The sequence below is a fragment of the Mesorhizobium sp. B4-1-3 genome (assembly GCF_006439355.1).
Lineage (GTDB): Bacteria > Pseudomonadota > Alphaproteobacteria > Rhizobiales > Rhizobiaceae > Mesorhizobium.
Map to the genome: position 1 here is coordinate 1 of NZ_VFTG01000030.1, position 57,671 is coordinate 57,671.

Annotated in this window: 42 protein-coding genes, 1 tRNA gene and 2 pseudogenes; 21 read left to right on the forward strand and 24 right to left on the reverse strand. The window is 64.0% G+C overall.

Annotated features, from left to right (window positions below; genetic code table 11):
• Window positions 1–1,280: DUF5801 repeats-in-toxin domain-containing protein (locus tag FJW06_RS25910; RefSeq protein WP_246674843.1), on the reverse strand; the 1,280-nt coding region annotated here is incomplete at its 3' end.
• A 323-nt stretch (window positions 1,281–1,603) separates the two neighbouring features.
• On the opposite strand from FJW06_RS25910, the gene FJW06_RS25915 reads away from it, so the two are divergent.
• Window positions 1,604–2,560, forward strand: a complete 957-nt coding sequence (locus FJW06_RS25915; protein WP_140755893.1) for a transglutaminase-like cysteine peptidase — start codon at window positions 1,604–1,606, stop codon at window positions 2,558–2,560.
• Between the two features lie 70 nt (window positions 2,561–2,630).
• Here FJW06_RS25915 and FJW06_RS25920 read toward each other — a convergent pair whose 3' ends face one another.
• The 5 genes from FJW06_RS25920 to FJW06_RS30720 form a co-directional block, all read right to left on the reverse strand.
• Window positions 2,631–3,272, reverse strand: a complete 642-nt coding sequence (locus tag FJW06_RS25920) for a ribbon-helix-helix domain-containing protein (RefSeq protein ID WP_140755895.1) — start codon at window positions 3,270–3,272, stop codon at window positions 2,631–2,633.
• Window positions 3,262–4,551: an HlyD family type I secretion periplasmic adaptor subunit gene (locus tag FJW06_RS25925; RefSeq protein WP_140755897.1), complete on the reverse strand. Its 1,290-nt coding sequence runs from the start codon at window positions 4,549–4,551 to the stop codon at window positions 3,262–3,264. The genes FJW06_RS25920 and FJW06_RS25925 overlap by 11 nt, the downstream gene beginning before the upstream one ends.
• Before the next feature lie 15 nt (window positions 4,552–4,566).
• Window positions 4,567–6,699, reverse strand: coding sequence for a type I secretion system permease/ATPase (locus tag FJW06_RS25930; RefSeq protein ID WP_140755899.1), 2,133 nt, complete (start codon window positions 6,697–6,699; stop codon window positions 4,567–4,569).
• A 39-nt stretch (window positions 6,700–6,738) separates the two neighbouring features.
• On the reverse strand, window positions 6,739–8,187 hold the full coding sequence (locus tag FJW06_RS25935; protein WP_140755901.1) for a TolC family outer membrane protein: 1,449 nt from the start codon (window positions 8,185–8,187) through the stop codon (window positions 6,739–6,741).
• 216 nt (window positions 8,188–8,403) lie between these two features.
• Entirely contained in the window at window positions 8,404–8,754 is a 351-nt protein-coding gene (locus FJW06_RS30720; protein WP_246674847.1) for a hypothetical protein, read from the reverse strand.
• Between FJW06_RS30720 and FJW06_RS25940 the strand changes: the two are divergent.
• Window positions 8,666–9,925, forward strand: a pseudogene (locus FJW06_RS25940) (NAD(P)H-dependent oxidoreductase). The gene FJW06_RS30720 and the pseudogene FJW06_RS25940 overlap by 89 nt on opposite strands.
• A gap of 66 nt (window positions 9,926–9,991) precedes the next feature.
• Here the strand turns inward: FJW06_RS25940 and FJW06_RS25945 are convergent.
• The 6 genes from FJW06_RS25945 to FJW06_RS25970 all read right to left on the reverse strand — a co-directional run bounded on the left by FJW06_RS25945 (window position 9,992) and on the right by FJW06_RS25970 (window position 15,933).
• Window positions 9,992–10,279 (reverse strand): PTS sugar transporter subunit IIB, encoded by a 288-nt coding sequence (locus FJW06_RS25945; RefSeq protein ID WP_040988125.1) that lies wholly within the window; start codon window positions 10,277–10,279, stop codon window positions 9,992–9,994.
• Window positions 10,280–10,293: 14 nt separating this feature from the next.
• Window positions 10,294–10,755, reverse strand: a complete 462-nt coding sequence (locus FJW06_RS25950; RefSeq protein ID WP_140755903.1) for a PTS sugar transporter subunit IIA — start codon at window positions 10,753–10,755, stop codon at window positions 10,294–10,296.
• Between the two features lie 76 nt (window positions 10,756–10,831).
• Window positions 10,832–12,238: a PTS transporter subunit IIC gene (locus FJW06_RS25955; RefSeq protein WP_140755905.1), complete on the reverse strand. Its 1,407-nt coding sequence runs from the start codon at window positions 12,236–12,238 to the stop codon at window positions 10,832–10,834.
• A gap of 412 nt (window positions 12,239–12,650) precedes the next feature.
• Window positions 12,651–13,466: a pyrroline-5-carboxylate reductase gene (gene proC / locus FJW06_RS25960; RefSeq protein ID WP_140755907.1), complete on the reverse strand. Its 816-nt coding sequence runs from the start codon at window positions 13,464–13,466 to the stop codon at window positions 12,651–12,653.
• A gap of 180 nt (window positions 13,467–13,646) precedes the next feature.
• A complete protein-coding gene (locus FJW06_RS25965; protein ID WP_140755909.1) occupies window positions 13,647–14,966 on the reverse strand; it encodes an O-antigen ligase in 1,320 nt (439 codons plus the stop codon).
• The gene (locus tag FJW06_RS25970) at window positions 14,935–15,933 is read right to left on the reverse strand and encodes a glycosyltransferase (RefSeq protein WP_140755911.1); all 999 of its coding nucleotides are present in this window, start codon (window positions 15,931–15,933) and stop codon (window positions 14,935–14,937) included. Before FJW06_RS25970 ends, FJW06_RS25965 begins: the two co-directional genes overlap by 32 nt.
• A 169-nt stretch (window positions 15,934–16,102) precedes the next feature.
• On the opposite strand from FJW06_RS25970, the gene FJW06_RS25975 reads away from it, so the two are divergent.
• The 3 genes and pseudogenes from FJW06_RS25975 to FJW06_RS25985 all read left to right on the forward strand — a co-directional run bounded on the left by FJW06_RS25975 (window position 16,103) and on the right by FJW06_RS25985 (window position 18,987).
• On the forward strand, window positions 16,103–17,275 hold the full coding sequence (locus FJW06_RS25975) for a glycosyltransferase family 4 protein (RefSeq protein ID WP_140755913.1): 1,173 nt from the start codon (window positions 16,103–16,105) through the stop codon (window positions 17,273–17,275).
• Window positions 17,272–18,027: pseudogene (locus tag FJW06_RS25980) on the forward strand (WecB/TagA/CpsF family glycosyltransferase); the annotation flags it as partial. The gene FJW06_RS25975 and the pseudogene FJW06_RS25980, both read left to right, overlap by 4 nt.
• A gap of 36 nt (window positions 18,028–18,063) precedes the next feature.
• A complete protein-coding gene (locus tag FJW06_RS25985) occupies window positions 18,064–18,987 on the forward strand; it encodes a DUF6492 family protein (protein WP_140755971.1) in 924 nt (307 codons plus the stop codon).
• Between the two features lie 126 nt (window positions 18,988–19,113).
• Here the strand turns inward: FJW06_RS25985 and FJW06_RS25990 are convergent, their stop codons facing one another.
• Window positions 19,114–20,409: a lipopolysaccharide biosynthesis protein gene (locus FJW06_RS25990; RefSeq protein ID WP_140755915.1), complete on the reverse strand. Its 1,296-nt coding sequence runs from the start codon at window positions 20,407–20,409 to the stop codon at window positions 19,114–19,116.
• Window positions 20,410–20,605: 196 nt separating this feature from the next.
• Here FJW06_RS25990 and FJW06_RS25995 point away from each other — a divergent pair, with 196 nt between their 5' ends.
• The 4 genes from FJW06_RS25995 to FJW06_RS26010 all read left to right on the forward strand — a co-directional run bounded on the left by FJW06_RS25995 (window position 20,606) and on the right by FJW06_RS26010 (window position 26,975).
• On the forward strand, window positions 20,606–23,092 hold the full coding sequence (locus tag FJW06_RS25995) for a GumC family protein (RefSeq protein ID WP_140755917.1): 2,487 nt from the start codon (window positions 20,606–20,608) through the stop codon (window positions 23,090–23,092).
• A gap of 212 nt (window positions 23,093–23,304) precedes the next feature.
• Window positions 23,305–24,204, forward strand: coding sequence for a bifunctional methylenetetrahydrofolate dehydrogenase/methenyltetrahydrofolate cyclohydrolase FolD (gene folD, locus FJW06_RS26000; protein WP_041003220.1), 900 nt, complete (start codon window positions 23,305–23,307; stop codon window positions 24,202–24,204).
• A 17-nt stretch (window positions 24,205–24,221) separates the two neighbouring features.
• On the forward strand, window positions 24,222–25,220 hold the full coding sequence (locus FJW06_RS26005) for a GlxA family transcriptional regulator (RefSeq protein WP_140755919.1): 999 nt from the start codon (window positions 24,222–24,224) through the stop codon (window positions 25,218–25,220).
• Between the two features lie 93 nt (window positions 25,221–25,313).
• Complete coding sequence (locus tag FJW06_RS26010) at window positions 25,314–26,975, forward strand: VWA domain-containing protein (RefSeq protein ID WP_140755921.1); 1,662 nt, start codon at window positions 25,314–25,316, stop codon at window positions 26,973–26,975.
• 73 nt (window positions 26,976–27,048) lie between these two features.
• Here FJW06_RS26010 and edd read toward each other — a convergent pair whose 3' ends face one another.
• From edd to zwf, 3 genes are all read right to left on the reverse strand, one after another.
• Window positions 27,049–28,872, reverse strand: a complete 1,824-nt coding sequence (edd, locus tag FJW06_RS26015; protein ID WP_140755923.1) for a phosphogluconate dehydratase — start codon at window positions 28,870–28,872, stop codon at window positions 27,049–27,051.
• A gap of 62 nt (window positions 28,873–28,934) precedes the next feature.
• Complete coding sequence (gene pgl / locus FJW06_RS26020; protein ID WP_140755925.1) at window positions 28,935–29,651, reverse strand: 6-phosphogluconolactonase; 717 nt, start codon at window positions 29,649–29,651, stop codon at window positions 28,935–28,937.
• Window positions 29,633–31,102: a glucose-6-phosphate dehydrogenase gene (zwf, locus tag FJW06_RS26025; protein ID WP_140755927.1), complete on the reverse strand. Its 1,470-nt coding sequence runs from the start codon at window positions 31,100–31,102 to the stop codon at window positions 29,633–29,635. The genes pgl and zwf overlap by 19 nt, the downstream gene beginning before the upstream one ends.
• Window positions 31,103–31,393: 291 nt before the next feature.
• On the opposite strand from zwf, the gene FJW06_RS26030 reads away from it, so the two are divergent.
• On the forward strand, window positions 31,394–32,140 hold the full coding sequence (locus FJW06_RS26030) for an SDR family oxidoreductase (protein ID WP_140755973.1): 747 nt from the start codon (window positions 31,394–31,396) through the stop codon (window positions 32,138–32,140).
• 263 nt (window positions 32,141–32,403) lie between these two features.
• Window positions 32,404–33,513: a Mur ligase family protein gene (locus tag FJW06_RS26035; RefSeq protein WP_246674844.1), complete on the forward strand. Its 1,110-nt coding sequence runs from the start codon at window positions 32,404–32,406 to the stop codon at window positions 33,511–33,513.
• A gap of 33 nt (window positions 33,514–33,546) precedes the next feature.
• Here the strand turns inward: FJW06_RS26035 and FJW06_RS26040 are convergent, their stop codons facing one another.
• From FJW06_RS26040 to FJW06_RS26050, 3 genes are all read right to left on the reverse strand, one after another.
• Window positions 33,547–34,437, reverse strand: coding sequence for an SH3 domain-containing protein (locus tag FJW06_RS26040; protein WP_181178577.1), 891 nt, complete (start codon window positions 34,435–34,437; stop codon window positions 33,547–33,549).
• Window positions 34,438–34,684: 247 nt separating this feature from the next.
• Window positions 34,685–35,971 carry an FAD-binding oxidoreductase gene (locus tag FJW06_RS26045; RefSeq protein ID WP_140755929.1) on the reverse strand — a complete coding sequence of 429 codons (1,287 nt, stop codon included), beginning with the start codon at window positions 35,969–35,971 and terminating at the stop codon, window positions 34,685–34,687.
• A gap of 12 nt (window positions 35,972–35,983) precedes the next feature.
• Window positions 35,984–37,417 carry a glutamine synthetase family protein gene (locus tag FJW06_RS26050; RefSeq protein WP_140755931.1) on the reverse strand — a complete coding sequence of 478 codons (1,434 nt, stop codon included), beginning with the start codon at window positions 37,415–37,417 and terminating at the stop codon, window positions 35,984–35,986.
• 160 nt (window positions 37,418–37,577) lie between these two features.
• On the opposite strand from FJW06_RS26050, the gene FJW06_RS26055 reads away from it, so the two are divergent.
• Entirely contained in the window at window positions 37,578–38,285 is a 708-nt protein-coding gene (locus tag FJW06_RS26055; RefSeq protein WP_140755933.1) for an HAD family hydrolase, read from the forward strand.
• A gap of 15 nt (window positions 38,286–38,300) precedes the next feature.
• On the opposite strand, the gene FJW06_RS26060 is transcribed toward FJW06_RS26055, so the two are convergent.
• The 3 genes from FJW06_RS26060 to aceA all read right to left on the reverse strand — a co-directional run bounded on the left by FJW06_RS26060 (window position 38,301) and on the right by aceA (window position 40,560).
• Window positions 38,301–38,750, reverse strand: coding sequence for a response regulator (locus tag FJW06_RS26060; protein ID WP_140755977.1), 450 nt, complete (start codon window positions 38,748–38,750; stop codon window positions 38,301–38,303).
• A 223-nt stretch (window positions 38,751–38,973) separates the two neighbouring features.
• Window positions 38,974–39,216 (reverse strand): hypothetical protein, encoded by a 243-nt coding sequence (locus tag FJW06_RS26065; protein ID WP_027168360.1) that lies wholly within the window; start codon window positions 39,214–39,216, stop codon window positions 38,974–38,976.
• Window positions 39,217–39,270: 54 nt separating this feature from the next.
• Complete coding sequence (aceA, locus tag FJW06_RS26070; protein WP_140755935.1) at window positions 39,271–40,560, reverse strand: isocitrate lyase; 1,290 nt, start codon at window positions 40,558–40,560, stop codon at window positions 39,271–39,273.
• 249 nt (window positions 40,561–40,809) lie between these two features.
• Between aceA and FJW06_RS26075 the strand changes: the two genes are divergently transcribed.
• From FJW06_RS26075 to FJW06_RS26100, 6 genes are all read left to right on the forward strand, one after another.
• Window positions 40,810–42,252: an XRE family transcriptional regulator gene (locus FJW06_RS26075; RefSeq protein ID WP_140755937.1), complete on the forward strand. Its 1,443-nt coding sequence runs from the start codon at window positions 40,810–40,812 to the stop codon at window positions 42,250–42,252.
• 136 nt (window positions 42,253–42,388) lie between these two features.
• The gene (locus FJW06_RS26080; protein WP_140755939.1) at window positions 42,389–43,354 is read left to right on the forward strand and encodes a DMT family transporter; all 966 of its coding nucleotides are present in this window, start codon (window positions 42,389–42,391) and stop codon (window positions 43,352–43,354) included.
• 439 nt (window positions 43,355–43,793) lie between these two features.
• Window positions 43,794–44,891, forward strand: a complete 1,098-nt coding sequence (locus FJW06_RS26085; protein WP_140755941.1) for a polyamine ABC transporter substrate-binding protein — start codon at window positions 43,794–43,796, stop codon at window positions 44,889–44,891.
• Between the two features lie 79 nt (window positions 44,892–44,970).
• Window positions 44,971–46,110: an ABC transporter ATP-binding protein gene (locus FJW06_RS26090; protein WP_140755943.1), complete on the forward strand. Its 1,140-nt coding sequence runs from the start codon at window positions 44,971–44,973 to the stop codon at window positions 46,108–46,110.
• A 9-nt stretch (window positions 46,111–46,119) separates the two neighbouring features.
• The gene (locus FJW06_RS26095) at window positions 46,120–47,082 is read left to right on the forward strand and encodes an ABC transporter permease subunit (RefSeq protein ID WP_140755945.1); all 963 of its coding nucleotides are present in this window, start codon (window positions 46,120–46,122) and stop codon (window positions 47,080–47,082) included.
• Window positions 47,079–47,897, forward strand: a complete 819-nt coding sequence (locus FJW06_RS26100) for an ABC transporter permease subunit (protein WP_140755947.1) — start codon at window positions 47,079–47,081, stop codon at window positions 47,895–47,897. Before FJW06_RS26095 ends, FJW06_RS26100 begins: the two co-directional genes overlap by 4 nt.
• Before the next feature lie 35 nt (window positions 47,898–47,932).
• Here FJW06_RS26100 and FJW06_RS26105 read toward each other — a convergent pair whose 3' ends face one another.
• Window positions 47,933–49,813 carry an AsmA family protein gene (locus tag FJW06_RS26105; RefSeq protein WP_140755949.1) on the reverse strand — a complete coding sequence of 627 codons (1,881 nt, stop codon included), beginning with the start codon at window positions 49,811–49,813 and terminating at the stop codon, window positions 47,933–47,935.
• 266 nt (window positions 49,814–50,079) lie between these two features.
• On the opposite strand from FJW06_RS26105, the gene FJW06_RS26110 reads away from it, so the two are divergent.
• Entirely contained in the window at window positions 50,080–52,038 is a 1,959-nt protein-coding gene (locus FJW06_RS26110) for an acetoacetate--CoA ligase (protein ID WP_140755951.1), read from the forward strand.
• A 238-nt stretch (window positions 52,039–52,276) separates the two neighbouring features.
• On the opposite strand, the gene FJW06_RS26115 is transcribed toward FJW06_RS26110, so the two are convergent.
• Window positions 52,277–56,299 (reverse strand): PAS domain S-box protein, encoded by a 4,023-nt coding sequence (locus tag FJW06_RS26115; RefSeq protein WP_140755953.1) that lies wholly within the window; start codon window positions 56,297–56,299, stop codon window positions 52,277–52,279.
• Window positions 56,300–56,574: 275 nt separating this feature from the next.
• On the opposite strand from FJW06_RS26115, the gene FJW06_RS26120 reads away from it, so the two are divergent.
• Window positions 56,575–57,042: a phasin gene (locus tag FJW06_RS26120; protein WP_140755955.1), complete on the forward strand. Its 468-nt coding sequence runs from the start codon at window positions 56,575–56,577 to the stop codon at window positions 57,040–57,042.
• A 341-nt stretch (window positions 57,043–57,383) separates the two neighbouring features.
• Window positions 57,384–57,460 (forward strand) — tRNA-His (locus FJW06_RS26125).
• Window positions 57,461–57,671: the final 211 nt, after the last annotated feature.

Below are 57,671 nucleotides of genomic sequence, written 5' to 3' on the forward strand. Positions count from 1 at the left end.
AGCACATTGCCCGAGATCTCGGCATGGCTGCCCGCCGCGACGCTGTTGGTGTCGGCGTTCGCCGTCGGCACGTCGTCACGGAAGGTGGCGCTGCCGCCGAGGTCGGCCGAAGCACTGGCGGTGTGGCCGCCGGGATCCGTCACGGTTGCGGTCAGCTTCACCAGATTTGAGGCTAGGCTGATGCCGTCGTCCGGCGTGTTGGACAGATTGTCCTGGTGCACGGCGCGGTCCTGCGTCAGTGTCACCACTCCGGTCGTCGTGTTGACGCTCATCGTGAACACCACCGCACCACCGGCATCGCCAACATGTCCCTCGACCGTATTGCCGTTGAGCACTAACACCACCGCCTGGCCGGTGGCCGAGTCGACCAGATTCGACGTTTCGCCCTGCGAGGTCACGCTCAGGGCATAGCTGACCGTGGGCGTGCCGGTGCCCGGCACCACCGTGAATATATTGGCAAAGCTCAGCGCATCGGTGGTCGAGCCGGGGCCGGTATGAGAGCCGTCCGGCAAATAGCTTTCGTCCACCACCAGCGTCGGCGGAGCGCCTGTCAGCGAGATCGTCGAATCCTTCTCAACCAATCCCGGGAACAGCTCGCGATGCTCCGGCTGGCCGAACGCGAGGTCCGTCGGCGGCAGCAGGGAGGTGAGGCCGAAGCCGTCGCCGATGCCGCTGGCGGGATGTTCGAAATTTCCACCCGCGCTGCCCGGCGAGCCGTTGCCACCGGCCGAGATCGAGCCGTCGGCGCCGAAGGCGACATCGACATGGCTGGCCTCGAGCGCGGCTATCAGCGCCACGCGCGGCACCTCGACATCGCCGAGGATGAAGGTCGGCACGTTCAGCGCGCCGTCCTTGATGACGATCTCGGAGCCGTCGGGCTGCACCAGCACAAGGTTGTGGCCGTCGACCTTGATATTGTCGATCGAGACATTGGCCGGAAGCTTCACGACATTGCCGGCTTCGGCGTGATATTCATGCGCGACGTTCGAAGCCGCGGCATTCGCCGCCGGCGCGTTTGCGGCCGGTGCGTTTCCTTGGGCGGCATGGGACGCCGGAGCGTTGGCGGCGGGGGCATTGGCCGCCGGCTGGTTTGCGGCCGGCGCATTGGCCGCGCCCTGCCCCGGCGCGCCACTGCCGACATCGACCGGCACCGGCTCGCTCGCCGCCTGGCCGGTGGTCGCCTGCGCGACCTGGACACCCGTCGAAATCTGGTTTTCAGCGGCGCTGGTGTGCTCGTCCCAGGAATTTGAAACGGCGTCGAATTCGATATTGGTCGTCATAGCTAAAGCCCCTCCGGCATTTCCCGGAAAGAGACATGTCAGGCCCGGTCTTTGCAACAGACCTTCAACCCATTTCATATATTCGAATATGTAGAGAATCGCATTTTTTACACTTGGTAAATTGCGATGATATACCCAGATATGCGTTCTCTTAAAGAATGTGGGGCCGGCTTAGGCGCGTTGCCTCGGTTTGGTAAATGAAAGTATAAATTTGAATAAAACTTGATGTAAAACAGAATAGCGTGATTCGCAGAAATTTACCTACCTTCCTTTCCGATAATTTGAGACAAGATAGGTAGCGTCCACAGTCAAAGGTGGGCGTTATGAAAATACAAAGAGCAGCCCCGGGGACGACGGGGATCAAGCTACTCTTGCTGGCAATCGGCCTTGCCGTTCAGGCAAATCCGTCATTAGCCAGCATGAATTCGGGCGCGGATCCGGCCCTGCAAAAGGTGCTTGCGCCGACGAGCCTCGGCGGCGTTCCGCTGAACCGGCCGCAGCCATGGCAACCTGCCGCCGTCCACCGGATCGCCGACGTTTCGGCGGGCTATGCGCCGATGGTACCTTATCAGGTTGAAGCGCACTCGACCGCCACGGCCGATCCCGGCATCGACCCGATCCAGACCGCCGCGATCATCCCTGGCGTCTTCGGTTCGGTCGCTTTGTCGATGCGCAACTTTCCCGTCGCGGCGCGCTGGGCTCCCGTCTACAAGGCTATCGTCGATTGCACCGCCGGCAGCCCCTGCGACCGCGAGAGCCCGGTTTTCGCCGAGATCGTCAACATTGCCGCCGGCAAGGGTTTTCGCGAGAAGCTGTCCTTCGTCAACTCAAGCATCAACCGCCTGATCGCCTATCGCAAGGACAGCGTCGTCTACGGCAAGCTCGACTATTGGGCGAAGCCCTCGGAGATCCTCGAGCACCGCGCCGGCGATTGCGAGGATTTCGCCATATTGAAGATGGCGGCGCTGCTCAGGGCCGGCATCCCGGCGCAGAGCATGTCGCTGGTGGTGCTCCAGGACCGCCGCCGCAAGTTCTTCCATGCCGTGCTGTCGGTGAGCACCGGAAGCGGCGCCTTCATCCTCGACAGCCTCGGCAACGCCGTCCTGCGCGACAGCGATCTGCCTGACTATGTTCCGCTCTATTCCTTCAGCACCGATCGCGCCTGGATCCATGGGTCGAAGTCCGGCGCGCAGATGGCCGACATCGCCGGCGGCTTCGCGACGGTGGCGCCGGGCGAAGGCGCGCCGGAACCGTCAGTGGCTTCGGATCCGAGGCAGTAGACGGAGGCGGCGATCCTTCCGCGACACGCGGAAGCGCAGGAAGCCGCTGCGCGTTCTTCCTGCGCTTACTCTACCCGTTGAAGACGAAGGCCATCAAAAGTTCCGGCTCGGTGACTGGCGCGCGCACGGCGCTGAGCTGGCCGCGATAGCGGCGCTCGCCGGCGCCGATGACGAAACCGCTGGTGATGGGTGTTTCGCTGTTGGCGTAGAGCCGGGCGAAGATATCGGGAACGTTGAGGTCGAGCGCCAGCTTCAGATCCTGCCGCCCATCCTCGCCGGGCACGCTCGGCAACTGGCGCCTGACCAGCTGCTGGAATGGCGTGTTGAAGGCCAGGATCTTCTTGGAGGAGGACAGCGCGAAAGCGGGCGACGGGCAGGCGACCAGGATCGCGTTGATCGTGCGGATCGAAGCGAGCTTGCGCAGCTCCATGCTCTCCTCGGCAAGGCCGCGCATGCAGGCGACCCGGATCGCCGAGGTGAGGTTGCCCTGGTCGGGATGTTGTTCGGCGATCTCCTCGACCAGCATGCCGATCGTGCATTTGCGGCTTTCCGCCATCTGCTTCAGCGACACCCAGAAGGCATGCTCGAGCCGGATGCCGCGACGCACGCCGCCGCGCGCCACGACGCGGAATTCCGGGCCGAAATCCTCGGCCGCGAGCGCCGGCAGCAGCCGCTCGCGCGAAGTCTCCGGGTGGACGGCGCTATCGCTCACTCATCGCCTCCTGGCGCGCCTTGTTGATGGGCTTCAAAAGATAGTTGAGGATCGTCTTGCGCCCGGTCTTGATGTCGACCGAGCAGATCATGCCGGGGATGATCGAATAGGTTTTGCCGTTCCTTGTAAGCGTCGATTTTTCAGTGGCGACCCGCACCTGGTAATAAGGCTCGCCCGTCTTCTGGTCGACGAGGCTGTCGGCGGTGATGTTCGAGACCTTGCCCTCGATGCCGCCGAAGATCGAGAAATCATAGGCCGTGACCTTGATCAGCGCCTCCTGGTCCGGCTGGATGAAGGCGACGTCGCGCGGCGAAACACGAGCCTCGACCAGCAGTGTCTCGGAGGTCGGCACGATGCCGGCCACCACCGCGCCCGGCTGCACGAAGGCGCCGAGCGTGTTGACGTCGAGCGTGTTGACGATGCCGTCGACCGGCGAGCGGATGTCGGTGCGCGCCACCTTGTCGGTGGCGCCGCGGATGGTTTCGTCGACCACGGACAGATCGGCCAGCGCCTGCGTCAGGTCGCTCAATGCCTCCTGCTGCAATTGCAGCCCCAATTCGTTCACCTGAAGCTGCGCTTCTGTGATTGCCCCCTGGGTCTTCTTGATGGTCTCGCCGGCAAGGGTAAGCTGTCCGCGAAGGTCGGTCTGTTCCCGCTCGACGCGGATCTGTTCGGTCCTGGCCATCAGGCCTTTCTTGACCATGGGTTCGACCAGCGCCGCTTCCTGGTCGGTGACGGCAAGGCTCTTGGACAGGCGGTCGGCATTGGCGGTGGCCTCGTCGAGTTCCTTCTCGCGCTGGTCGAGGCGTGATTTGAGCACCGACAGCTTGACCTCGAAATTGTCGCGGCGCGCGACGAGCAGCTTTTGCTCGTTGTCGCAGATTTCCGGTGCGACCGTCTGGATTTCCGTGGGGCAGGGGAACGAGCCTTCGACATTGCCGCTCTGCTCGAACTGCAGCCGGGCGATGCGTGCCTGCAGCGCTCTCGCCTTGGCCTTCTCTTCGCCCAGGCTCGACGTGTTGCCCGAATTGTCGAGACGGATGATGAGGTCGTTCTTCTTGACGATCTGGCCGATCTGGACGGCGATCTCCTGCACGACGCCGGCTTCGCTGGCCTGGATGATCTGCGTCTTCGAAGCGGGTATCACTTTGCCTTCGCCGCGCGCGATCTCGTCGACCTCGGCAAAGGACGCCCAGGCCGTGAAGCACACGAACAGCGCTCCGATGATGTAGACGGAGGCCGAGGCGAATAGAGGTGGCCGGTCTTCCCTTGCAAGCATGTCTATATGTTCCGGTCAGGCACTGCCCTTCTGCAGGGCCTGGATCACTTGTTCCTTCGGCCCGTCGGCGACGACACGGCCCTGCTCGATGACGATGAGGCGGTCGGCCAGCTCCAGCATGCTGTAGCGATGGGTCGACACGATCAGCGTCGTGTTGCGGTCGAACGCCACCTTGAGCTGCTTGATCAACTGCCGTTCGGAAGCGAGGTCCATCGAACCCGACGGCTCGTCCAGAAAGACGATCTTCGGCTTGGTCAGAAGCAGCCGCGCGATCGCCACCGCCTGCCTTTGCCCGCCCGACAGATTGGTGCCCCGTTCGCCGACATTCATGTCGTAGCCGCGCGGATGCCGCGAGACGAAGTCGTCGACGCCAGCGGCCTTCGCCGCTTCGATGATCTCCTCGTCGGTCGCTTCCGGCGCCGCCATCAGGAGGTTCTCCTTGATGGTTCCCGAAAACAGGTCGCCGGCCTGCGCGACGATGCCGACCGCGGCGCGGACCTCCGAGGGGTGGTACTGGCGGATGTCGATGCCGTCGACGAGCAGCTCTCCCGAGGTCGGCAGGAAGAGCCGGCCGATCAGCCGGCCCATCGTGGTCTTGCCGGAGCCGATGCGGCCGATGATGCCGACGCGCTCGCCGGGCCGGACCGCGATGTTGAGCCCGCTCAGGACCTCGTTCTCCGTGCCCGGATAGGCGAAGCCGACATTCTTGAAGACGAACGCGCCGCTGCGGATCGGCCGGTTGACGAAACCCACCGTATCGGGCCGATCCTCCGGCTGCGCCATGATCGTGTTGATGATCCTGAGCGACAGCATCGCCTGCCGGAAGCGGGCAAGCGTGATGGCGATCTGGCCGAGCGGCGCCACGGCGCGACCGGCGAGCATCACTGTGCCGATGATGGCGCCTGTCGAAACCTGGCCTTCCGAGAACGCGTAAGCGCCGGCTACCACCAGGGCGACCGTCACGAATTGCTGGATGGCGCCGGTGATGTTGCCCGCCGCCGCCGAGAGTTCCTTGATCTTCTCCGACGTGTTGGCTGCGTTCTTCGAATGCTCGCCCCATTTGCGCAGCAGATAGGCTTCGGCGCGCAGCGACTTGATCGTCTCAAGCGTGGAAATGGATTCGACCAAAAGGGCCTGGCGCTGCGACGCTTCGTTCATCGAGGCGGCGACCCGCTTTCCGATCCGCCGCTGCGTGATCAGTCCGACAACGACAGAGATGATGAAAGCCAGCGCCGGTATGATCACCAGCCAGCCGCCGATGGCGTAGATCACAGCCAGGAAGACGAAGACGAAGATCGTGTCGATGAAGACGCTGATCGTGCTCGAGGTGAAGAACTCGCGCACGAACTCGTATTGCGTGACGCGGTTTGCATATTCGCCCGTCGACCCGGGCCGCGCCGAAAGCGAGGAATTCAGCACTTTCTCGAACAGCAGATAGGAAATCCGCAGGTCCGCCTTGCGGCCGGCATAGTCGATCAGCGACGCCCTGGCCGTCTTGAGCAGCAGGTCGAACAGGATCGCCGCGCCGATGCCGAGCGCCAGCACCCAAAGCGTCGAGATCGCCTTGTTCGGCAGGATGCGGTCGTAGACGTTCATGGTGAAGATCGGCGAGGCGATCGCCAGCAGATTGATGAAGACCGCCGACAGCACCACCTTGGAATAGGTGCGCCAGAACGCCCCCATCGTGCCGGTCAGCCAGTGGCGCCTTTCGATCCGCGCGGCCGTGCCGACCGTCATCTCCTCGGCCTGGTTGGCGTAGGTGATCGAAAAGGACGTGCCGCCGCTTATATAGCTTTCGGCGAGCTCGGCCCTGCCGATCGTGGTGCGGCCGTTTTCCTGCGGCGCGGTTAGATATTGCCCGCCCTCGATTTCCGCCAGGAGAGCGATCGGCAACTGGCTGGCGCGGAAGACGATCGCCGGAAGGTCGAAGCGGCCGCGCAGGAAATCGCGATGGTTGAAATCCTGGACCTCCAGGCCGATGCGCTCGGCCAGATGGCGGATTTCATCCGGCTCGATGCGCGTCTCCGAAATCGGCACGCCTGCAAACAGCACTGTTTCCGCGCTCGGCCGGCCGAGATAGGCCGCAACGGCGCAGAAGCAGGCCTTGAAGGCCTCCTTGGGCGACAGGATGTTCGGTTGCTGGTTCACGATCTGCCCCGAAGGACCGAAGATCGATGCTTACATCGACTACTTTTTCCTGACCGGCGCGAGGATGTCGAACGGCAGATCGTTCTTCTGTTCCGACGGCGTGCGCGCGTAGGTCTCGGTATCGGCCGTTGCGGGCACGCCGAACTCGGTCTGCGCATACGCCGTGGCCTGCTTCGGCGGCTGGATGTTGAGCGTCTTCAGCAATTCCCCGGTTGCGGCGAGCAGCCGGTACTCGGCAAACAGCGATGCGTAGGACGACGTGTCGGCCAGCGTCGCGGTGTTGAAGCGCGTGTTCTGGGCATCGAGCACATCGAGCAGCGAGCGCTGCCCGACCTTGAACTGCTCGCGATAGGAAGCAACGAGCTTTTCATTGGTGGCTGCCTGCTGCCGCAGTGTCTTTGCGAGATCGGCCTGGCGGAAGCGGCGGTCCCACGAGGTGCGGACGGCTTCCTCGATCTCGCGAAGCACCTGGTGCATCGCAAGACGCTGCTCGCTGGTGCGGCGGATCTGTTCCTGTTCGTTGGCCTTGTCGATGCCGCCGCGATAAAGGTTCCAGCGCAGCACCACCCGGGCCTGCAGGTCGCTCGCATCACCATTGTCGCCATCGATGTCATAGCCGCCTCGGGCAACGCCCTCGGCGGTGATCGTCGGGCCGTATTTCGCCCGCGCAGCATCGACCAGCGAAGCCGCCGCGTCGATATCGCTGTTGGCCATATGGACGCGCGGATTGTTCTGCCTGGCGAGCCCGATCGCATCGTCCAGCGACCGCGGCAGGGCGGCCGCGACGTCGGCCGGGCGCGATGGGTTGGTCAGCGGCTTGCCGACATTCTTGAAGAAGCGGATCTTGGCCGCCTCGAGTTCTTCGGTCGCCTCCTGCATCCGCGCTTTGGCGGCAAAGAGACGTTCCTCGGCCTGTTGCCGGTCGGCCTCGTTGAGCGCGCCGCCCGCGATGCCTTGCTTGATGTCGCCGAGGATGGACTGATGGAAGCCAAGGTTCTTCTTGGCCTCGGCAACGATCGAGGCTTGCAGCATATATTCAAGATAGTCCTGGACCACCGCGAGCCCGATGAATTCGGACCGTTCCAGAACCCGGAAGGAAGCCCCGTCGACCCGCGAGGCCTGGCGGTTCAGTTCCGCGCGTCGCGCGCCGCTGTCATAAAGCGTCTGCGACACGGTGAGGTCAGCTTCGTTTGGATAGAGGGCTTTGTGATCCTCGTCGAGCGCGCGCCTTGTATCGTTGTCCAGGCGGCGAACGCCGGTCGACGCTTCCAGATCGACGCTGGGAAGATAAAGGCCTTTCGCCTGGCGCAGTTCGAACTCGATCGCTTCGCGGTTCTCGATCGCCTGTCCAATCTCCGGATTGGATTCCACTGCGACGGCAACGGCTTCTTTGAGTGTGAGTGCACTGGCGTTTCCACACGCCAGCATCGACACCGTGACCGCAAGCGCAAGGCTCCAGCCGACGGTTACTTTACCCGTCCTAGTCATTTCTACCCCGTGACTATCCCCGCGCCATTGTTTTTTTATTGGCGCTATTTGCCCAAGCCTGCCACCGGAGCTTTCAGCCAGTATCTATCAGATTTTTCGCGGTTGTGAGCATATAATGGATTAGACACCCCTTAAAAGCGTGATTCCGGGCATTAGGACCAAAGCCTGTAGCAAAAATGGCACAGAAACCGGGGAGCCCGTCGGAGCTTTTCCCGTTCAAAGCGCACTGCAATGGTTAATGGTCTGAAAGAAACGGCGAATCGCGCGCTGGTGGTGCAAAAGCTCCCGCGAAATCTGCTGCAGCCTTGCAAAGCAAGCGCAAGAAATCGCCATTTCAGCCTGGTTTGATTGGCAAACGCGGATCGTTCCCTTTATTTCGGGCCGGAAGCAAAAAAGCCGTGAGTTTCCTTGCATGACCAATATCGCCTTGACCGGGCTTGCCCGCGATCTTGCCCGACGTGCCGCCGAGGGCAGGCCGGTGCGCATCGGCGTCGTCGGCTCGGGCGAGATGGGGACCGATCTGGTGACGCAGGGCATGCTGATGCCGGGCGTCTCGATCGCGGCCATTTCCACGCGGCGCCCGCATACGGCCCGAGAAGCGATCCGCATCGCCTATGGCGATAGAAGCCGAAACCGATTCCAAGGTCACCCGGGCGATCGAAGGCGGCAGGATCGCCATCACCTCGAACGAGATGCTGGTCACCAATCCGCTGATCGACGTCGTCATCGACGCCACCGGCAAGCCGGGCGTCGCGGCCGATTTCGACCTGATGGCCATGGAGCATGGCAAGCACTTGGTGATGATGAATGTCGAGGCCGATGTGACCATCGGCTGCTACCTGAAGCAGCAGGCCGACCGGCTGGGTGTCGTCTACTCGGTCGGCGCCGGCGATGAGCCCTCAAGCTGCATGGAACTGATCGAGTTCGCCTCGCCGCTTGGGTTGGGCATCGTCGCGGCCGGCAAGGGCAAGAACAATCCGCTTAACCACGATGCCGTTCCGGACGACTACCGGGAGGAGGCGGCGCGCCGCAACATGAACCCGCGCATGCTGGTCGAGTTCGTCGACGGTTCGAAGACCATGGTCGAGATGTGCGCCATCGCCAATGCCACCGGTCTGGTCCCGGATGTCCCGGGCATGCACGGCCCCAAGGCCGATCGCGATCAACTGGCCCGGGTGCTGATCCCGAAAGAGGATGGCGGCCTCCTGTCGAGGAAAGGTGCCGTCGACTACACGATCGGCAAGGGCGTGGCGCCCGGCGTGTTCGTCATCGTCGAGGCGATGCATCCGCGGGTCGTCGAGCGCATGGACGATCTGCATGTCGGCCAAGGCCCGTATTACGGCTTGTTTAGACCTTATCACCTGACCTCGCTGGAGGTGCCGCTCACCGCCGCCCGCATCATGCTTTACGGCAAGCCCGACATGGTGCCCCTGCCGAGGCCGGTGGCGGAAGTCTGCGCGGTCGCCAAGCGCGACCTTGCCGCTGGGGAGGCCTTCGATGCCATCGGCGAGACCTGCTACCGCTCCTGGACCATGACCGTCACCGACGCCCGAGCCCGTCGCGCGGTCCCGGTCGGCTTGCTCGAAGGCGGCAAGGTGCTGAAGCCGGTGAAGAAGGGCGAGTTGCTACCGAGGACAATGCCGCGCCGGACCGGACGACGAGGCTCTACGCCCTGCGCCGGCGTCAGGATGACATGCTCTACGGAACAAAGATCGTCTCGCCAGCCCTGCCGGGTTGAGCCGGCTCTATCTCGGTTTGACGCAATTCCGGACGGAAAACCGCTCACACTTTTCCTGGAATTGCTCTATTTGCGCAGCTCCGCCTCGATCTCGTCCAGCGCCTTGTCCTTGCCGATGCCGGTGAGGAAGGCGAGCCCCTTTATCACTGGCTTTTTCACGGATGCCGAGATTGGCGTCGTGGCGACGATGAAGTCGACGCTGTCGGCCAGTCCGGGCACTTCCGTGGCCTTGGCCTGCTGGGCGTGAAAGGTCAGGCCGCGCTTCTTCATCGCTTCGGTCACCGCGGCGTTGACCGCCGTCGAGGTTGCGACACCCGTGCCGCAGGCAAAAAGAATGGTTTTCTGTCTGGACATGTTCTTCCCTTTTGTCAGCCGAGAATGGCGCGGACGTCCTCGAAGGTCCTGGCCGTCCTCAAGCCATCCAGCGCCGCCGGATTCTGGATGGTGGCCATGACGGTCTGCAGCGTGTCAATCTGCTTGTCCTTGTCATTGATGGCAAGCAGGAAGACGAAGCCCACCGGCAGCTTCTCGTCGGGATCTTCCATATTGGCGAAGGTGACGGGCCGCTTGAGCGTGCCCATCGCGACCCCGGGCTTCAGCACGTGCTCGGGGTCGGTATGCGGCACCGCGACATTGTCGGCGCGCTCCAGCGGCAGGCCTGTCGGGATCGTCATCTCGCGCCGCACGACGGCGTCGGCGTAGCTGCTCTTGACGTAGCCCAGCGCCTCCAGCCTGGAGGCCAGGATGCGGATGATCTCCTCATTGGTCGAGGCGTCGGAGCCGAGGACGACCGCCTCGGGGTCCAGCAGTTGGATCAGGCCGTTCGACAAGGGTTACTCCATTCGATGCGGACCGGGCGCCCGCCGCATCGGCTTTGGGCGCCCGACCGTTTCAATTCAGGTAAGCTCAGGCAGCGCCTTCGGCCGGCTCGTCCTCGGCGCCAGCGGCGCGTTCCCAGCCGAGCGGATTGCGGCGGTAGAACAGGAACAGCGCCGCGATGACCACCGCGATGACGACGATGCCGATCACGCCGAGCCCCTGGATCGCTTCGATGATCACATAGGGAACCCAGAGGAAGCCGTCCACCACCGAGGTGATCTGCAGCGCATCCGCCGGCAGCTTGAAGCCCGAGGCGACGGCAGCACTCGTGAACAGCGGCGCCAGCGCGTTGGCGACGTAGAAGCCGACGGCGAGCGTCACCGTGCCGATCACCACCATGCGGAAGACATTGCCCCTGACCAGCGGCGCGGTCATCGCGACGATGAAGGGGATGACGGCAAGGTCGGCGAACAGGATGACGCGGTTGCCGGGCAGGATGATCGACAGGATGATCGCGATCGGCACCAGGATCAGCGACGAAGAGATCGCCGCCGGATGGCCGATCAGGATGGCGGAGTCGAGCCCGACCAGCAGCTCGCGGTCGCCGGTGCGCTTGCGCACGAATTCCTGCGCGGCGTCCGAAACCGGGAGCAGGCCTTCCATCAGGATCTTCACCATGCGCGGCAAAAGCAGCATCACCGCCGCCAGCGTCATGCCGGTGCCGAGCACCTTGGCCAGCACCGTACCGAGGTCGCCGGCGTTGTAGAAGGCGATCAGGCCGAGCACCAGGCCGATGATCAACCCGAGTATCACCGGCTCGCCGAAGACGCCGAAGCGGCGCTCGATGGTCTCGGTGCTGATATTGATGCGGTTGATCCCGGGGATTCGATCCATGATCCAGTTGAGGATGATGGCAATCGGCAGGATCTGCGCCGAGGCGAGATGCGGCACCGAAATGCCGGGCACGCCGTAGAACTGCTGCACCGCGCGCGCCGACCAGTCGGCGAAGAGCAGGGCAAGTGCTGCGACAAGCGCAGCGATGATGATGCCGTAAGCCAGATTGTTGGTGGCGGCGACCACCAGCGAGCCGACGAAGGCGAAATGCCAGAAGTTCCAGACGTCGACATTGAGCGTGCGTGTCATGCGCGTCAGCAGGAGCACGATGTTGACCAGGATGCCGACCGGGATGACCCAAAGACCGACCGACGAGCCGAAGGCGATCGCGGCGGCGGACGGCCAGCCGACATCGATGATGTCGCGATGGATACCGGTGTTGGTGACGATCGCCTTGGCGACATCGCCGATCGAGGTGAACATCAAGCCGAGCACGAGGTTGATGCCGATGAAGGCGACGCCGATCGTGATGGCGGCGCGGAATGCCTTGCTGACCTTGGCTCCAAGGACCACGGCGATGATGAAAATGACGATCGGCAAAAGCACTGTCGCGCCGAGCGTGTCGATGGCGCCTTTTAAGCCTGCAAGTATGGTGTCCATTCTACCTCCCCGGGGGCATCTGCTTCAACTCGAAGCGCGATGATGCCCGCAATTCAACGACGCCTCGGCCTTGCGGCAGAGGCACTCCCCACTCGCCGACGAGGCTGGCATGTTCAAATCGAGGGAATGAACATTTGCTTTTGTCGGCGAACGAAAGTTTTATCTGGGTGGCCTATGCCAAAGTCAATCGGCAATCCTTGGGCCAAAGGGAAACCCACCGATTGTTTGGGAAAATCGGGCGTTTCATCGTGTCACGGAAACGGCGAAACGCCCTGTCCCCAGTTTGTTACGCAATTCCGGACGGAAAACCGCTCATGCTTTTCCTGGAATTGCTCTGGCCGCCACGGCAGTCGTCGGCCCCGGCAGACTTGGCGCATGCCAGGCTGGGCTGTTTGTCGGATCGGGCAGGGTGCTACTTGCCCAACTCTATCGACCTGAGCCGCGCGGATTCCACGGCTTCGGTGACGAGCTTCGTCAGGCGGTCGCCGCCCATCAGCACGGCAAGCGCGGCGGCGGTGGTGCCGTTGGGGCTGGTCACCTGCTGGCGCAGCACGCTTGGCTCCTCATCAGCTTCAGCGGCGAGCGAGGCGGCGCCGAAGACGGTCTGCATGGCAAGCAGCTTTGCGGTCTCGGCCGGCAGGCCGGCCTTCTCGGCCGCAACCGTCAGCGCCTCGATGAAGTGGAAGACATAGGCCGGCCCGGAGCCGGAGACGGCCGTAACGGCATCCATCAGGCCCTCGTCGTCGATCGTCGTCACGACGCCGCTGGCCGAAAGCAGCTCAAGGACGAAGCGCCGGAGATCATCGGAGACCAGCGGGTTGGAAAACACCACCATCATGCCCTTGCCGATCGCGGCAGGCGTGTTCGGCATGCAGCGGACCACCGGTGCAAGCTCGCCCAGGATTTCCTCGAAGGTCGCGACCGGCGTGCCGGCGGCGATGCTGAGAAAGCTGGTCCTGCCGTCGCCGAAGCGCTTGTACTGCGCCGTCACCTCGCGGATCACCTGCGGTTTCACCGCGATGACGACGAGGTCGGGCACGGCATCGGCCGGAATGTCGGCGGCCTCGGCCGCGGCGCGGCAGCCGAGATGCTCGGCGCGGCTTCGCAGCTCGGCATTGGGCTCGACCACGAACACCGCCTGCGGCTCGAGCTTGGCGGATTTCAGCCAGCCCGAGAGCATGGCGTAACCCATATTGCCACAGCCGGCGAGAACGAGCCTGATCGTCATGAAAACCTCCGAAAAGAGGCTTCCTTAGACAATTGCGGAGCTCTGGAAAAGTCCAGCCGCGAGAGATCGACTGTCCAGGATTAGAGCATGACCCCGAAAAGTGGGAACCGGTTTTCGGAGAAGATCATGCTCCAACAAAGAACAGGTCAGGATGCCCCGTCAAAGCCTGGGATCAAACATCTAGTGAGAGACGCGGACCGGGATCGGCCGCAGCGAGACTTGTCTTAAGCCTAGCACGCCCAGCACGAAGAACAGCCAGACAGGATCGCCGCGATGGAAGAAGAAGCTTTCCAGGAAGGCGTTCAGCGCCGTGAACAGCACCACCATCATGAAGAAATCGCCGAGGAAGATGTTTTCCTTGCGCGCCGGGATGCGCATGTAGTCGCGCAAAGGTGCGATCAGGAAGGTGTAGATGGCGACGCAGAGCGCCGGAATGCCCATCAGCACGGCGATGTCGAGATAGCCGTCATGGCCATGCACGATGGTGCGGATATCCCAGGGCCGGTCGAAGGGCTGATCCTGGTTGAGCAAAAGCGGCGTTCCCCAGAAACTTTCGTAGCCGTAGCCGGTCCATGGCTTCTTTGCCAGCATCTCGCCGGCGAACTCCCAAAGCGTGGTGCGTCCCGTATAGGTCAGGTTCGGAAAATAGATCGTCGCCAGATGCTTCACCGGCGCGATGAAGACGATGCCGAGCGTGCCGATGGCGGTCGCGATGATCGCCAGCGCGAACAGGACCGGCGTGCCTAGCCGCATGCCGATGAGGCTCGGCAGCACGACGATCATGATCGAGAACGGGACGAGGCCGGCGGTGGTCTTGGAGCCGGTGTGGAGCATGAACACCATCGCCGCGCAGAAGATGCCGGCGCCCGACCAGCGCTGGCCGCGCCGGAATAGATAGAGCCCGGCGAAGCTGAAGCAGGCCATCACCGGACCGGCGATGTTCTTGTGCGTGAAGACGCCGCGCCACAGGCCGGCATGCTCCGGCTCCTGCGAGTCGGCGGTGTGCAGCGCTTCGTGCGGGAAGACGATCAGACCGATATAGGAAAGGCCGATCACCACGACGGCGGTGAAGATGACCACCCTGGCGAAGGCGTCGGCGTCGCGCGGCAGCACCAGGATCGTCGCCACGGTGATGATGCCGATCATGGTGAAGGAGGCCGCCCGCATCGCCGCGGGCGGATCGGTGGCGAGCACCACCGACAGGAAGAAGAACCCCAGCATCAGCGCCCAGGACGGGCTCACCAGCGAGCGCACCACGCGCGGATCAGCGAAGGCGAGCAACGAGAAGATCGAGATCGCGCCAAGCGAGCCGAAACCGAGCTGGTTGACGATGTCGCCGCCGTCGCCGGTCAGTTCAGCGCCCGCCGGCTGGAAGGGCCGGAACGAGACGATGATAACGGTGAACAAAAGCGCCGCGACAGCCGTCGCCACACCTTCCCTGGTGAAGGCGGCGCTGAGCGGCGCGCGCTCAATTCTTCTCAGGCTGTCGGTACTGCTCATTGGCATATCCGAATTCGGCGAGCACCCGGCCGAGCGCGACATAGACCGGGTAGAGGCCGCTCGTCAGCGAGCCGGTGCGCGCCAGCCGGACGGCGCCGCGCAACGGCGAAGCGGCGAGCAGCGCCAGGCTTTTGAGGAAAACCTTGAGGCCTGCAAACGGCGTGCCGGCCCGCTTCTTTTTTTCGACGAGCGTCGAGATCACGCCGTTGCGCAAGGATCGGGCGCGGATCCAGTCGGCCTCGACGCGTCGGGCCGGCACGGTTTCGTTGACCTTTGCCTCGGCGCACCAGCCGAGCACGAAGCCTTTCTGCGCGGAACGGCTGAGAAAGTCGGAATCGCCGCCGCCCATGAAATTGAACCTGAGGTCGAGGAAGGGCGGTCCCATCGCCTTGAGCACGTTCCGACCTACCAGCAGGTTGCCGGACGAATAGAGCGCCGGCACGCGTCCCGTTTCACGGTAGGGCGGCGCAAAGACCGGGTGATCGGCCCATCGGGCATGCGAGGCATCGGCAAAGACGGGTACCTGCGGGCCGCCGACAATGTCGGCCTGAAGCGTCTCCGCGGCGCCACACATGCGCTCCAGCCAGTCGGGCTCGGCGATCTCGTCGTCATCGATGACCAGCAGGTGGCGAAAATTGGGAAACTGCAGGATCGCCGTCTGCCAGCCGGCATTGTAGGCGCTGCAATTGCCGCGCTGATGCGCGATGATCACCAGGCCGGACATCTCGCCGCTTTCGAAGAGCGGCAGCACCGCCTTGGCACCTTCGCGCGCCTCGGCCTCGTTCTCCATGACGATGACGGCGAAGTGCCGGTCGGTCCGCTGCGCCTTGAGAGAAGCCAAGGTTTCCAGCACCTGCTGCGGCCGCTTGAAGGTCGGCAGCGTCACGACCGCCTCGACGGTCTTGGCGGCAAGTCCCGGCGACCGTCCCGCGATCGATACAGAAGCGTCGGACGGCAAAGGGATCATCCGTTTCCAGCAACGTGGGTTCGAGCCCTCGATAGCATCGCGATGATAACGTTTCGTTAATCACCTTCTCGCCGGCCTGTCGGAAAAGGCGGGTCTTCGGCCTTTGACGGTGCCATTTAATCAAGGCTTCACCGCGTTTTGCTACCGGCTGCAGCCAAGGATAGGTGAGATGCATCTGCTGTTTGCCACATCGATCGTGCCTGATGGCGCTCTCGCCTCGGGCTACGAGATTGCCAACGCTGCGATCATCGACGCGCTGCGGCGCGCCGGCGTGCGCGTGACGGTGATCGGTTTCATCTGGCCGGGCAAGGCCCCCGCCGACCCGCAAAACACCATCGTGCTCGACGCCGTCGAGGTCCGCACCGAAAGCGCTTCGGCTTTGCGTAAACTTGCCTGGCTGGGCAAGGCGGTTCTGTCAGGCCTTACCTTCTCCTCCGTCAAGCTGCGTGTCGTTTCCGACGCCGAGGTTCGCGCCGCCATCGAACGCGCCGGTCCCTTCGATGGCTATGTGCTCAACTCGGTGCAGTTCGCCGGCGCGTTCGAGAAGGTTCTCGCTGATCGTCCAATCGTCTTTGTGGGGCACAATGTCGAGCATCGCTCGGCGGAGGAGAACGCCGCCGCGGCCGGCAGCGCTCTGCAGCGCTGGATGTTCCGTCGCGAGGCCAGGCTGCTCAAGGTGATGGAAGAGCGCCTTTGCGGCGCCGCGCGCTTTGTCTTCACGCTGGCCGAGGAAGACCGTGAGGCACTTGGCGTTGCCTCCGACGGACGCTCGGCTGTGCTGCCGCTGGTGACCCGCGCGCAGGCGCCGACAAGCAAGGCCGAGCGCCATATCGATTGCGACGCCGCGCTGATCGGCACCTGGACCTGGCAGCCCAACCGCATCGGCCTCGACTGGTTCCTGACCAAGGTCGTGCCGCATCTGGAACCGGACTTCCGCATCAGGATCGCCGGCAACATGCCTTCCGGCGTCAGTTCGCCACATCTCGGCGTTTCCTTTGTCGGCAGGGTTCCGGATGCGCAGGCCTTCGTGTGCGGCGCCGCCGTCATTCCCCTGATCAGCACCGCCGGCAGCGGCGTGCAGTTGAAGACCATCGAGACCTTCGAGCTTGGCCTGCCGTCCGTCGCCACCAGCCGCTCGCTGCGCGGCATCGGCTATCGTCCCGACAACTGCGTGGTGGCCGACGATCCGATCGCTTTCGCCGCCGCCCTCCAGGCGGCCGCCGCCAATGTCCGCGATGTCGATGGCAGCGCCTTCCACCGCCGCCAGTTGAAGGCGCTCGACGCGGCGATCGGACTCGGCCTGGAGAAGCTCGGCGCCGTCTGGCAGGAGGTCGCCGCATGAACATGCACGCCGCGCGCGCCGCCTTCGGCTTCGACTCGCTCAAGACCATCTTGGGCATTCCGGTGCTTGCCATACGTTGGGACGAGGCCATCGCCTTGCTCACCCGGCTGATCGACGAGCGCCGCTTCACCAAGGTGAGCTTCCTCAACGCCCACAACGCCAACCTTGCCTGTACCGATCCGGTCTTTGCAGAGGCGCTGGAAAACTTCCTCATCCTCCCCGATGGCGCCGGCGTCGACATGGCGGCAAAGTTGCTTTACGGCGCGCCTTTCCCCAGCAATCTCAACGGCACCGATTTCATTCCGGCGTTCCTGCAGGCTTCGTCCCATCCTCTGACGGTGGCGCTGCTCGGCACGACGCGCGCCAATGCCGAGGCCGCATGCGCGAAGCTTTCGACGCTCGCGGTGCAGCATAAATTCGTCGTCATCCATGACGGCTTCTTCTCCGCCGCCGAGGAGCCGGCGATCCTCGAGCGCATCGCCAGGCTGCGGCCGGACGTGCTGCTCGTCGCAATGGGCGTGCCGCGCCAGGAATTGTGGATCGAGCGCCACATCGACAGCCGCCATTGCACGCTGCCGGTGGCCGTCGGCGCGCTGCTCGATTTCATGAGCGGCTCGGTGCCGCGCGCGCCGCTGTGGCTGCGCCGGCTGCGGCTCGAATGGCTGTTCCGCCTCTGGATCGAACCCGGCCGCCTGTGGCGCCGCTACATCGTCGGCAATCCGCTGTTCCTGTGGCGTGTCGTCAGGCAGAAACTGTCGCTCGGGCCGCGACCGCTGGAAGGCGCGCCGGTGAACAGCCGCTTCGTGCCGGATGCCGCCACCGCAATCGAACCGCTGCCGCGTGTTCCCCTGGCTGCGATCGTCACGGCGAGCTACGCCCCAGATTTCGAGCGCTGCCGGCTGTTGTGCGAAACCATCGACCGCCATGTCACCGGCATGGCGCATCATTACATCCTTACCGAACATCGCGATGTCGCGCTATTCCGCCAACTGGAAGGCCCCCGCCGCAGCGTCGTCGACGAGCGGGACCTGCTGCCGCGCTGGCTGCGCGTCATTGACGATCCGCTGAGCGGCTTCCGTCGCCGCGTCTGGCTGAGCCTGAAAACGCAGCCGCTGCGCGGCTGGCATGTGCAGCAGCTGCGCCGCATCGCCATTGCCGGCCATGCGAAGGAAGACGTGCTGGTCTTCTGCGATTCCGACGTCGCCTTCCTGAAACCGTTCGACGCGAACGCCTTCTGGCGCGACGGCAAGGTGCGGCTGTTCCGGCGCGACGGCGTGCTTGCCGATGAAGGCCATGACGAGCATCGCATCTGGTCGCGCAATGCCGGCGCAGCACTCGGCATCGATGCCGCTACTCGATCGAGCCATGACTACATCTCGACGCTGATCGCCTGGCGCCGCGAGACCGTCAACGCGATGTGCGAGCGCATCGAGAAGGTGCATGGCCGCGACTGGGTCGGCGTCGTCGGCTCGGCGCGAAAATTCTCGGAATGCATGATCTATGGCCGCTATGTCGACGACGTGCTTGAAGGCGCCGGCCATTTCCACGGGACGGAGGAGTTCTGCCGCGTCCACTGGAACGGCAAGCCACTCTCGGATGACGAGTTCCGCAGCTTCGTCGACACCATGGCGCCCGAACAGGTGGCGATCGGCATGCAGTCCTTCATCGGCACCGATATCGGCCGCATCCGCCGCCTGATCGGGCTAGGTTAGCCTCCGAGGAATTCAGGTCAGGCCGAGTCGAAAACAGCGGCTTCCGAGAACCGGAGCGGAGCGTACTTTCGTACGTGAGCACCGGAAGCGCAGAGAGCCGTTGTTTGCAGGCCGGCCTCACCTGAATCAGATGGCTTTGGCCGGCCGGCGCATCGCTGAATAAGTCAGCAGCATCGAGGCGAGGTAAAGCAGCAAAAAGACGATGTTGAGCGACAACACCAGGTTGGGCGTGTCGGGGATCGTCGTCAGCACATAGATCAAGAGCACTGCCTTCAATCCGGCGAGCAGACCGAGATTGATTGCCCTGACCGCCGTCTGGCCGCGCGCGAAGAGAAGCTCGGCCTGGTATTCGACGAGGTTGCGCAGCCCCGGCACGCAGACAGCCAGCGCGACCAGTGGCGCTGCCTCGGCGACATTCTTGCCGAGCGCGTTCGGGAAGAAATGCAGCACGATGCCGAGCGATGCCAGCGCCAGCGTCGAGACCAGGAACACGCCGCCTTCGATGCCGCTCTTGACCGCCAGCCGCGACAACAACTCCGGCGCACGCATCATGCGCTGCACCAGCATCATCGAGAAGGTGCGGATCGGGATCGCGGTGAGATCGACCAGCCGCATGATGATGGCGTAGATGCCGGCGAGATGCGGTCCGCCGATAGACAGCACCAGGAGTTTGTCGAACTCCATCTGCAGGTAGAACAACACCTCGGACCCGGCGACATAGACAGAATCGGCGAGCCGGCGGAAATAGAGTTCGGCGCGCAGCCGCAGCCGCTGGCGCGGATAGAAGAAGACGAAGGCGACGACGAGCGAGGCGGCGTTGGCGCCGATGTAGAACAGCGACCAGACGCCGATCGTATGCTGCGCGGCAAGCATGAACAGGATCGCGCCGACTGCCCTGAGCGCCGTCGCCAGGATGGCGAGCATCGCCGCGCGCCCAAACTTGCCGAGCCCGTTGTTGACGATCAGCGCCACTTCGACCGGCCGCCACAACAGCGCCTCGGCGAAGACGACCGCGGCGAAGGCCGACAGCGGCACGGTGCCGGCGAAGAAGATCAGATAGACGATGTAGGAAGCGGCGGCGAGGAACGGCAGCGACAAGACGCCGAGAAGCAGGAACCCGGCGGTGAAGGTGCCGATCAGGTTGGGACGGATCGTGGCGGTGCGGTAGAGCGCAGAGATGAAGCCGAAAGCCAGGATACGCGACAGCATTATGCCGGCGGCCGAAGCGGTCGCGAACATGCCGAACTCGGCGATCGAAAGCGTGTTGGCCAAGGCGATGAAATAGGCGAGTGAGAACACCAGCCGGCCGCCGGCGCCGCTGATGGCCGAGAGATAGTCGAATACCAGTTTGCGGCGGGTGGCCACGAAGTGGCCGATCCGCGCGAAGCTCCGCCTTTGCGGCATGTCGCTGGCCTGGGTCATATCGAGGCGATAGATAGGATGGAAAGTTTAACGCGGCGTTCTGGCGGCCGTCCCGGCGGCCCGAAATGCGGTGAACAACGGCGAAAACTGTGCCTGCCGAGGCGCAAAATTAACCGTTTGTTTCCTATGCCTGTTTAGCGTGGCTTAACGATTGGCCGATCCGCGCCCAAGCCGCCAGAGAGCAAGTTCCAGGACAATGGTCGACAGGGATAACCGTGATGACTGGAGGCGCGAGCGCTCGCTGCTGGCGCTCGGCCAAGCCATGCGTGGCGACGACAAGACGGTTTCGATCGGCGACAGGGCCAATTCCTCCTGGCGCGAGGACGCCGCCGCGCGCCATCGCGCCGCGCGTTCCGAGCGCGAAGCGAAGTTGACTCCGCGGCCTGCCGATACCAGCGAATTTGACCGGGATCAGGTGCAAGCGGAATCGGAGCCGGTGGACACCGACTATGGAAGGAAACGGTCCGATTCATCCGTGCCGCCCTATGAAACCCCGTCGGAGAGCCAGCAGCCGCAAGCCGCCCTCGAACCTCGTCGCGCGAGCCTGCCGCCAGCCAGCGACGATTTCCAGGAATGGAAACCGCTGATCGACCCGATGCAGGTCGTGCACGGCATCACGCGATCCAAGACGCTGATCCTGTCGACGACCATCCTGGGCGCGGCGCTTGGTGTCGCCATCGCCTTGTCGACGCCGAAGAAGTATGAGGCCACCACCGAAGTCATCGTCGACCCGCGCGACCTCAAGCTCACCGACCGCGACCTGACACAGAACGTGGTCGCCTCGGATGCGACGCTGGCCATCGTTGAGAACCAGGTCCGCATCCTGACTTCGGGCACCGTTCTCAACAAGGTCGTCACCGACCTCAACCTTACCAATGACCCGGAATTCAACGGCCAGGGCGAGGGCGGGCTTGGTCTGATGTCGACACTGCGCTCGATTCTGTCCCGGCAGGATGCGGGTGCGGCGGACGAAGCGCGTAAGCGCGCGCTGGCGGTTGGCAATCTGTACGACAGCCTCGACGTCGAGCGCGGCGGCAAGACCTTCGTGGTCTCGGTCAGCGCCACGACGCAGAACGCGGAGAAATCCGCTCTGATCGCCAACACCATGGTCAAGGCCTTCAGGCAGATCTCCAGTGAGATCCAGTCCAGTACGGCGGGCCGCGCCAATGACGAGCTCACCGCCAGGCTCGACGAATTGCGCAAGGGTGTCGAGACGGCCGAGCGCAACGTCGAGGATTTCAGGGCGACCCACGACCTTGTCGATGCGCAGGGCCACCTGATCAGCGACGACCAGATGCTCAAGCTCAACGAGCAGCTTTCCGTCGCCCGCGCCCGCACGCTCGAACTCAATGCCCGCGCCGCCTCGGCGCGCTCGCTAAACGTCAGTTCGGTCCTCAGCGGCACGTTGCCGGAAGAGATCAACTCAAACACGATGAGCGAGCTGCGCTCGCAATATGCGGCGCTGAAGCAGGAAGCCGACCGGGCCGAGGTCAAGCTCGGGCCGCGCCATCCGGAAATCGAAGCGCTCAACGCCCAGCTTGCCGGCGCGCGCGAGCGCATCAGGGGCGAGCTGCAGCGCATCGCGTCCTCGCTGCAGGTCGACCTGAAGCGCTCCGTCCAGCTCGAGCAGGACCTTTCCTCGCGTCTGGCGCAGGCCAAGGTGCAGAGCGGCGACGTCAACAACAATCTGGTCTCGCTGCGCGAGCTGGAGCGCGAGGCCGCCGCCAAGCGCTCCGTCTACGAGCAGTTCCTGCTGCGCGCCAAGGAAACCGGCGAGCAGAAAGACATAAACACCGCCAACATCAGCGTCATTTCGGAGGCCTATGCGCCGCTGCAGGCCAAGGGGCCGTCACGCGCGGTGATGGCCTTGGCGGGCCTGTTTGCCGGCCTGTTCGCCGGCATAGGCCTTGGTGGGTTGCGCGGCGTCTATGCGAGCCTGCGCGAGACGGCCGATAGCCGTTCTCGCCGCCGCGTTGATGGGCGTATTCCAATACCGGAAAACACTTCCGACGGGGCCGCTCCGCCGCCACCGCCACCGAATGTGACGCCGCCGGCCCCACCTGTTGCTCCGCCTCCGGCTCGGTCATTCACGCCGCCGCCCCCGGCCGCGCCTGTCGCGCCGTCGCCGGCTCCGTCATTCGCGCAGCCGCCGGCCGCATCCTACACACCGCCGCCTGCCTCACCTCCGGCGCCGCCTCCGATGACGGCTGCGGCACATCCTGTTGCCCAACCCGTCGCGCCACCACCGCCGGTACCGGCCAATGACGCCGGCCGTCCCGGCCTTTTGGCATCGCTGGCCTCGGCGCTTCGCTATTTCGTGCGCCGCGAGCCGGCTGAAACGGTGGATCCGGACACTGTGCCGCCCGAAAACGTCTGGCGCGCGCCTGACCGGGAAGAGCGCTATCCTGGAGCTCAACCATTGGCGCGGGAGAATGTCCGGCCGCCATACGAGCAGGGCTATTCCTATTCGTACCGGCCGGACCGTGGCCGGAGCGATCCGTACGAGGATCATCATTCGGCATCGCCCGCCTCTTACGATCCGCAATCTCCTGCCGGCGGCGAGCTCGGCCGGCCACCTGCCGGCCAGCAGGGCGAGATCGACGAGATCCGCGCCAGGCTGCGCGAATTCCGCGAGGCGGTGCGCGAGCTGACCGAAAGCCGCGCGCGCCGCCGCTATTTCTGAACTGCCCGTATTTCTAAACCACTCGCGGTTTATAAAAGCGGCCGGTTTCGGGTTTACGGCATCCGACGACGTTTTGACGGGATTGCCTTGTCGAATTTTCGTGAAAATGCCGCGCTGCATTTCGGCCGCAAGCGTCTCGCTTTGACGGATCGACAATGCCGATCGAGGAATGAGGCCATGCATCGGCCTCGTAGCGAAGCTGAGGGTTGGTAATGGCCGAAGTGATTGATGGAAAGAGTGTCGCCGAGGATGTGGTTTCGAAGGTCAAGGCTCTGACCGCGGAGCTATCGGCCAAGGGTGCCACCAAGCCCGGCCTTGCCGTGGTGATCGTCGGCGAGGACCCGGCGAGCCAGGTCTATGTCGCCTCGAAATCGCGCACTGCCAAGGAATGCGGCTTCCATTCGCTCCAGCACACGCTGCCGGCCGACACCACCGAGGAACAATTGCTGAAGATCATCGGCGACCTCAACGCCGACAAGTCGATCCACGGCATCCTCGTGCAATTGCCGCTTCCCGGTCACATCGATGCTGGAAAGGTCATCCAGACGATCGCGCCGGAAAAGGACGTCGACGGCTTCCACTTCATCAACGTTGGCAAGCTCGGCACCGGCGAGCTCGAGACCGCATTCGTGCCCTGCACGCCGGCGGGCTCGATGCTTTTGATCGAGCGTGTGCGCGGCAAGGACCTGTCCGGCCTCAACGCCGTCGTCGTCGGCCGATCCAACATCGTCGGCAAGCCGATGGCCAATCTGCTGCTCGCTGCCAACTGCACCGTCACCATCGCCCACAGCCGCACCAGGGACCTGCCGGCGCTGGCCCGCACCGCCGATATCCTGGTCGCCGCCGTCGGCCGCCCGGAAATGGTCAAGGGCGATTGGGTCAAGCCGGGCGCTACCGTGATCGACGTCGGGATCAACCGCATCCCGGCGCCGGAGAAGGGTGAGGGCAAGTCGCGCCTGGTCGGCGACGTCGCCTATGCCGAGGCGGCCAAGGTCGCGGGCGCCATAACGCCGGTGCCCGGCGGCGTCGGGCCGATGACCATTGCCATGCTGATGGCGAACACTGTAGCTTCCGCCTACCTCGCGGCCGGGTTGAAGCGGCCGTCCTTCTGATTGAGAAAGCCTTTGCATTGCCGAACCTGAGTGCCTCCGTCGAACGGCCGATCACGAACGATCCCGTTCAAGGCGGCCGCCAGTTCGGTTTTCTGCTGGTCGACAAGTTTTCGATGTTCTCGCTGGCGGCGGCCATCGACTGCTTCCGTTCGGCCAACCGCCTGCTTGGACGCGACTTTTACGGCTGGACGACGATTTCGGCCGATGGCGACGCGGTCATGGCCTCCAACGGCCTGCCATTGAAGATAGACTATTCGGTCGCCGACATGCCGCCGGTCGATATCCTGTTCGTCTCGGTCGGCCTCACCACCGAATTCCCGGGCAAGAGCAAGGTACTGGCCGCCCTGCGTAGCTGGGGCCGGCGCGGCAACGCATTGGGCGCGCTGTCGGTCGGCTCCTATCTTTTGGCCGAGGCCGGACAGCTCGACGGTTACCGCTGCACCATCCATTGGGAGAACCGCGCCGGCTTCATGGAGCGTTTCCCCGACATCAACTGCACCGGCAATGTCTTCGAGATCGACCGCAAGCGTTACACCTGCGCCGGCGGCACCACCTCGATCGACCTGATGCTGGAGATCGTGCGCGGCGATTTCGGCTCCAACCTTGCCAATGGCGTCGCCAACCAGTTCCAGCACGAGCGCATCCGCTCGGCCGGCGACCGCCAGCGCGTCGGACCGGAGCGCGACCTCACCGGCAAGTCGGAGAAGCTCAGGCGTATTGTCGAATTGATGGCCGACCATCTCGACGAGCCGCTGTCTGCGGTGCAGCTCGCCAAGTCGGCGGGCCTGTCGGTGCGCCAGGTCGAGCGCCTGTTCCTGCGCCACCTCAGCGTGACGCCGGGCCGTTACTACATGCGGCTGAGGCTGGAACGGGCACGCGAATTGCTGCGCCAGACCAACATGCCGATCCTCGACGTGGCGATCGCGACCGGCTTCACCTCGCATTCCTATTTCGCGCAGAGCTATCGGCTGCAGTTCGGCCGCCCGCCATCGGAAGAGCGGCGCACCACCTATTAGCGCTCCGCCTTTCACCCTCGGCCAGGCTTGTTTCCAGGACCCGCCTCAAATAGCTTTCGCAGCGCGGACGAGGGTTGCTCTCAGGAGATTTTCATGGCGGGACTGATACGGAGCGCCGCTGCGGCGCTCCTCCTTTTGTCGATGACCAGTTTCGGCTTTGCCGCCAACAAGGTCATCATTATTCTCGATGCGTCGGGCTCGATGTGGGCGCAGATCGACGGCAAGCCGAAGCTGGAGATCGCGCGTGAATCGCTGCGCACGGCGCTGCAGTCGGTTCCGGCCGACGACGAGATCGGCTTCATGGCCTACGGCCATCGCACCAAGGGCAGCTGCGACGACATCGAGCTGATCGTGCCGCCGCAGGCCGGCTCCGCCAGCGCCATTTCAGCGGCGGCCGACAGCATGAAATTCCTGGGCAAGACGCCGCTCACGGCGGCCGTCAAGCAGGCCGCCGAGGCGCTGAAATACACCGAGGACAAGGCGACGGTGGTGCTTATCACCGACGGGCTGGAGACTTGCGGCGGCGATCCCTGCGCGCTCGGCAAGGAGCTGAAGGAAATCGGCGTAGACTTCACCGCCGATGTCGTCGGCTTCGGCCTGACCGCCGACGAGGGCAAGCAGATCGCCTGTCTCGCCGAAAACACCGGCGGCAAATACATCCAGGCCTCCGACGAGAAGGCGCTGCAGGAAGCTCTGGTCGAGACCGTCGCGGCTCCGGCGCAGGCGCCTGCGCCGGCACCCGCGCCGGCTCCGGCTCCCGCGCCGAAGGCGGCGGAGGTCGACTACAATCTCATCCCGACCGCGCTGCTGAAGGACGGTGGCGAGGCGCCGAAGTCCGACGTCTATTTTGAAATCTTCAAGGACGACGCCAAGGGAACCGGCGGCGAGCATGTCGACTACGGCTACAACACCGTCAAGTTCCACCTTGACGCCGGCAACTACATCGTCGTCGCCACCAGCGGTGCGGCCAGGGCCGAGCAGAAGGTCTCGCTGACGGCCGACAAGGCGACGGAACCGGCGCTCAACCTGAATGCCGCGGAAATCTCCATCCATGCTCGGCCTGCGCCCGGCGCCGATATCGACCGCGGGGCGCAGATCAGCATCGCCTATCCCGGCGGCACCTCGGACGCAAATTACGGTGAGGTCAGGTATGTCGTCCCGATCGGCGAAACCAAGGTCACCGTCAGCCTGGGAGCTGGCCAGGCGAGCGAGGCGATGCAACTCGTCGCCGGCCAGGTCGTCGACAAGGACATCATCGTCGGCGTTGGCAAGGCCAAGGCCAACGCCTTCTACACCCAGGGTGGAGAGAAGGCCAGCACGGACGTGTCCTGGAAAGTGTACAAGGCCGCCAAGAAGCTCGACGGCAGCCGCGATCAGGTGACTTATGCTTATGGTCCCGACAGCCAGTTCGACCTGCCGCCCGGCGACTATATGATGGGCGTCGACGTACAGGCCGTGTCCGCTGAGCAGCCTTTCAGCGTGACGGTCGGGCAGATGGCGGATGTCAACGTGACGCTGAATGCCGGTGTCGTGGAGGTCGACGCGCCAGGCGCCGATGGTTTCAAGATATTCGAGGCCAAGAAGAACATCCAGGGCGAGCGCAAGCAGGTGACCTACGCCTATGGCGAGAAGATGCAGACGACGCTCGCCGCAGGCGACTACGTGCTGGTGACCAACTTCACCACCGACAAAGCCGACAAGGAAACGCCTTTCACCGTCAAGGCCGGCGAGCGCAACGAGCTCACCGTGCATTAGACTAGTAACCGGCTGGACAAGACAAGAAGGGCGGCTCCGGGCCGCCCTTTGCTTGGGGATAACCAGGATTAGATCAAGCGTTTCCGAACGCCGCCGCCCCATGGTCAGCGCGGCCGACCAGCTGGCGGAAGCCGGCGAACAGCTCGCGGCCGAAGCCGAACTCGTTGCCGACGAGGTCGGCATCCGCCGTGCGGCGCAGCGCGAATTCGGTTCCCGGCACCAGCACCTCCAGCGTGCCGGCATCGGCGTCGAGCCGAATGATGTCGCCGTCATGGATCCTGGCGATCGGGCCGTCCTCGACCGCTTCCGGCGTCACATGGATCGCCGCCGGCACCTTGCCGGAAGCGCCCGACATGCGCCCGTCCGTCACCAGCGCCACGCGCTGGCCGCGATCCTGCAGGATGCCGAGCACGGTGGTCAGCTTGTGCAGTTCCGGCATGCCGTTGGCCTTCGGCCCCTGGAAACGGATGACCGCGATGAAATCGCCGGTAAGTTGGCCGGCCTTGAAGGCGTCGTTCAGCGCCTGCTGGCTGTCGAACACCTTTGCCGGCGCCTCGATGACGCGGCGCTCCGGTTTCACGGCGGAAGTCTTGATGACGGCATGGCCGAGATTGCCGCCAAGCACTTTCAGGCCGCCGGTCGGCTGGAACGCTTTCTTGACCGGCGCCAGCACCTTCTCGTCGCCGCTCACGAGCGGCGCCGCTTCGCGCACCACGCTGCCATCCCCGCCAAGCCTCGCCTCGACCGCGTAGGGCCGCAGGCCTTCGCCCCACACCGTCTGCACGTCCTCATGCAGCAGTCCTTCGTCGAGCAGCTCGCGTATCAGGAAGCCGAGCCCGCCGGCGGCGTGGAAATGGTTCACGTCGGCAAGCCCGTTCGGATAGACGCGCGCGAGCAGCGGCACGGCCTCCGACAGGTCGGAAATATCCTGCCAAGTGAGCGCGATGCCGGCGGCGGCGGCCATGGCGATCAGGTGGATCGTATGGTTGGTCGAGCCGCCGGTGGCGTGCAGGCCGACGACGCCGTTGACGATCGAACGCTCGTCGATCATGCGCCCGACCGGCGTGTAGGCATTGCCGAGCGCGGTGATCGCCAGCGCGCGCTTGGCCGCTTCCCTGGTGAGCGCGTCGCGCAACGGCGTGCCCGGATTGACGAAGGAGGCGCCGGGCATGTGCAGGCCCATGACCTCCATCAGCATCTGGTTGGAGTTAGCGGTGCCGTAGAAGGTGCAGGTGCCTGGCCCATGATAGGACTTGGACTCCGCTTCCAGCAACTCGGCGCGGCCGACCTTGCCTTCGGCATAGAGCTGGCGGACCTTGGCCTTCTCGTCGTTCGCGAGCCCGGTCGTCATCGGTCCTGCGGGGATGAAGACGGCCGGCAGATGTCCGAAGGTGAGCGCGGCAATCACCAGCCCGGGCACGATCTTGTCGCACACGCCGAGAAAGACGGCCGCGTCGAACATGTTGTGCGACAGGCCGATCGCCGCCGCCATCGCGATCACGTCGCGCGAAAACAGCGACAGCTCCATGCCGGGCTGGCCTTGCGTGACGCCATCGCACATCGCCGGCACGCCGCCCGCCACCTGGGCGATGCCGCCCGCTTCCCGCGCGGCTTCCTTGATCAGCGCCGGGAACGTCTCGAAGGGTTGATGCGCCGATAGCATATCGTTGTAGGAGGTGATGATGCCGAGATTCGGCACGCGATCCTCGCCGAGCGCGATCTTTTCCGACGGGCTGCACACGGCAAAACCGTGGGCGAGGTTGCCGCAACCCAGCACCGCGCGATTGGCGGTGCGGCTGGAGGCCTCCGCGATGCGGCCGAGATAGGCTTCGCGGCCGGCTTTCGAACGGTGGCGGATGCGTTCCGTGATGGCTTCGATATCGCGTCTGGCTGTCATGTTCCGTCCTTTCGAGCCCGGCGACGTCCTCCCTCTGCCACCGGACTTGTCCTCATCTGAAATCAGGGTGCCCAGAACACCTCGATCGGTCGCGGCGCCGCCTCGAGCACTCTGCGGATGGGCTTCTTTGCGCCGGGACCCGTCGCGCCGTTGAACGCCACGCGCTTGTCCTCGCCTTCGATATGGAGCGCGATGAAGCCGGCGGCGAGGATGCGCGCCATCGACAGCGTGAGCCGTGGCTCGCCGCCGCTTGCCGCATGCACCGGCAGCACGATCCGCTGCGAGGCCGGATCGAGCAATTCCTCGAGATTGCCGGCATCCGGGAAGAACGACGCCGTATGGCCGTCGCCGCCCATGCCGAGGATCACCACGTCGAGCGGCCAAGGCAGCGACCTGAGTGCTTCGCTGTCCGCCGCCGCAGCGTCCTCGATGCTTGCCGCCTCATGGTAGAGCGGCACGAAGCGCGCCGCCGCGGCCTTGTTCTGGAGCAGGTTCGCCGCCACCAGCCCGGCATTCGAGCGCGGCGAGGACGGCGGCACGAAGCGCTCGTCGACCAGCGTCACGGTAACCTTGTCCCAGGCGATCGGCGTGGTCGACAGCGCCGCGAACAGCTTCGCCGGCGTGGTGCCGCCGGACACCGCGAGCAGCGCGGCGCCGCGTTCCGCGATGGCGCTGGTCAATCGGTCTGCAATCTCCCCGGCAAGCGCCGTCGCCAGGTCCTGGCGGTCGGCAAAGCCGTTCCAGCCGTAGCGGACTTCGCTCAATTGCTCTCGTGCCATGTCCGTCCGTCGCGTTCGATAAGAGCGATCGAGGCCGACGGCCCCCAGGTTCCGGCCGTATAGCCCTGCGCCTCCTGCCTGGCGCTTTCCCAGGCATTCTGGATCGGGTCGATCCATTTCCACGCCGCCTCGACTTCGTCGCGGCGCATGAACAGTGTCTGGTTGCCGCGCACCACATCCATGATCAGCCGCTCATAGGCGTCAGGCGCACGCCCGTCGAAAGACTGCGCGAAGCTCATGTCGAGCGAGATCTGGCGCAGCCGCATGCCGCCCGGTCCCGGATCCTTGATCATGATGAACTGCTTGACGCCTTCGTCGGGCTGCAACCGGATCACCAGCTGATTGGCGAAGATCGGCCCCGCGCCTTCGTCGAAGATCGAGAAGGGGATCGGCTTGAACTCGATGACGATTTCCGAGACCCGGCTCGCCAGCCTTTTGCCGGTCCTGAGATAGAACGGAACGCCGGCCCAGCGCCAGTTGCCGATCTCGGCCCTTATGGCGACGAAGGTCTCGGTGGCGCTGTCCTTGCCGAGTTCCTCGACATAGCCCTTGACCGGGCCGCCCGCCGACGCGCCGGCGCGATATTGACCGCGCACCGTGTGCTTTGGCGCTTCGTTGCCGTTGATGCGCTTCAGTGCCCTGAGCACCTTCAGCTTCTCGTCGCGCACCGCGTCGGCGTCCATCGAGGACGGCGTTTCCATGGCGACGAGGCATAGAAGCTGCAGCATATGGTTCTGCACCATGTCGCGCAGCGCGCCGGCCTTGTCGTAATAGGTGACGCGGTCTTCGAGGCCGACGGTCTCGGCGACCGTGATCTGCACGTGGTCGATATGGGCGGAGTTCCACAGCGGCTCGTAGAGCGCGTTGGCAAAGCGCAGCGCCATCAGGTTCTGCACGGTTTCCTTGCCGAGATAATGGTCGATACGGAAGATCTGGCCTTCGTGGAAATCGTCGCCCACTGCGTCGTTCAGCGCGCGCGCCGAGGTCAGGTCGCGGCCGATCGGCTTCTCCAGCACGATGCGCGAGCTCGGCGTGATCAGCTTGTGCTGCTTGAGCTGGTGCGAGATATCGCCGAACAGCGCCGGCGCCACCGCAAGATAGAAGGCCCGGATGCGATCGCTGTCGCCGATCGCTTTCTTCAGCTTGTCGAAGCCTGCGCCGCTGGTGGCGTCGGCCGGGACATAGGAAAGCCTGGCCAGGAAGGTTTCCAGTTCCTTCTGGTCGATATCGGCCGGCTTGACGTGCGACGAAATCGCCTGCCTGGCGAAAGTCTGGAATTCGGCGTCGGTCATCTTGGCGCGCGAGGTGCCGATAATGCGCGTCGGTTCGCAGAACTGATGGTCGCGCTGGCGGTAGTAGAGCGAGGGCAGGAGCTTGCGTTCCGACAGGTCGCCGGTGCCACCGAAGATGATGAAGTCGAAGGGATCGACAGGGATGATCTGGCTGGTCATGGTCAGTCCGATTTGATGCCGGATGCCGGCAACGCGGTTGGTATATTCTAATCGATTTAAATTTTCCAGTGCCATGGTGTCACAGGCAGGACCAATCGCTTGCTGTTGCATCGGTCCACCTGTTTCCGCGACACTTGCGCTGCCGACAGGCCTGTCGGCAAAGCCATGGCTTCCGGCAACGTTCGCGGCCGCACCATAGAACGCGAATGTGACGAAAGCTAAGGGAGAATATCGCTGCGGGGCGGCGGCCGGAAAATCAAGAACTGCGGAAATCCAATGAGCGGGAAAACCATGCGTCTGGAAAACAAGGTCGCCATCATCACCGGTGCCGCATCGGGTTTCGGGGAGGGCATGGCCAGGCGCTTCGCCGAAGAGGGCGCGCGCGTTGTCGTCGCCGACCTCAACGCCAAGGGCGCCGAGCGGGTGGCCGAAGAGATCGGTCCCACCGCGATCTGGACCCAGACCGATGTGTCCCTGCGCTCCGAATTCGACGAGATGATCTATGCCGCCAAGAGCGCCTTCGGCCGCGTCGACATCATGGTCAACAATGCGGGCTTCACCCATCGCAACGGCGATATGCTCGCCGTCGACGAGGAAACCTTCGACCTGATCACCGCGGTCAACATGAAGGCGATCTACCACGCCGCGCTCGCCGTCGTGCCGATCATGGACCGGCAGGGTGGCGGCGTCATCCTGACCACGGCCTCGACGGCGGGACTTCGGCCCAGGCCGGGCCTGACCTGGTACAACGCCTCCAAGGGCTGGGCGATCACCGCCACCAAGTCGATGGCGATCGAACTGGCGCCGAGGAACATCCGCGTCAACTGCCTCTGTCCGGTCGCCGGCGAAACCGGCATGCTGGAGAAGTTCATGGGCGCCGACACGCCTGAGATCCGCGAAAGGTTCCGCGCCTCGATCCCGCTCGGCCGGCTCTCGACGCCCCTCGACATCGCCAACGCGGCGCTGTGGCTCGCCTCGGATGAAGCCTCCTTCATCACCGGCGTGGCACTGGAGGTCGACGGCGGCCGCTGTATTTAAGTGATGGATATGGAGCCGTGTTTGACTCCATGATCCGGCGAAAGGCATAACGGTGTCCGGCTTGAGGCGGGCGGCCATGAAATTCGGACTGCGAAAAATTCGCGAAGAACTCGGGCAACGTCTCAAGATTTATCGAGCAAAGCGCGCGCGGACGCGAAGCAAGGCCACCTTTATCGGCGTAACCGGCAGCTCAGGAAAGTCGACCTGCGGCGAGCCTGCTTGGGCACATCCTGGCCGGCCACGCGCGGGTTTACACGCGGGTCTTGGCCAACACGATAAAGTCGCTGGTCAGCACGCTCTACAAACGCATGAACAAGAGCGGCGAGGCCGACTACGTCGTCTTCGAAGCGGGCGCATTCGGCGTCGATACGATCAGGCCCATGGCGCAGATGCTCAAGCCGCACGTGGCTGTTGTCACCATGGTGCGGCTTGAGCATTTCTCCAGTTTCAAAACGCTGGAGAACGTCGCTCGCGAGAAGCGCGCTCTTGTCGACGCGCTGGAGCCCGGCGGCTTTGCGGTGTTCAATGCCGACGATCCCAATGTGCTGGCCATGGCATCGGGCGCTGCGCATCGCTTCGTCACGTTCGGCGAGTCGGAAACGGCCGACTATCGCGTCACCGATATCAGTGCCGCGTATCCGAGAACGCTCGGCGTGACGCTTCACTGGCGGGGCGGAGCGCTGAAGCTCAAGACCCCGTTTCCCGGTGAGCATTTCTGGCTGCCAACCGCCGCCGCGGCCGCCACCGCGCTGGAACTTGGCGTGCCTGCGCAAATGGTGGAGCAGAGGATCGCGACATTCGAGCCGTTGGCGAATCGCTGCCACGTCTTGACCGTGGACGGAGGCCCACACTTCATCGTCGACACCGCCAAGGCCCCATGGCATTCGCTGTCGCTCGCCTTCGACATGGTGGCAAAATCAAGGGCCGGGCGAAAGCGAATCGTGCTCGGCCAGCTATCGGACTTTGCCGGCTCGAACGCGAAATATGCGCGAGCCTACGACAGCGCGCGCAACATTGCCGACCAAGTGATCTATGTAGGGGAACATGCGCATCGCTCGAAGGCCAGCCAGGCCGATCGCGACAGCGGTCGGTTCGTCGAACTGCGCACGCCTAAAGAGGTTTCGGATCACCTCAAGCGTACGGCGGTCCCCGGCGAACTTATCCTTCTCAAGAGTTCTTCCAGCCTTCATCTGGAGCGTTTGGCACTCTCCTGGACACACGACGTCAAATGCTGGATCCCCTCTTGCGGGAAGAAGGAAGGTTGCCAGAACTGCGGCCTTTTCGAAGTGCCGTTCGAAGAGCATCGGGAGTTCGTCAAGAAGCGCACAGATGATCGCCGGCGTCAGCGCCTGCGTGGGCTCTTCGGCGGCTGACGGCATCGCGCTCGGCACCGTCGGCACAATGGCTCAGGCGCCAGTCTTGACGTAACTTTTGTAGACCCAGCCGCGCTTGCCGTTATAGACGATCTCGCACCACTGCTTGCAATTCATCACCTGCACCGATGCCTTGGCCGGCACCGTGATAATTGCGGCAGCCCCCTTCTTCGGGCCCGAGCGCATGGTCACAGCCCTCAAAATACGCCCGTTTGCGGCCGCGCCGGCTTTCTGCGGCTTCGACTTGAGCTGGGCCGGGTCGTCCGTCGCTGCCGGCTCAGAATCGGGAACCTGCGGGTTGGCTTCGGGAATGGCGGCGGTCTGGGCGCCATCCATCTTGTCGCTCGGCTTCTTCGCTGCCGTCGACGTCTCGCTCGCGGCGCCCGCGACCTGCGACAGCGCGTTCGAGGCGTCGTTCTCGGCATCGGCTTCGGCAAAGGCCGTATCGGCGGATTGCGCCGGGGCCGTGTCCGCGGCCTGTTTGGATGGAGCTGGCTGGTTCTCGACCGGGGCAGGTGGCGTGTTGGCGTCCGAAGCCGTCCAACGCGGGTTGTTCGATGCCAGGGCCGGAATGCTGGCTTCGCGGGCCGCCGTCGTGGGCGTTACCGCATCCCCCTTGCGTGCGGCCTGCGGCGCCGTCGCTACGGCGACCGCCGCTGCCGCCGGAGCGACTTTCGTGGTCTTCACCGGAATTGTCGGAACGATCTGCGCGGCATTTGCCGCAGTCACTTGCCGGTCGCTGCCCGGAAAACACAGCCACAGCGCCACCGCGGCCACGCTGAGCAGCGCGGCGGTGCCGACCGCTGCAATGACCAGATGCGCGTTCGACTGCACCTTCTGCCAGAAGGACGGTCGTACGTTATAGCCGAACTGCATTGTAAAGCGCTGCCGTTCCGGCGCGCCGAAACTGAAGGGCTCGTTCACTCAAACCACCTCCAACAAGCGGGCCGACGTTCTTTCGATCATTGTCGTAAGGATCGGCATCGGTCCCTAAATCACTGCGGACAAGGTCCGCGAAGTCCCCGGATTTTCGCCCATAATTGCATCTTTTACTGTTGATTATGGCATGAGTGAGCCAATTTGCGAAATTCGGCGCGCCTGTTAAGGCTTCCACAACCTGCCGCGTGGAAGTCGCCGGCTCGAATCGGCGGCTTCGGCTGGGCCTGCGGCTTCAAATCCTGTCGCGCAGCGCGAACCAGTTGAGGGCAAGAAACAAGAGCGGCGCGCGAAATCGGCGACCGCCGGGGAAGGCGGGGATTTTCAAATCCTCGATCAGTTTCAGCCGGTCGCGATTGCCGGCAACGGTCTCGGCATAGAGCTTGCCGAAGAAGTTCGACAGCATGACGCCGTGGCCGGAATAGCCGCCTATCGAGATCACCTTCGGCATCACCTCGCGCACGAACTGCTTTCTCGGCACCGTGATGCCGACATAGCCGCCCCAGCCATGCGTGATCTCGACATCCTTCAGGTCCGGGTAGAGCTCGGTGATCTGCCTGCGGATGTGGATATGGATGTCCTTCGGGTCGTTGACGGCATAGACCTCGCGGCCGCCGAACAGGAGCCGTCCGTCTTTCGACTTGCGGAAATAGCGCACCACGAAGCGGGAATCGTCGACCGACTCGCCGCCCGGCAGCACTTCGGAGGCCGCGCCGAGCGGCACGGTCGCGCCGATGAAGGAACCGATCGGCATGATGTGCGCCGCGCTTACCGGCTCCAGATTGCCGCCATAGGCGTTGACAGCGATCATGCATCTGTCGGCGGTAATCGTGCCCTTGGGCGTCGTGACCGTCACCTTGCCGCCGCTGGAAAAAATGCCGGTGGACGGTGTCTGCTCGAAGAGATGCGCGCCGGCCGCCGCAGCCGCTTTCGCTGTGCCGATCACCAGCTTCAGCGGATGGATGTGCCCGGTGCCGGTGTCGCGCGTGCCACCGAAATAGCGTGTCGAGCCCAGCCGCTGCGCTGTCTCCGCCGCGTCCATGAAGCTGACATGCGGATAGTCGAAGCGGCTCGCCATGATCTCGGCATGGCGTTTGTAGTCGTCGACATAGCGCCGCTTGTGCGCCACCGACAATTGGCCCGGCATATAGTCGATCTCGATGGCATTGGCGGCGGCGAAGTCGAACAGATGCGCCTTGGCTTCTTCAGCCATGCCGAACAGCGCCCTGGCGCGGGAGAGGCCGTACTCGGCCTCCAGTTCCTCGGCCCAGGCGCGCTGCCCGGTGCCGAGCTGGCCGCCATTGCGCCCCGACGCGCCGTCGCCGAGGCGATGGGCTTCGATGAGGACGACATTTGCGCCTGTCTTCGCCAAGTGCGCGGCTGCCGACAAACCGGTGAAGCCGCCCCCGATGATGACGACGTCACATTGGCGATCACCATCTAGCGAAGGATATTCGGGCCGAGGCCCGGCCGTATCCTCGTACCACGAGCGGCCCGGGGAAATGGGAGACTGATAGGGCATGATCAGTGTGCCCTATACGTTCAACAAGAGATACTCCCGCTCCCACGGGCTGATCACTTCCATGAAGGTCTCGAACTCGGCGCGCTTGATCGCGGTGTATGTGGCGGCGAAGGATTTGCCAAGGATGGCGCCGAGTTCTTTGTCGTCCTCGAACAGGCCTACGGCTTCCAGAAGGCCGCGCGGCAGGTCGATCTCATCCGCATTGGCGGTCGTCAGGACCGGCGGTTCCGCCTTGATCTTGTTGTTTATGCCGACCAGCCCGCAGGCAAGCGACGCCGCCAGGGCCAGATAGGGGTTGGCATCGGATGACGGGATGCGGTTTTCCACGCGCCGCGCCGCCGGATCCGAGCGCGGCACGCGGAAGGCGGTGGTGCGGTTGTCATAACCCCATTTGTTGTTGACCGGAGCCGACGCCTGCTGCGTCAGCCGGCGGTAGGAATTCACATAAGGCGCGAACATCACCAGCGCGTTCGGCACGTGCTTCTGCATGCCGCCGATGAAATGGAAGAATGCGTCGGTCTCGGACCCGTCCTCGGCCGAGAAGATGTTTTTGCCGGTCTTCTTGTCGACCACCGACTGGTGGATGTGCATGGCCGAGCCCGGTTGCCCCTGGATCGGCTTGGCCATGAAGGTGGCGTAGATCTCATGCTTCAGCGCCGCCTCGCGAATGGTGCGCTTGAACATGAAGACCTGGTCGGCGAGCTCGATCGGGTTGCCGTGGCGCAGATTGATCTCGAGCTGGCCGGCGCCCTCCTCATGGATCAGCGTGTCGATCTCCAGGCCCTGGCGTTCCGAGAAATGGTAGATGTCGTCGATAAGTTCGTCGAATTCGTTGACGCCGGCGATCGAATAACCGGCGCCTCCGCCGATCGGCCGGCCCGAGCGCCCGACGGGCGGCGTCAGCGGGTAGTCCGGATCGGGGTTCTTGCGCACCAGATAGAATTCGATCTCGGGCGCCACCACCGGCTTCAGGCCGCGCTCGTCATAGGCCGCAAGCACGCGCTTCAAGACGTTGCGCGGCGTGAACTCGACCGAGCGGCCGTCCTGGTGCACGAGATCGCAGATGACCGCGGCCGTCGGGTCCTCTTCCCAGGGCACGACCGTCAGCGTCGAAAGATCGGGCAGAAGCTTCAGGTCGCCGTCATCTTCGGGATAGTGGAAGCCGTTGCCGTCCTCGGGATAGCCGCCCGAGATCGTCGTCATGAACACGGCCGAAGGCAGCGCCAGCGAGGTGTTGGAGGTGAATTTCTTCGACGGCATCATCTTGCCGCGGGCGACGCCCGCCTGGTCGGGCGTTATGCACTCTATGTCCTCGATGCCGCGCCATTCCAGCCAGGCGCTGGCTTCCTTCCAGTTCTTCACACCGCGTTGGTTCTTCAGGAAGGCAGGCGTGCGGGCGCGTCCCCCCCGGCTTGACGGACGGACTTCCTTTTTCTCAGGCGGCATCATTCACCAGATTGTGTTGCGGATTTCGGACTATAGCCGGGCGCCACGGGGGAAGGGAAGGGGAGGGGCAAGGCGCTTGCCCAGGGGCCGCCCCTTGCGGACCGGCTGGCAGTATTAGGCGAACGCGTCTACATCTCCATTTCGGCAAGATGAGGTGGCCATGTCCGCTCTTACTACGATCGGATTCGATGCCGACGACACGCTGTGGCAGAACGAGCAGTTCTTCCGCATGACCGAACAGCGCTTCATCGCCATGCTTGCCGAGCACGGCGAGGCAAGCGTGGTTTCGGCGACCCTGCTCGAAGCGGCAAAGCGCAATCTCGGCCTCTACGGCTTCGGCATCAAGAGCTTCACGCTGTCGATGATCGAGACGGCCATCGAGGTTACGGAAGGCCGCGTTCCGGGCTCGACCATTGCGGAAATCCTGGCTGCCGGCCGCGACATGCTCAGCCATCCGATCGAGCCGCTGCCGCATGCGCGTGAGACGGTCGAGAAGCTCGCCGGCAGCTACCGCCTGGTGCTGATCACCAAGGGTGACCTCATGGACCAGGAGCGCAAGCTGGCGCAATCGGGACTGGGTGAGCTCTTCGACGCCGTCGAGATTGTCAGCGACAAGAGCGCAGCCACCTATGCCCGCATCTTCAGCCGCCATGGCGACGGACCGCAAAAGAGCGTGATGGTCGGCAACTCGCTGAAGTCGGATGTCGTGCCTGCCATCGATGCCGGCGGCTGGGGCATCTATGTCCCGCATGAATTGACCTGGGCGGCCGAGCATGCCGAGGCGCCGGTGGCCGCGCCGCGTTTCCGCCAGATCGCCGACCTGAGCGAACTGCCGGCATTGATCGAAGGCATCGCCGCGGCAGGCTGACCGGTTTAGGGCGCTCTACCCGCGTCCGACCAGGCGGTCGACCACGGGTTGCAGCCTTTCGGGCGTGATCGGCTTGGCAACCACCGCATCGACCACGCTCGACAGGCCGAGGCTTTCGGGAGTGCCATTCCTGGTTGAAAGCAGGATCACCGCCGGCAGCGGCTTGCCGGAGGCGCGCCGCAGCGCGTCGATGGCCGACAACAGCCGGTCGCAATCCTTGTTGTCCGGGCCGCCGTCCAGGATGACGGCGCCGGGCACTTGGCCGGCCAGTGTCTTCTCGGCGGCCTCTGGCGGCTCCGAAATCGGCTTCAGCCCCGATTTCTCGACGATTTTCGACACCACGACGCGGTTGATCGATGATTTCCCGACGACGAGCACCTTGGAAAAATCCGCCGCGATCGTACCAGTCCGGGCTGTTGGTTGCGGGTGTTTTTCGGATCGGTCGTCATGGTCGGCGGGGCACATCGGCGGGCAGGCACTCTGGTTCAATGCAGGGTTGAAACCTGAGGCACAATTGAGTGAGATCGCGGCCGGTGTCAAGCTGAAACGATCGAGGTCGAAATATAGCAATAAATTCTGGAATTCAGCGCAAGTCGTATCCCTCGGCGACGAAGGCAAGCCGAAAAATGCGATAGTCTCCCGAACGTATATCGCGCGGGAGACATTCGCCGAAATTGTTGACGTTACGTCAAGTGTGGCTCTGTTGGGTAACGATCACCGGGATTAAAAGGTCTCCCCAATTGCCGTCGCCGCCATGGTGCCTGGCCGAACGCACCAGCTCCACCGAGACTCCGGCCTCGACTGCCTTCATGACCGACTGGTTGAGCCTGTGCAGATCGTTGGCGAGCATGCGGATCGTCGCCTGCTGGTCGACGCTCATTGCGCTCGATTGTTCTTCTGCCCTTTCCTTGACGCGGCTTATCGATGCCATTGGTCTTCTCCTCGATGCAAATGCCCTGCGGGCGTTTCCTCTGGTTGTTATCCGTTACTCGGCCGCCGGCCTGAACTGGGCGTGCTCGGTCGATTCATGCATGGCGGTGGTCGAAGACTGGCCGCCGGTGATCGCCATCGACACGGCGTCGAAATAGCCGGTGCCGACCTCGCGCTGGTGCTTGGCCGCGGTGTAGCCGTTGGCTTCCGCCGCGAACTCGGCCTCCTGCAGTTCCGAATAGGCCGCCATCTGGCGATCCTTGTAGCCGCGCGCCAGCTCGAACATGCCGAAGTTCAACTGGTGGAAGCCGGCGAGCGTGATGAACTGGAACTTGTAGCCCATCGCGCCGAGCTCCTTCTGGAACTTGGCGATCGTCGCGTCGTCGAGATTCTTCTTCCAGTTGAAGGACGGCGAACAATTGTAGGCGAGCAGCTTGCCCGGATGGTGCTTGTGCACGCCCTCGGCGAATTTCCTCGCCTGCGCCAGATCCGGCTTCGAGGTCTCGCACCAGATCAGGTCGGCATGCGGCGCATAGGCCACGGCGCGCGCGATGCAGGGCTCGATGCCGTTCCGCACATTGTAGAAGCCCTCGACCGTGCGGCCTGCATCGTAATCGACAAAAGGCCGGTCGCGCTCGTCGATATCGGAGGTCAACAGCTTCGCCGCCTCGGCGTCCGTGCGCGCCACGACCAGCGTCGGCGTGCCCATCACGTCGGCCGCAAGGCGCGCCGCGTTGAGGTTGCGGATATGCGCCGCCGTCGGGATCAGCACCTTGCCGCCGAGATGGCCGCATTTCTTTTCGGACGCCAGCTGGTCCTCGTAGTGGACGCCGGCGGCGCCCGCCTCGATGAACGCCTTCATGATCTCGAAGGCGTTGAGCGGGCCACCGAAGCCGGCTTCCGCATCGGCCACGATCGGCGCGAACCAGGTCTCGACCGACAGCCCCTTGCCCTCGGACGTCTCGATCTGGTCGGCGCGCTGCAAGGTGCGGTTGATGCGCTTGACGAGTTCCGGCGCCGCATTGGCCGGGTAAAGCGACTGGTCGGGATACATCGCCGAGGCGGTATTGGCGTCCGCGGCCACCTGCCAGCCGGAAAGATAGATCGCCTTCAGCCCGGCCCGAACCTGCTGCATGGCCTGGTTGCCCGACATGGCGCCCAGCGCGTTGACGAAATCCTCCTCGTGGATGAGCTTCCACAGCCGGTTCGCGCCCATCTCGGCCAGCGTCTGTCGAATCTGCACGGAGCCGCGCAACCGTTTCACATCCTCTGGCGAATAGGGGCGCTCGATGCCGCCGAAACGGCCTTCCGGCGCGGAGGGGACGAGGTTGTAAAAATCGGTCATTGGTCACTCCGGTCATTCGGTAGCTGCGTCAGCGCCGCATCGCAAAGGCATATCTTACGACGTCTGTGTATGACATCATTTACATTGCAGCGCGAAAGCACCTAGAAAAACCGCAAAATACCTCGGAAAATAAAGGAAAAGCTGTGTTGTCATTGACAGGTTGGCCCTGTAAATTTGTCACGATTGTAAAGGCGGCGATGCGAGCGCCGAACTCGATGTTTATGTAAATCCTTGTCAAGGATAGCAGGGATGGCCGACCAGAAGATCTTCGCCGGGCCGCGGCTGCGCCGGCTGCGCAACGCCAGGAGCCTGACCCAAACGGCGATGGCCGAAGGGTTGGGCATCTCGCCTTCCTATCTCAACCTCATCGAGCGCAACCAGCGGCCGCTGACGGTGCAGCTCATTCTCAAGCTTGCCTCGGTGTACAAGGTCGATCCGCACGAACTCCAGGGAGAGACAAAAGGCTCGATCGCGGCCTTGCGCGAAGCGTTCAGCGATCCGCTTCTTGCCGGCGAACTCCCCGGCGATCAGGAGCTGATCGATCTTGCCGAGACGGCGCCGAACGCTTCGGCGGCGATGGTGAAACTCTTTCGCGCCTATCGCGAGCAGGCCGAGCGCCTGTCCGATCTGAACCAACTGCTGGCGAAGGAAGGCAGGGCGACCGCGCTGTCCGGCGCGCGCCTACCCGCCGATGAAGTCCACGAAGTGTTCGAGCGCCGGCCGAACCACTTTGCCTCGCTGGAAGAGGAGGCCGAGGCTTTCACATCGGTCCTCGACCCCGGCGATGATCTGTTCGCCGCGCTGAAGGCCTGGCTGAGGCGGGAGCATGGCATCGTCGTCAAGGTGCTGCCTGTCGCCACCATGCCCAACTGGCGCCGTCGCTACGACCGCCATTCGCAGCGTCTGTTCCTGTCCGAGCGGCTGTCGCCGTTCGATCAACTGCGCGAAGTCGCCATGGAGGCGAGCCTGATCCGCATGTCGGTGGCCGTCGCCGGCGAGATCCAGACGCTGAAGCTCGGCACCGACGAGGCGCGCCGGCTCGCCCGCTTCGAACTCGGCCGCTACGCGGCGCACGCGCTGATGATGCCCTATCAGCCTTTCCATGCCGCGGCCCTGCGCGCCCGCTACGACATCGACGTCTTGCGTTCCCGCTTCGGCGTCTCCTTCGAACAGGCGGCAAATCGCCTGACCATGCTGCAGCGGCCGGGCGCCTCGGCCGTTCCCTTCTTCATGCTGGAGGTCGACAACGCCGGCAACCGCTTCCGCAAAGCCGGCAGCCAGGGTTATCCGCAGAGCCGCTTCGGCGGCGGCTGCCCCAAGCTTCCCGTCCATGCGGCCTTCTCGCAGCCGGGCCAGATCCTGGTCGAGGCGGTGGAAATGCCCGATGGCGCCGAGTTCCTTTGCATCGCCCGGACGCTGGAAGGTCCGCAAGGGGCCTTCTCCGAACGGCCGCGCCGCACCGCGCTCCTGCTCGGCTGCGACATCGGCTTCCGCGACGAGATCGTCTATGGCGCGGCGCTGCCGGTCGGAGCCGCCGGCAAGCCCGGGCAAGGCTTCGCCACGCCGGTAGGCCCCGCCTGCAGGCTCTGCGAGCGCGTCGGCTGCCTCGCGCGCGCCGAGCCGCCGGTGACGCGCCCGCTCGGCCTCGACGAGATGGTGACGGGTCTCAGCGCCTTCGATTTCCAGGGATGATCTCGGCCGACTGCCCCAAGCTTCGCCGGATGCTGGATCACGCCGGTTTTGCGCCTTTGCGCTACGCGATTGAGACGCAGTTCTTTGTCGTTCCTGATGCATCGTGTCGAACGCAACTCGCTGACAGTCATCCGCCATGACCGGTACCGCCTCGTCCCCCGTCGCTCCGTCCTCCACCGCCTTGCCGGCCGTCTCGCCGCGCGAGGAGCGGATCGGCATGCTCCTGGTCTTCCTGTCGGCGCTGATGTGGAGTTTCGGCGGCACCATCGCCCGTTTTATCCATGTCGGCGACAGCTGGACCGTGGTGTTCTGGCGTTCGCTATGGGCCGTGGCCTTTCTCATCGCATTCATGCTTTGGCGCGATGGTTGGCGCGGCACTGTGAACCTCTTTCGGCACATGGGCCTGCCCGGCCTTGGCGTCGCCTTCTGCTTTGCCACTGCCTCGACCAGTTTCGTGGTGGCGCTCGCCTACACGACTGTCGCCAACATCCTCCTGATGCAGGCCGGCGTGCCGCTGCTTGCGGCTCTCCTTGCCTGGCTCCTGTTTCGCGAACGGGTCGGTTCGGCGACCTGGATCGCGATTGCCGCCGTCATCGCCGGCGTCGCCATCATGGTCTCCGAATCCCTGGGCGGGGCCGTCTCGCCGATCGGCGACGGGCTGGCGCTGCTGATCGCGGTGATGTTTTCTGTCGCGACCGTGATTACCCGGCGCTTCGCCCATGTACGCATGGTGCCGGCCAATTGCCTTGCGGCGCTGCTCGCCGGTGCTTTCGCCGCTTCCCAGGCCTCGGCATTCGCGGTCTCGGCGCGGGACATGGGCTTCCTCTTCGCCTTCGGCGTCGTCAACCTTGGCGTCGGCCTCGCCTTCTTCGCCATGGGCGCGCGGCTGGTGCCGGCGGCGATCGCGGCGCTGCTCGGCACCTTCGAGCCGATCCTCGGGCCGATCTGGGTCTGGCTCGTCCATTCCGAAGTGCCGTCGGTGCGCACCATCGTCGGCGGCGCGGTCGTGGTCACGGCGCTGCTCATCCATATCGGGCTGGAGTTCAAGCGCCAGACGCGGCCGGCGCGTCCCGGCGTCACCGGCCTGCCATCGCCCAATTGACGTTAATGCATGTCGCCCGAACTGCGCAGCGGTTTTGGGAGAACGACATGCATCAAGACAAGACTTAAAACGCGTCGCCCGAATCCCTTTCAGCGCGACGCGCTTTAGGCAGCGTTCCCCATTGACAACCCAGTCGCCGGGCGGGCAGGCTGCGATTACGGCAACAACAAGACAGGCGTATCTTGCCAAGTGTCTCCGCCGGCCTGCTCGGGGCCGGACAGCATCGTCATAGCTCTCAATACGCCACGGTGCATGCCGTTGCCGCCGCCCGGGCGCCTCGCCGGAGAGGCCGAGAGGCCTCGAACCTTGATGCCATGACAGAGCCTGGCGTGGTCAGTTCGCGCTTGTCGCTCTCCGGAAAGCTCAATACTCTGAAACCAACGCCGCCCCGCCATATCGCGACGAGCCGGCGAGGGAACACTCACCAAAGGAGAACAGCATGATCCGCAAAGCGCTTTTGCTTTCGGCGACGTCGGCATTTCTGACGCTTTTCACACTAAGCGGCCACGCCGAGGACCGCGTCGTCAACGTCTACAACTGGTCGGACTATATCGACAGCTCGATCATCGACGACTTCACCAAGAAGACCGGTATCAAGGTCGTCTACGACACCTTCGATTCCAACGAGATCCTGGAGACGAAACTGCTCGCCGGCGGCAGCGGCTATGACGTTGTCGTGCCGAGCGCCAACTTCCTGGCGCGCCAGATCCAGGCGGGCGTGTTCCAGAAGCTCGACAAGTCGAAGCTGCCGAACCTCTCCAACATGTGGGACGTTATTTCCGAGCGCACCGCCAAATACGATCCGGGCAACGAATATTCGGTCAACTACATGTGGGGCACGGTCGGCCTCGGCTATAACGTCAAGAAGGTGCAGGCCGCACTCGGCACCGACAAGATCGACAGCTGGGACGTCTTCTTCAATCCCGACAAGCTGGCCAAGCTGAAGGATTGCGGCGTCTATGTGCTGGACTCTCCCACCGACGTCCTTCCAGCGGCGCTTAAATATCTCGGGCTCGATCCCAACAGTACCTCTCCCGATGACATCTCCAAGGCCGAGGAGGCGTTGCTGAAGGTGCGGCCCTATGTCCGCAAGTTCCATTCGTCCGAATACATCAACGCCTTGGCCAATGGCGACATCTGCCTGGCGATCGGCTGGTCGGGCGACGTCTTCCAGGCGCGCAACCGCGCTGTGGAAGCCAAGCAGGGTGTCGAGATCGGCTATTCGGTGCCCAAGGAAGGCGCCGAGATGTGGTTCGACCAGATGGCGATCCCCGCTGACGCGCCGCACGTCGCCGACGCGCTCGAGTTCATCAACTACATGATGACACCCGAAGTCATCGCCAAATCGTCGAATTACGTGCTCTACGCCAACGGCAACAAAGCCTCACAGCAATTCGTCGACAAGGCGATCCTGGAAGATCCTTCGGTCTATCCCGACGAAGAGACGATGAAGAAGCTGTATACGATTGCGCCGTACGATCCCAAGACGCAGCGCGTCATCACGCGCACCTGGACCAAGATCGTCACCGGCCAGTGAGCATTGCGACACGACCCCGGCAGCCAACTGCCGGGGTCGTTTTCTTTTTGGAATTTCTAAGAGTAACGGAGTGGGGATCATGAAATCGCTTGGCAGCATTCGCAGGGATTTCGCGCCATGGAACGACCCGAATGCCAAGCCTTATATCCAGTTCGACAGGGTCACCAAGAAGTTCGGTGATTTCATCGCCGTCAACAATCTGTCGCTGACCATCTTCGAGCGTGAATTCTTCGCGCTGCTCGGCGCTTCCGGCTGCGGAAAGTCGACGCTGCTCAGGATGCTCGCCGGCTTCGAGGAGCCGTCCGCGGGCCGCATCCTACTCGACGGGCAGGACCTGCGCGGCATTCCGCCCTACAAGCGGCCGGTCAACATGATGTTCCAGTCCTACGCGCTGTTCCCGCATATGACGGTGGAAAAGAACATCGCCTTCGGCCTCAAGCAGGAAGGCATGCCTGGAGCCGATATCGAAAAGCGCGTCGCCGAGATGCTGAAGCTCGTCAAGCTCGAGCAGTTCGCCAAGCGCAAGCCGCACCAGCTCTCGGGCGGCCAGCGCCAGCGCGTGGCGCTTGCCCGCTCGGTGGCCAAGCGGCCCAAGGTTCTGCTGCTCGACGAACCGCTCGGCGCTTTGGACAAGAAGCTGCGCGAGGAAACCCAGTTCGAACTGATGGACCTTCAGCAGGAACTCGGCCTTACCTTCGTCGTCGTCACGCACGACCAGGAGGAGGCCATGACCATGGCCGACCGGATCGCCATCATGGATAAGGGCGAGGTGATGCAGGTCGCGACGCCTGCCGAGATCTACGAGGCGCCGACCTCGCGCTTCGTGGCGCATTTCGTCGGCAATGTGAACATGTTCGAGGGCAAGGTCGCCGAGCGCACGGCAAGCACGACCCGCATCACCGGCGCGACCGGAGCGCAGATCGTCGTCGACAATGGCGGCGCCGCCGCTGCCGGCTCCGACATCATCTTCGCGATCCGGCCGGAGAAGATCAAGGTTTCCTCGAAAAAGCCGGCCGATGCCGTCAACGCGCTCGAAGGCGAGGTCTACGACGTCGCCTATCTCGGCGACATGACCGTCTATCATATCAAGCTCGACGACGGGCAGATCGTGCGGGCGAGCGCGTTGAACGCCTCGCGGATCACCGAGGATCCGCTCACCTGGAACGACCGCGCCTGGGTCTCCTTTCGGCCGGACGCCGGCGTCGTTTTGACGAGGTAGAAGCGGGTCATGACCAACATCGCCGCCACCGCATCCTCGTCGACCGAAACCGCCGCAGTCCCGACAACATTGGCGAAGGGCTTCGTCAACCGCCTCGTCATCATCATTCCCTATCTCTGGCTGCTGTTCCTCTTCCTCGTTCCCTTCATCATCGTCTTCAAGATTTCGCTGTCGCAGACGGCGATCTCGATGCCGCCTTATACGCCGGTGCTCGACTTCAAGGATGGTGTCTCGGGATTCCTTGCCGGCTTCCGCGAGCTCAACTTCGACAACTACATCTGGCTCACCCAGGATGCGCTCTATTTCAACGCTTACGTGACCAGCCTGATCATCGCGGCGATCTCGACGATACTCACGCTGATCGTCGGCTATCCGATCGCCTATGGCATGGCGCGCGCGCCGGCCACGATCCGCCCGACCTTGCTGATGCTGGTGATCCTGCCCTTCTGGACCTCGTTCTTGATCCGGGTCTATGCCTGGATCGGTATCCTGAAGCCCGAAGGGCTGCTCAACCAGGTTCTGCTCGCCACCGGCCTGGTCAGCCAGCCGCTGGTCATTCTCAACACCTACACCGCGATCTTCATCGGCATCGTCTATTCCTACCTGCCCTTCATGGTGCTGCCGCTCTATTCCTCGCTGGAGAAGATGGACTATTCGCTGATCGAGGCGGCGCAGGACCTCGGCTGCCCGCCGACCGTCGCCTTCTGGAAGATCACCTTCCCGCTGTCGCTGCCCGGCGTCGTCGCCGGCTGCCTGCTGGTGTTCATCCCCGCCGTCGGCGAGTTCGTCATTCCCGACCTCCTCGGCGGTTCGCAGACGCTGATGATCGGCAAGACGCTCTGGAATGAGTTCTTCTCAAACCGCGACTGGCCGGTGTCGTCGGCGGTGGCCGTCATCCTGCTCCTGGTGCTGACCATACCGATCATGTTCTTCCAGCAGGCGCAGGCAAAGGCACAGGAGCAGGGCAGATGAACTCGACCTGGAGCCGCTTCAACATCAGCTCGATCGTGCTGGGCTTTGCCTTCCTCTATCTGCCGATCGTGCTTCTGATCGTCTTTTCCTTCAACGAATCCAAGCTCGTCACCGTCTGGGGCGGCTTCTCGACCAAATGGTACGTGTCGCTGTTCCACAACCAGGGCCTGATGGACGCCACCTGGGTCACGGCGCGGGTCGGCGTCATCTCGGCAACGGTGGCGACCGTGCTCGGCACCCTCGCCGCCATCACGCTCACGCGCTACACCCGCTTCAGGGGGCGGGTGCTCTTCTCGGGCATGGTGTTCGCGCCGCTGGTCATGCCGGAAGTCATCACCGGCCTCTCGCTGCTCTTGCTCTTCGTCGCCGTCGGGCTCGATCGCGGCTTCGTCACGGTGACGCTCGCGCACATCACCTTCACCATGTGCTTCGTCGCCGTCGTCGTGCAGTCGCGGCTGGTCTCCTTCGACCGCTCGCTGGAGGAGGCGGCGATGGATCTCGGCGCGCCGCCGGTGAAGACCTTCTTCCAGATCACCTTGCCGGTCATCCTGCCGGCGATCATCTCCGGGTGGATGCTGGCTTTCACGCTCTCGCTGGACGATCTGGTCATCGCGAGCTTCACCTCGGGTCCCGGCGCCACCACGCTGCCGATGAAGATCTACAGCCAGGTGCGTCTCGGCGTGACCCCGGAAATCAATGCTGCCTGCACGATCCTGATCGCAGTGGTGGCGATCGGCGTCATCATCGCCTCGATTGCCAACAAGCGGCGCGAGGTCCAGCGCCAGCTCGACGAGCAGGCCGCACAACGCGGTTGAATGAGGAACTGGGGGCGCTCTTTGCGCCCCCAAACTTATTGACCCGTGACGCCGGGAGCGATCGGCGAGATGAACGGCGCGCTCCAGTTGCCGCCGACGAAGAACAGCGACTGGTTCGGCGGAGGGGGAGGCGGGCTAGCCGCCTGACCGTTGGCCTGTTGGGACTGCTGCGCCGGCTGTCCGCTGGGCATCACGCCGCCCGAGAGTGCCAGCCCGCGTCCTACATAGGAGGCAATGCCCGACAGCCAGATCTTGTATTTCTGCGCATTGATCTCGGCCTTGTCCAGGCGCGCCACGCCCTTCGAGATGCTTGCCTTGATCTCGGCCCCGTCGATCGGCAGCGAACCGTTGGCGACGTCGTCGAGCGCGAAGAAGCCGCCTTGCTGGTTGCGCTTGAGGAAGGCCGGCAGGTCGAGCCCGTTGAGCGTGCCCGGCCCGAACGTCGCCGAGAACGATCCGTCAGCGTTCTCGAAGATGGAATTCCAGGCCTTGCCCGGTCCCTTGAGGATGACCGATACCGTCCCGGTGCCGGCCGGCACTAATCGCGTCATTCCCGCCGCCGTGGCAAAGGCCCCCGTATCGACATCCGACGCCAGGAGCCGCATCTCGACCTGCGTGCCTTCCGGCTTGCGGTCGAAGCGCAGGCTGCTTTGGATAGTGCCGTTGAAGGCCGACGCATCGGATATGTCGAAGACGGCAAGGCCGTTCTTGACCTGCGCGGTCGCCGCGACGTCGGCAAGCTGCACCGGTCCGGCCGTGGCATGCGCCGCCGACAGCCTAAGGTCCAGATTGATGCGGTCGGCGAAGCTGGTGTCGATGTCGCCGGGGCCGGCCTCGCCGGTGGGCGCGACAGGCGTGAAAGCCGACAGGAAGGATCTGAGGTCCAGCGTATCGAAGGCGAGCGTGCCGGCAATCACCGGGCGTCCCTCGGCGAAGGACAAATCCAGCGCTCCCATGCCCGGATTGTTGTTGAGCGTGACCGTGGTGTTCTCGAATTTCGCGCGCCCCGCCGAGGCGTTCACCTTGCTGGCAATCGAGACGGCGCCGATCGCAGCGCCTGGCGCGATGCCGGCCTGCGACCATTCCAGCACGCGCCGCAGCGACGGCGCGGCGAACTTTGCCTGGCCGTCCAGATAGGCGTTGTCCGACATCGAGGCCGTTCCGTCGAACGAGAACGTCGCGGGCGCCGCCTTGAAGGAGAAGGTGACGGGGGCTGGCCCTCCGGCAAACAGCACCAGCGGTTTTGGCGAGGAGAAATCGAGCTGCACGCTCTCGCCGCGCCAGATTCCGGTCACGGTCAGCGATGCATCGCTGTTCATCGCTTCCCAGTTGACCTGGCCGTTCAGGCTGCTCAGGATTTCGGTGTCCTTGCCGTCAACCGAAGTCACCACGCGGCCATCGCGGAATTCCACGGTGCCGAACGGATCGGAAGGTAATCTGCCGAGGTCCGGCTTCTGCGGGTTGGCGGTGACAATGCCGCGCGCGGTATCGATCGAGCGCGTGATGCGCCCGCCGGTCGGAAGTGGCGGCAGATAGAAGCCGCTCGCCGTGCGCTGCGCCCTGATCGTCGGGCGCACCAGCCTTGCGGTCGAGAAGGCGACGTCGCCCTGCAGGGCAGCCATGGCTGAGAGATCGACTTCGACGCGGTCGGCCTCGATCACCGGCGGCGTTTCGGTCTCGGTCCATTGCGACAGCGTCACGTCGCTGAGGATCGCCCGGAACTTCGGCCACACTTCGATGCGCGGCGAGCCGTCGATCGTGACCCTGAAGCCGCTCCAGGCGCTCAATTCCCAGGCGATGCGGTCGCGCACGATGCGTGTCGAGGCAATCAGCGGCAACGCCGCGACCGCGAGCGCGATGATGAGCACGGCAACGCCGATCGCCCACACCCCGCGCCGGATCAGAGATGATGGCATTTCGCCCCGTATGCTTTCGTTGCCGACAAAACCGCCCGACGGGTGTAACCGAGCGCCGACGCTTTTCAAGTCTTTATGGCCTTGCGATGGCATTTGCGCACCCGCAGCCACGGGTCACCGGAACAAAATCTTGCTCTGCTGCGCTGCAATATGCATAAGCGGGCTGCACGATCCCGATCCGCAATCGCGCGCCGTTTTTGGGACGATGGCATAGGCGACGTTGAGCTTAACTGGCTCGAACGCGACGCGCTTTGGGAGGAGCGATTATGGCCGCCGACACACCTTTGTGGAGCCCGACGCAGGAGCGGATTGATGCCGCCCCCCTTACTGCTTTCACCAAGGCCGCGGAAGCGCATGCCGGCGCCAGTTTTCCCTCCTATGCCGAACTCCATCGCTGGTCGATCGACAACCGCGAAGCCTTCTGGAGCCTGGTCTGGGATTTCTGTGGGCTTGTCGGCGACAAGGGCGAGCGGGGCCTCGTCGACGGCGAGCGGATGCCCGGCGCCAGCTTCTTCCCCGACGCCAGGCTGAATTTCGCCGAAAATCTTTTGCAGAAGACCGGCGGCGGTGAGGCCATCGTCTTCCGCGGCGAGGACAAGGTCGAGCGCCGGCTCTCCTGGAACGAACTCCATGCGCTGACTTCACGGCTGCAGCAGCTCTTCCTGTCGCTGGGCGTCAAGGCCGGCGACCGCATCGCCGCCATGATGCCGAACATGCCCGAGACCATCGCCGCGATGCTGGCGGCAAGCTCGATCGGCGCTGTCTGGTCGTCATGCTCTCCCGATTTCGGCGAGCAGGGCGTGCTCGACCGCTTCGGCCAGATCGAGCCGGTCGTCTTCGTCGCGCCCGACGGCTATTGGTACAACGGCAAAGCGATCGAGGTGGCCGACAAGGTCCGTGCTGTCGCGGACAAGCTTACGACGCTGCGCAAGGTCCTGATCATCGACTATCTCGGCACCTGTCAGGACGTCGCCGCCACCATCGACAAGGCGACCGCGCTCGAAGATGCGCTCTCGCCCTTTGCGGTGAAGACCGTCAGCTTCGAGCGGCTGCCCTTCGCGCATCCGCTCTACATCCTGTTTTCCTCGGGCACGACCGGCATCCCGAAATGCATCGTTCATTCGGCCGGCGGCACGCTGATCCAGCACGTCAAGGAGCATCGGCTGCACGCCGGCCTGCTCGACGGCGATAGGCTGTTCTATTTCACCACCTGCGGCTGGATGATGTGGAACTGGCTGGTCTCGGGCCTCGCTTCCGGCGCGACGCTGCTGCTCTATGACGGCTCGCCCTTCTACCCCGACGGCAATGTGCTGTTCGACTTCGCCGATGCTGAGAACATGACCTATTTCGGCACCTCGGCCAAGTTCATCGATTCGGTTCGCAAGGCCGGTCTGAAGCCGATCGCCAGCCACGATCTGGCGAGCGTGCGCACCATCTCCTCCACCGGCTCGCCGCTGTCGCCGGAGGATTTCCGCTTCGTCTATGACGGCATCAAGAAGGACGTGCATCTGGCCTCGATCTCGGGCGGCACCGACATCGTCTCCTGCTTCGTGCTCGGCGTGCCGACCGAGCCGGTCTGGACCGGCGAGATCCAGGGCCCTGGCCTTGGCTTGGCGGTGGACGTCTGGGACGACGACGGCAAGCCTGTCCGGCAGGAAAAGGGCGAGCTCGTCTGCACCAAGGCCTTCCCGTCGATGCCGATCGGCTTCTGGAACGATCCCGAAGGCAAGAAATATCACGCCACCTATTTCGAGCGTTTCGACAACGTCTGGTGCCATGGCGACTTTGCCGAATGGACGGCCCATGGCGGCATGATCATCCATGGTCGGTCCGACGCCACGCTCAATCCGGGCGGGGTCCGGATCGGCACGGCCGAAATCTACAACCAGGTCGAGCAGATGCCGGAGATACTCGAGGCGCTTTGCATCGGCCAGGATTTCGACAACGACGTGCGTGTCGTGCTGTTCGTACGGCTGGCAGCCGGCATTAGCCTGGACGAGGACCTGGAAAAGCGCATCCGCGCCAGGATCCGAACCGGCGCCAGCCCACGTCACGTGCCGGCCAGGATCGTCCCCGTCACCGATATCCCGCGCACCAAGTCCGGCAAGATCACCGAGCTCGCGGTCCGCGACGTGGTCCACGGCCGCACTGTGAAGAACAAGGAAGCGCTCGCCAATCCCGAGGCGTTGGAGCTGTTCCGCGATCTGCCGCAACTCGCGAGCTAACCGTTAACAAAATATGTCCACCGAATTTACCTAGATTTCATGGGTGGTACACATTCGTAAATTTTTTTGGGCCCCGGTAAGGACTTGTTAACGGCCGACCTCGATAGTCGCGTGTAACTTGAGGGAGAAATCCCGTTCCTCGCCCCTGAGGTTCAGCTCAAGCCCCCGTTGTGACAGCATCCCATTTCTCAAGGCGTCCTCCAGGACGCCTTTTTCTTTGGCCGCCTTCCCGGCGATCTTATTCGGCAAGCACGCGAGTCGAGGGGAAGGCGACCTCGACCAGCGTTCCTTCGCCAGGCGTCGAGGTGATGGCGAAGCGGGCGCGGTTCGCCTCCACCATGGCCTTGGTGAGCGGCAGGCCGAGGCCGGTGCCGTCGCCGCGTCCGCGCTTCAGCGCATTGATCTGCTTGAACGGCTTCAGCGCTTGCTCGATCTCGGCCTGCGTCATGCCGATGCCGGTGTCCCGCACGCGCATGACGACATCGCCCGAGGCCTCGTAAGCGGTCGAGACGATCACCTGGCCGCCGGCCTGGGTGTAGCGGATGGCGTTGGACAGGATGTTGAGGGCGATCTGGCGCACGCTTCTGAGATCTGCCACCACTTCCGGCAGTCGCGAGGCGAAGCTGGAGCGGATGATGACGCGTTCGCGATTGGCCTGCGGCTGCATCATCGCCACCGTCTCGGCCAGCGTGTCGTTGAGCGACACCGCCTCGTAATCCATCTCCTGCTGGCCGGCCTCGATCTTGGAGATGTCGAGCAGGTCGTTCACGAGGTCGAGCACATGGTTGCCTGACCGGTTGATGTCGCGCAGGTAGTCGCGATAGCGGTCGTTGGTGATCGGACCGAATTTCTCGTCGACCATCAGCTCGGAAAACCCGATGATGGCGTTGAGGGGGGTGCGGATCTCGTGGCTGATGCGGGCCAGGAAATCCGTCTTCTGCGAGGAGGCGCGCTCGGCCACCGCGCGCGCCTGCGTCAGGTCTTCCTCAGCCCGCTTCCATTGCGTGATGTCGCGCACCACGGCGCAGAAGCCGCTGTCGTTGGGCAACCTGCCGATGGTCATGAACAGCGGGATGAAACGCCCCTGCGCCTCGCGGCCGATGACTTCCCGGCCATCATTCAAGACGCTCGCCACGCCCGGCTCCGAAAGCCCGGCGAGATAGTCGCGCGCCGCGCGCTGGCTTTCTATGGCAAACAGCGAGGCGAAGGGCTTGCCCGCGACCTCGTCGCTGTCAAAACCGAACAGGGCTTCCGCCGGCCGGCTGATCGAGCGGATGTTGCCGTCACGGCCGATCAGCACGACGCCGTCGGTAGCGGTGTCGATGATGGTGCGCATCTCGGCGATGCGCGATTTCAGTTCCGGCACGTCCGGCTGCAGCGCCGGTTCGTCGTTGGCAGCGGTGAAATGCGCTGCGTCGTCCTCGCCGGAACGCCGCACCACCAGCATCAGCGCCTTGCCGCCGCGCCACGGCACCGAGCGCAGCAGCGCGTCGATCGGGAATTCCTGGCCGTGGCGGGTCTTGAGCTTCAGCGAGTGGTCGCTTTCATCCGTGGCGGTATCCTCGGCATAGGGATCGGCAAAGAGCGCGCCTAGGCCCCCCGCATCCGCGAGATCGTCCAGCGCGTCATAGCCGGTGAGTTCGAGGAAGGCGTCATTGGCATAGTGCAGCTCGTCGCCCGAATGGATGAGCAGCGGCACCGGCAGCCTGGCGAGGATGGATGTATCGGGTGCCTTGGCTTCCTCTCCGGTCGAAAACGCGGACGGCACGAAACCCGAGGATTTGAGCCGCGGTACGTCGAGGCGCGGCCGCGCCGCGGTCCCTTCCGGCTGTTCTTCCGCGGCCGTGGCGGCATCCGCGTCGGAGCCCGCCCAATCCTCATTGTCCTGCGCATCGCGGAAATCGTCGGCAGTCATGCTGTCGTCGTCGGCCGTGGCCTGGGGGGCGGGCTGCCCGGTGGCGACCGGCTGCGCGACGGCTGGCTGCTGCGGCTCCACGGCTGCCTGCCGAGCGTCCTCTGCCTGTTCGGGCTGGGAAACCGGCGCGCCTCCAATTTCCTCGGCAGATTTTTCCTCATCGGCATAGTTGAGCAGCGAGCCGGAACCGGCCGAGGTCCCGGTCTGGCCGGCGGCGCCCCTCTCGGCGGCGTCATCGATGCCGTCGAGACGCGCCAGGTCTTCCTGGTCTTCCGCCTCGGTCTGCGCCTCCGCGGTCTCCGCATCGGCCTTCGCGTCGTCGGCTTCCGAGGCTTCCGGTGCGGATGTCTGGCTTGCTTGCCGCGCGGAATCGTCGTGCTTCGCCGCGTCGGGCGGAAGCGGCTGGTTTGCGCCGGCCCTCGCTTCGTCGGCCGGTTTTTTTACCGCCGCCGTGTCCTCGCCGGCTGCGGCCGCATCGGGTTGCTTGTCGGCTTTGGGGGCATTCGGCTCGGCGGGGGCAGAGCTGTCCTTGCGCAGCCGCTCGCCGATCTCGCGGAAGGCACTGCGCTCGAGGACCGACAGGCTCCGCTGATTTGCCGGCGTGTCGCTCCCCGGCTGCTTGTCGTTGGCCGGATGGCGATGCTCGGCCAGCCTTATCACCTTGTCGGCGAAGCGCCGCTCCGGCTTCGGCACGATGCTCAGCGCCGGCACTTCGCCCCGGAACGGATCTTCGGGCTTTGGCTGCTGCGTTGGCGTCCGCTCCGCTGCCGGCCGTTCGGCCGACGGTTCGGTACCGTCGGAGGTGGCCACGGTTGGGGCGGCATTCGGCACCAAGGCCATGCCAATCGCTTCGGGATCGACCACGGCGTCGGCCGCGCGCGCGACGCCGAAACCGCGAAAACCTTCGAAGGCGCGGCTGCGGCCATAGACGGGCAGCGCTGCCAGATCGACGGGGATCTTCAGACCGGTTCCGGCCACCGGCCAAAGCACCGAGCGGCCGGACCAGGTATCGCGCCGATCGAGCAGACCGGCGATCTCGCCCGAGGCATCGAGGCCGAAAGTGGCGGCGACATCCCTGAAGCGGCGGCCAATCACATCGGCGGCAGGCTGGCCGACGATGTTGGCGAATTCGGGCGACAGCGCGCTGAACCTGCCTTCGGCGTCGGTGCGCCAGACGAAGCGCAACGGCGGCGCGGAGCGGTCGATGCCGCGGGGCGGCTGGGCTGATGTCGTGGTTTCGCCGCCACCCTGTCCCTGGTCTTCGGCCGTCGCGGCCCCTACCGGCGCGTCCTTCGCCGGCGTCGCGGGGCGAGCATGCCCGGCATCCTCGTTGCCGGCATTGAAGTACCAATGGTCGTGCTCGCCGGCGCTGGCATCGGCGGGCTCCCTGCTGGAGCCGGCGGCGTCGGCTTGATGATCGGCGGTGGGCTGCTGGCCGACGAAGGTCCGGCTGTCGGCGTCGGATCGTGCATCGCCGTTGGTATCGCCTGGGGCCGGCTCGGCCTCTTCGCCAACCGCCGCGGCCGGCACCGGCTTGTCCGGAGCGGACTGGGGCTCGGGCTCGACTGCTGGGCTTTCATCTGGCGGCGTAGCGCTAACGGTCTCTGGTGCCGCAACCCGTCGATCGCCGGTCTGATCGCGCTGGTCGGCGGTCGATTGATCCTCTTGGCCGCCGTCGTCGCCGAGCTGGTCCTCGTCGATCACCACCAGCAGATGTCGGGTATCGGTGAGCCGCGCGAAGCCGGCCGGATAGGAGGTGTCGGCGCCGGGCACCAGGCGCTTGACGACGCGGTCGCCGCTGCTTGCCACATCCGCGACCAGGGCAGCCAGCGTCCGAGCCTCGATGCCGAGCGCTGCGAAGCCGTCCGAGGCTGCTTCAACGCCGCCTTGCGCGTCGACGAAGGCAATGAAATGCCCGGTCTCGGTAAAACCGCCGATGGCGCGGCCGGCGATCTCGCCGGCACTGCGCGAATTGGTCTGCGCCGCCGGTAGCGCAAGCAGGATTGCCTTCTCGCCGTCCGGCATCGTCACCGCGCTGGCCAGGAAGCCGACGGCGCGGCTCACCATGCCGGCGGCCAGCCTGACCGTGATGGCGCGGTCGCTGCCGATATCCGGAAAACCGCTGGTCGCCATGATCTGTCGCCGGGCAATCAGCGGCAGCCGCGCAGAGGCGCCGATGATCGCTTCGATGTCCGGATAACCGAACACCGACGCTCCCGGACCGTTCGCCCAGATCACCTGTTCGAGGTCGGCCGACAAAATGGCCAAGGCATCGCCCGCGGCAAAGCGCTGGCGCACCGCGTCGAGCACGGCGACGTCGAGAAAGGAGTAGTTTTCAGGCGGCATGCGCTGGCCGACCCTCCTGAGTGGGCATTTGTCAGTTAACGCTTTGTTAATAAAAGCCCATGGCCCCAAGGTCCACAAGCCTAGGCTTGCATAGGTCGAAATCTCTGGGCTCTTGGTTAACGGCCCAATGGCTACGCCCTATTGCTGACGCTTGGGAAAGATTTTATGGTGCGCTGCAACAAAAATGTTGCAATGCACAAGAAAGCCTTTATATTGCCACCATACATGAATGAGACGGCTTTCTGTCAAAGCCGCTATCCTGAAAAGGTTGGAAAATGTCCAAGACCACTGCCAAGACCGCCGCTGAGACCATCGAAAACGTCGAATTCCCTAGCTTCGACGCTTCCAACGCCACCGACCAGATCCGCGCCTTCGCTGAGAAGGGCGTCGAGCAGTCGAAGGAAGCCTACTCCAAGCTCAAGACCGGCGCCGAGGAGACCCAGAAGGTTCTGCAGTCGACCTATGAGACCGCCAAGACCATTTCCAGCGACGTTTCGCTGAAGGCCATCGCCGCGTTGCGCGCCAATGCCGAGGCCAGCTTCTCGCACCTCGAAGCCCTTGTCGGCGCCAAGACCCTTTCGGAAGTCGTCGAACTGCAGACCGCCTTCCTGCGTAAGCGCGTCGAAATGGCCGTCGAGCAGGCCAAGGAGTTCCAGACCGCTGCCACCAAGGCGGTCGAGGATGTCTCCAGGCCCGTCAAGACCGCCTTCGAGAAGGCGATAAAGGACGCCAAGGCTGCCTGATTCGGCGCACAACCCTGCGATGCATCAAAACGTCGCATTTCGTCAGACAAATAGTCGTGCGATAGGGTTGAATAACCAGATACCCGGGGATGGAACCTCCTCCCTCCGTCTCCGGGGTGACCAGCCAGCACCTCCTCCCGCTGGCTCGTAACAGGAAAAGGCCGGCACCTCCTCCCGCCGGCCTTTTCTTTTGCCTTGACGAAAGGCGGATGAGGAAACCCGTCCTTTGCCTTATCAAGGCCCTTGAATTAGAATTCGATAGCCCGTATTGGACGCATCGCCGAACGACAGGGCGGATCACGGAGAAAGACGCTTCACCTCGATCCAGCTCAGGCACGCGTGCCGTTGTAGCTCAGTTGGTTAGAGCACCAGATTGTGGATCTGGGGGTCGCTGGTTCGAGCCCAGCCAACGGTACCATCGCCTTTTCGCTAAGCTATATGATTTTATTGCGTATGTAGCCGGCGCGATTTTCCCGACCGGCTGAGCCAGGGACAAGATTCTCGCGTTTGGCGACGCTCAATGCGGTGAGCGGCGCGAGTACACCACACCGAGCTTCACGGTGTCGGCATAGGCGAATGCGGACGTGGCGAAGAGCGCCACGACCGATACTGCTCCCATGAGGACGCGT

Coding starts and splice junctions, on each gene's coding strand:
- FJW06_RS25915 (WP_140755893.1), top strand. CDS start 1,604: ATGAAAATACAAAGAGCAGCCCCGGGGACGACGGGGATCAAGCTACTC.
- FJW06_RS25925 (WP_140755897.1), bottom strand. CDS start 4,551: ATGCTTGCAAGGGAAGACCGGCCACCTCTATTCGCCTCGGCCTCCGTC.
- FJW06_RS25935 (WP_140755901.1), bottom strand. CDS start 8,187: ATGACTAGGACGGGTAAAGTAACCGTCGGCTGGAGCCTTGCGCTTGCG.
- FJW06_RS30720 (WP_246674847.1), bottom strand. CDS start 8,754: ATGGCCGCGATCGAGACGCCCGGCATCAGCATGCCCTGCGTCACCAGA.
- FJW06_RS25945 (WP_040988125.1), bottom strand. CDS start 10,279: ATGTCCAGACAGAAAACCATTCTTTTTGCCTGCGGCACGGGTGTCGCA.
- FJW06_RS25955 (WP_140755905.1), bottom strand. CDS start 12,238: ATGGACACCATACTTGCAGGCTTAAAAGGCGCCATCGACACGCTCGGC.
- proC (WP_140755907.1), bottom strand. CDS start 13,466: ATGACGATCAGGCTCGTTCTCGCCGGCTGTGGCAATATGGGTTACGCC.
- FJW06_RS25965 (WP_140755909.1), bottom strand. CDS start 14,966: ATGAGCAGTACCGACAGCCTGAGAAGAATTGAGCGCGCGCCGCTCAGC.
- FJW06_RS25970 (WP_140755911.1), bottom strand. CDS start 15,933: ATGATCCCTTTGCCGTCCGACGCTTCTGTATCGATCGCGGGACGGTCG.
- FJW06_RS25975 (WP_140755913.1), top strand. CDS start 16,103: ATGCATCTGCTGTTTGCCACATCGATCGTGCCTGATGGCGCTCTCGCC.
- FJW06_RS25990 (WP_140755915.1), bottom strand. CDS start 20,409: ATGACCCAGGCCAGCGACATGCCGCAAAGGCGGAGCTTCGCGCGGATC.
- FJW06_RS25995 (WP_140755917.1), top strand. CDS start 20,606: ATGGTCGACAGGGATAACCGTGATGACTGGAGGCGCGAGCGCTCGCTG.
- folD (WP_041003220.1), top strand. CDS start 23,305: ATGGCCGAAGTGATTGATGGAAAGAGTGTCGCCGAGGATGTGGTTTCG.
- FJW06_RS26010 (WP_140755921.1), top strand. CDS start 25,314: ATGGCGGGACTGATACGGAGCGCCGCTGCGGCGCTCCTCCTTTTGTCG.
- edd (WP_140755923.1), bottom strand. CDS start 28,872: ATGACAGCCAGACGCGATATCGAAGCCATCACGGAACGCATCCGCCAC.
- pgl (WP_140755925.1), bottom strand. CDS start 29,651: ATGGCACGAGAGCAATTGAGCGAAGTCCGCTACGGCTGGAACGGCTTT.
- zwf (WP_140755927.1), bottom strand. CDS start 31,102: ATGACCAGCCAGATCATCCCTGTCGATCCCTTCGACTTCATCATCTTC.
- FJW06_RS26030 (WP_140755973.1), top strand. CDS start 31,394: ATGCGTCTGGAAAACAAGGTCGCCATCATCACCGGTGCCGCATCGGGT.
- FJW06_RS26045 (WP_140755929.1), bottom strand. CDS start 35,971: ATGCCCTATCAGTCTCCCATTTCCCCGGGCCGCTCGTGGTACGAGGAT.
- FJW06_RS26050 (WP_140755931.1), bottom strand. CDS start 37,417: ATGCCGCCTGAGAAAAAGGAAGTCCGTCCGTCAAGCCGGGGGGGACGC.
- FJW06_RS26055 (WP_140755933.1), top strand. CDS start 37,578: ATGTCCGCTCTTACTACGATCGGATTCGATGCCGACGACACGCTGTGG.
- FJW06_RS26060 (WP_140755977.1), bottom strand. CDS start 38,750: ATGTGCCCCGCCGACCATGACGACCGATCCGAAAAACACCCGCAACCA.
- FJW06_RS26065 (WP_027168360.1), bottom strand. CDS start 39,216: ATGGCATCGATAAGCCGCGTCAAGGAAAGGGCAGAAGAACAATCGAGC.
- aceA (WP_140755935.1), bottom strand. CDS start 40,560: ATGACCGATTTTTACAACCTCGTCCCCTCCGCGCCGGAAGGCCGTTTC.
- FJW06_RS26075 (WP_140755937.1), top strand. CDS start 40,810: ATGGCCGACCAGAAGATCTTCGCCGGGCCGCGGCTGCGCCGGCTGCGC.
- FJW06_RS26080 (WP_140755939.1), top strand. CDS start 42,389: ATGACCGGTACCGCCTCGTCCCCCGTCGCTCCGTCCTCCACCGCCTTG.
- FJW06_RS26085 (WP_140755941.1), top strand. CDS start 43,794: ATGATCCGCAAAGCGCTTTTGCTTTCGGCGACGTCGGCATTTCTGACG.
- FJW06_RS26090 (WP_140755943.1), top strand. CDS start 44,971: ATGAAATCGCTTGGCAGCATTCGCAGGGATTTCGCGCCATGGAACGAC.
- FJW06_RS26095 (WP_140755945.1), top strand. CDS start 46,120: ATGACCAACATCGCCGCCACCGCATCCTCGTCGACCGAAACCGCCGCA.
- FJW06_RS26100 (WP_140755947.1), top strand. CDS start 47,079: ATGAACTCGACCTGGAGCCGCTTCAACATCAGCTCGATCGTGCTGGGC.
- FJW06_RS26105 (WP_140755949.1), bottom strand. CDS start 49,813: ATGCCATCATCTCTGATCCGGCGCGGGGTGTGGGCGATCGGCGTTGCC.
- FJW06_RS26110 (WP_140755951.1), top strand. CDS start 50,080: ATGGCCGCCGACACACCTTTGTGGAGCCCGACGCAGGAGCGGATTGAT.
- FJW06_RS26115 (WP_140755953.1), bottom strand. CDS start 56,299: ATGCCGCCTGAAAACTACTCCTTTCTCGACGTCGCCGTGCTCGACGCG.
- FJW06_RS26120 (WP_140755955.1), top strand. CDS start 56,575: ATGTCCAAGACCACTGCCAAGACCGCCGCTGAGACCATCGAAAACGTC.